Raw genomic sequence first — 57,437 nt, forward strand, 5'->3', positions numbered from 1 at the left:
CAGCTGATGCTGCGTGCCCTGCCCGGCACCTTCTGCGCAGGCGAGATGCTCGACTGGGAGGCCCCAACCGGCGGCTACCTGCTCACCGCCTGCTTCGCCAGCGGCCGCGCCGCCGGCCTGGGCGCGCTGGAGTGGCTCAACCGGCGGTAGAGCGGGCTCGGGAGCCCACCATACTCCCCGAAAGCGTTGCTACCTGCGGCGAGTACAGCCTACGGATTAGCGCGGAGCCACCGGGCGCTTGCCCGGCTTCTTGCTGGCAGGCTTGCCGGCGCCGGATTTCTCTGCCTTGCGCCGGGCCTCGGCGGCGGCCTTGGCCTGTTCGCGCTTGTCCCAGGTCTTGCTGCCGTCGCTGCCACGCGGTGGCAGACCGGTGTGCTGGGTGAGGATGCGCCCGCCGCCCTGCGGCTTGCCGCCACCGTTGCCGGCGACTTTCTTGCTGCCGGCCGGGGTCGAGTTCTTGCGGCGGGCGCTTTGGTACTCGTCGGTCTGCGGCTGATAGGTCGGGATCAAGTGGTGCTTGCCGTTGCCGATCAGATCGCTGCGGCCCATGCGCTCCAGCGCCTCGCGCAGCATCGGCCAGCCCTTCGGGTCGTGGTAGCGCAGGAAGGCCTTGTGCAAGCGGCGCTGCTGCTCGCTCTTGACGATGGTCACGCCGTCGCTCTTGTAGGTGACCTTGCGCAGCGGGTTCTTGCCCGAGTGGTACATGGCCGTGGCCGACGCCATCGGCGACGGATAGAAGGCCTGCACCTGATCGGCGCGGAAGTCGTTGCGCTTGAGCCACAGGGCGAGGTTCATCATGTCCTCGTCGGTGGTGCCCGGGTGCGCGGCGATGAAGTACGGGATCAGGTACTGCTCTTTGCCTGCTTCCTTCGAGTACTTCTCGAACATGCGCTTGAACTTGTCGTAGCTACCGATGCCCGGCTTCATCATCTGATTCAGCGGGCCTTCCTCGGTGTGCTCCGGGGCGATCTTCAGGTAGCCACCGACGTGGTGGGTGACCAGCTCCTTGACGTACTCCGGCGACTCCACGGCGAGGTCGTAGCGCAGGCCGGAGGCGATCAGAATCTTCTTCACGCCCGGCAGGGCACGGGCCTTGCGGTACAGCTCGATCAAGGACGAGTGGTCGGTGTTCAGGTTCGGGCAGATGCCGGGGAACACGCACGACGGCTTGCGGCACGCGGACTCGATCTCCGGGCTCTTGCAGGCGATGCGGTACATGTTGGCGGTCGGCCCGCCGAGGTCGGAGACCACGCCGGTGAAGCCCGGCACCTTGTCGCGCATCTCCTCGATCTCGCGGATGATCGATTCGTGCGAACGGTTCTGGATGATGCGGCCCTCGTGCTCGGTGATCGAGCAGAAGGTGCAGCCGCCGAAGCAGCCACGCATGATGTTGACCGAGAAGCGGATCATCTCGTAGGCCGGGATCTTCGCCTTGCCATAGGCCGGGTGCGGCACGCGCGCGTAGGGCATGCCGAACACGTAGTCCATTTCCTCGGTGGTCATCGGGATGGGCGGCGGGTTGAACCACACATCCACCTCGCCATGCTTCTGCACCAGGGCGCGGGCGTTGCCCGGGTTGGTCTCCAGGTGCAGCACGCGGTTGGCGTGGGCGTAGAGCACTGGGTCGTTGCGCACCTTCTCGAAGGACGGCAGGCGGATCACGGTCTTGGCGCGGGTCATCTTCGGGCTGGGCAGCAGCTCGACGACCTTGGCTTCGTTGGGATCTTCCTGAGGTCCCTTCTCCTGCTCGATGGCGCAGGCGGCGGTGTCCTGGGTGTTGACGTAGGGGTTGATGATCTTGTCGATCTTGCCCGGACGGTCGATGCGGGTGGAATCCACCTCGTACCAGCCTTCCGGCGTATCACGGCGGATAAAGGCGGTGCCGCGCACGTCGGTGATGTTCTCGACCGCCTCGCCGAAGGCCAGGCGCTGGGCGATCTCGACCACGGCGCGCTCGGCATTGCCGTACAGCAGGATGTCGGCGGTGGCGTCCATCAGGATCGAGCGGCGCACCTTGTCCTGCCAGTAGTCGTAGTGCGCGATGCGGCGCAGCGATGCTTCGATGCCGCCGAGGACCACGGGGGTCTGGCTGTAGGCTTCCTTGCAGCGCTGGCTGTAGACCAGGCTGGCGCGGTCCGGGCGGGCGCCGGCCAGGCCGCCGGGGGTGTAGGCGTCGTCCGAGCGGATTTTCTTGTCCGCGGTGTAGCGGTTGATCATCGAGTCCATGTTGCCCGCCGCCACGCCGAAGAACAGGTTCGGCTGGCCGAGCTTCATGAAGTCGTCCTTCGAGCGCCAGTCCGGCTGGGCAATGATGCCCACGCGGAAGCCCTGGGACTCGAGCAGGCGGCCGATGATGGCCATGCCGAAGGACGGGTGATCGACGTAGGCGTCACCGGTGACGATGATGATGTCGCAGCTGTCCCAGCCGAGCTGATCCATCTCTTTCCGGCTCATCGGCAGGAAGGGTGCGGGACCAAAGCACTCGGCCCAGTACTTGGGATAGTCGAACAGCGGCTTGGCGAGTTGCATGTTTTTTGATCAACCGGGCTTTCACGGGGGCGCGGAATATAGCACAAAAAACATACAGAATCCGACTCCGACGCTCAGTTGCTCATGCGCAGCCATGCTGTCAATTTGTGATCACGGTCACTTCCATGGCTATACTCGGGCCTGGTTGCAAAACGCCAGCCCGAACCCGGAACAAGGAGTCCCCAGGTGCGACGCTCGATCCCGCATGCGCTGCTGTTGATGTTGTGCCTGAGCCTGCTCGGCGGGCGCCTGCACGCCGCCGTCCAGCTGCAGGCGAATAGCAGCGGGCAACAGCTGAACGGGCAGATCATGCTGCTGGAAGATGTCGGCGGCCGGCTGGGCATCAGCGACATGGCCGACCCGGCCGTGCAGCAGCGCTTCGTGCCGGCCAAGGGCCTGGCCAGCGTCGGACAGAACCCAAATCCCTGGTGGATAAAGCTGGAGCTGCAGCGCAGCGCCGACGCCCCCAAACGCTGGTGGCTGGAGATCGGCGCGGTGACCCAGCTCGACCTGCAGCTGTATACACCCGACGGCAAGGGCGGCTGGAACCAGCGCCAGGTCGGCGAGCGGGTCAGCTTCGCCGAGGGCCGCGACCATGACTACCGACGCCCAGTGCTGCAGTTGCCGGAGTTGGGCGAAACGCCACAGACCTTCTACCTGCGCAGCTTCGACCCCGCCGGCAACTCCTTTCCGCTGCGGGTCTGGCAGCTGGACGGCCTGGACCACCTGGCCAGCCAGGAGAACCTGGGCCTTGGCCTGATCTACGGCATCATCGCCGCCCTGCTGCTGTACAACCTGTTCATCTTCTTCACTCTGCGCGACACCGCCTACTTCTGGTACGTACTGACCACCGCCGGCGCCCTGCTGCTGATCGTCAGCATGAGCGGCCACGGCTTCCAGTATCTGTGGCCGGACGCGCCGGTGCCATTCTGGCTGGACCGCATCACCCTGCCCTCGCTGTGGGGGTTCTGCGCCTGCCGTTTCACCCAGACCCTGCTGCAGACCCGCATCCATGTGCGCTGGGCCCACCACCTGCTGAGCCTGGCCTGCGTCTGCTACGTGATCGCCATCGGCATGGAGGCCTTCGGCCTGCGCGGCGCCTCGGCCTGGCTGATCGCCCTGCTGTCGCTGACCAGCATTCCCGCGGCGCTCGGCTCGGCGATGATCCGCTGGCGCCAGGGCTACTTCCCCGCCCTGCTCTACCTGTTCGGTTACGGTCTGATCCTCGGCAGCATCAGCCTGGCACTGATGCGCTCCACCGGCCTGGTGCAACCGGCCACCTGGAACGCCTATGTGTTCCCCCTGGCGGTAGCGGCCGAGTCGATCCTGTTCTCCTTCGCCCTGGCCTACCGCATTCAGACGCTCAAGCAGGAGAAGGCCGAGGCCCTGCTGCAGGCCGACCGCGAGAAGACCGCACGCCTGGCGCAGATGCAGGCCAGCGCCGACGAACTGCAGGAAGCGGTGCGCCTGCGCACCATAGAGCTGGCTCAGGCCAACCAGCAACTGTGCGAGCGCGAGCAGCGCCTGCAGCATGCCGCCTTCCACGATCCGCTGACCGAACTGCCGAACCGCCGCTACCTGATCGAACGCGCCGAAGTGGCGCTGGCCGACGCCCAGCGGCGCGGCGAATCGGTGGCGCTGATGCTGGTCGACCTCGATCACTTCAAACCGATCAACGACCGCTACGGCCACGATGCCGGCGACCTGATGCTGCGCACCATCGGCCATCGTCTGCGCGAGCATGTACGCACCAACGACATGGTGGCGCGCCTGGGCGGCGACGAGTTCGCCGTGCTGGTGTGTGGCCCGGATGCCCAGCAGCACGCCCAGGAGATCGCCGCGCGCCTGCTCGGCGAACTGTCGCGGCCGGTGCTGTACGGCGCCAACCGCCTGGCGGTGACCATCAGCATCGGCGCCGCGCTCTATCCGCAGCATGCGCTGCAGTTCAGCGGCCTGTACAAGTCGGCCGACGAGGCCATGTACCGGGCCAAGCAGCGCGGCCGCTCGGGCTTCGTGCTGCAGGGCTGCGACGGCGAGCTGAGTCCGCAGACCTGCCTGATGCTGGACGTGCTCAAGGTGCCCAGCGGGTTGAGCTGAGTTCGATCAGGCCTTGTAGCGCCGCGGCACGCGCGCGGTGACCTTGGTCAGCAACTCGTAGCCGATGGTGCCGGCAGCCTGGGCCACCTCGTCCACCGCCAGGTTGGCGCCCCACAGCTCCACCGTGTCGCCAACAGCGGCCTCGGGCAGATCGCTCAGATCGACCGTGAGCATATCCATCGATACCCTGCCGGCCAGCGGCACGCGCTGCCCACGGATCAGCACCGGCGTGCCGCTTGGTGCATGACGCGGATAACCGTCCGCATAGCCGCAACTCACCGTGCCGATGCGTGACGCGCGCTCGGCGACCCAGCCGGCGCCGTAGCCGACGCTCTCACCCACCGCCACCTCGCGCACGGCGATCAGCTGGGCGCTCAGGCTCATGGCCGGTTGCAGGCCCAGCTCGGCGGCGGACAGGTCGGCGAACGGCGTAGCGCCGTAGAGCATGATGCCGGGACGGATCCAGTCCATGTGCGCGGCCGGAATCATCAGCAGCGCAGCGGAGTTGGCCAGGCTGCGCTGATCGAAATCCAGGTCGAGCAGATCGAGGAAGCACTCCAGCTGCACCTCGGTCAGGCTGTGGCCGCGCTCGTCGGCGCAAGCGAAGTGGCTGAGCAGGTTCAGCTCGGCTACCTGCGGCGCCGCGCGCAGGCGCGGGAACAGCTGGCGCACAGTCTCGGGCGCAAGGCCCAGACGGTGCATGCCGGAGTCGAGCTTGAGCCAGATATTCAGCGGCCGCGACAGGCTGGCGGCGAGCAGCGCCTCGATCTGCTCGGCGCCCTGCAGCACCAGATCCAGCCCCAGATGGGCGGCCATCGGCAGCTCATCGGCGCTGAAGCAGCCCTCCAGCAGCAGGATGCGCGCCGTGCCTTGCATGGCGCGCACCTCGGCGGCCTCCTCCAGGCTGGCCACGGCAAAGCCGTCGGCCTCGTCGTGCAGGGCGCTGATCACCTCGCGCACGCCATGCCCATAGGCATTCGCCTTGACCACCGCGAACGCCTGCCGACCCGGCGCACAGCGCTTGGCCAGGGCGTAGTTATGGCGAATGGCGGCCAGATCGATGGTGGCGACGAGGGGACGCATGAGCAACTTCCGGAAAGAAAACGGGCGCCCATCTTAACCGCTGGGCGCCCGTTTTCATTGAGCAGGATCAGCCTTGCGAAGGGTCAATCTTCTTCGAAGTTGTACAGGCCCGGCGCGAGGTTGTCGAAGCGCGTGTACTTGCCGATGAACGCCAGGCGGCAGGTACCGATGGGGCCGTTACGCTGCTTGCCGATGATGATTTCGGCGACGCCCTTGTACTCGGTCTCCGGGTGATACACCTCGTCACGGTAGACGAACATGATGATGTCGGCGTCCTGCTCGATCGCTCCGGATTCACGCAGGTCGGAGTTGACCGGGCGCTTGTTGGGGCGCTGCTCCAGGGAGCGGTTGAGCTGCGACAGGGCGATCACCGGGCAGTTGAATTCCTTGGCCAGGGCCTTGAGCGAGCGCGAGATCTCGGAGATCTCGTTGGTCCGGTTGTCGCCACTGGAACCCGGGATGCGCATCAGCTGCAGGTAGTCGACCATGATCATGCCGATATCTCCGTGCTCGCGGGCCAGGCGGCGGGCGCGGGCGCGCATCTCGGTCGGCGAGATGCCAGCGGTATCGTCGATGAACAGCTTGCGCTCGTTGAGCAGGTTGACCGCCGAGGTCAGGCGCGGCCAGTCATCGTCGTCCAGCTTGCCGGAACGCACCTTGGTCTGGTCGATGCGGCCGAGCGAGGAGAGCATACGCATCACGATCGAGTCGCTGGGCATCTCCAGGGAGAACACCAGGATCACCTTGTCGGAACGCAGCACCGCGTTCTCCACCAGGTTCATGGCGAAGGTGGTCTTACCCATGGACGGACGGCCGGCGACGATCACCAGGTCGGCCGGCTGCAGGCCGCTGGTCATGCCGTCCAGGTCGGTAAAGCCGGTGGAGATGCCGGTCAGGCCCTCGTTGGTGTTGAACAGCTCGTCGATGCGGTCGATGGTCTTGACCAGGATCTCGTTGATCCCCACCGGGCCGCCAGCCTTGGGTCGCGCCTCGGCGATCTGGAAGATCTGTCGCTCGGCCTCGTCGAGCACTTCCACCGCGCTCTTGCCCTGGGGCGCGTAGGCCATGTCGGCGATGTCGTTGCTGATACCGATCAGCTGACGCAGGGTGGCGCGCTCGCGGATGATCTGCGCATAGGCCTTGATGTTGGCTACCGACGGCGTGTTCTTGGCTAGCTCGCCCAGGTAGGCCAGGCCGCCGACCTGGCTCAGGTGGCCTTCCTTGTCCAGCTGCTCGGACAGGGTCACCACGTCGAACGGCGAGTTGCGCTCGGCCAGGGTGACAACGGCGCGGAAGATCAGGCGGTGATCATGCCGATAGAAGTCGCCATCCGACACCGCGTCGGAGACCCGCTCCCAGGCGTTGTTATCGAGCATCAGGCCGCCCAGCACGGCCTGTTCGGCCTCGATGGAGTGCGGCGGCACCTTGAGGGCCGCGGTTTCCAGGTCGTACTGCTGGGGGACGCTGATGTCGTTCATGGCACCTGTGATTCCATACGCTCAGAGGCCTTGGCAAAACCGCACGGCTTGGCCAAGGGCTCTAGAAAAAACAACGGGCACGCACCGCGAAGCGATGAGTGCCCGATTGTCGGCAGGCCCGCACCTTCGTGCAAGCCCACTGGGTCGCTTGCCTTAGGCAGCTACCACGATCACCTTGACGGTGGCTTCCACGTCGGTGTGCAGGTGCACAGCTACGTCGAATTCGCCGACCTGGCGGATGGTGCCGTTCGGCAGACGAACTTCGGCCTTGGACACTGCAACGCCGGAGGCGGTCAGGGCTTCGGCGATGTCGTGGGTACCGATGGAACCGAACAGCTTGCCTTCGTCACCGGCCACGGCAGTGATGGTGACTTCCAGCTCGGCCAGCTGAGCAGCGCGAGATTCGGCGGAAGCCTTCTTCTCGGCAGCGGCTTTTTCCAGCTCGGCGCGACGAGCTTCGAACGCAGCAACGTTCTCGGCGGTAGCGGCGGTAGCCTTGCCCTGCGGCAGCAGGTAGTTACGGCCGTAACCGGCCTTGACGTTGACCTTGTCGCCCAGGTTGCCCAGGTTGGCGATTTTTTCCAGCAGGATAACTTCCATTTGGGTCTTACCTCTTAACTTTTAACCTTCACCGTTCGCGGGGCCGGCGCCGTTATTGCGCGTTTGGCGACCGCGAAAATCCATCAGACTGTCGACGATGGCCAAGGCCACCAGTAACGGATAAACCAGCTGCATAAACAGCAGCAGCGATACATACAGCCCCACCAGCCAGAACCTGGCCAGGCGCCCTGCGGCAGCCAGACCATGCAGCAGGGCCACCCCGGCAAACGCCAGTGGCACGCTGCACATCGGCGTCAGCATGGCCAGCTCGAGACCCAGATTGGGCGCCAGGAGCATGACCGCCAACAGGCCGAAGGCCAGTGGTGGCGGCAGGCGCAGAGCACGAAACTCAAGCCCGAAACCGCCGGGGTTGTACAAGATCGACTGCCAGTACCGCCCGAGCATCAGGCAGAGCAGGCTGACGATCTGCAGTAACGCAGCCATCAATCCGGTAAGCACCGGGGTGATCAGCGACTCCAGGCGGGTCCGCTCTTCTACCGACATCTGCTGGTAGACCCCATCGAGCATCTGCGGCATGAGCTTGTACAGCTCACCCGCCATTGCCGCGATGGGTTCGCGGAACACCGCACCCAGAATCACGCCATACACCAGACCGAGGGCGATGCTTGCCAGCACCACTCGAACCCAGGCGTGACCGGCGCGCAACAACAACGCCAGCCCCAGCGAACCGAGCAGCACCAGCAGGGTGCGCGGCTCACCGAAATGCCACCAGCCCAGGGCCGGCAGCAATGCCCAGGCGAGGATGCCAATGGCATCTCTCGGCCCCCGCCGCAGCAGCACCAGGCAGCTGGTGGCGGCACTCAACCAGAACAACAGCGGCACTGCCGCCGATCCGACCACCACCAGGGTGGCCTGCATACGGCCGCGCATGATGAACTCAGCCAAGGCGCGCATGCGGTTTATCCCTTACAACTTTGTCGACGATCTGCTCTCAACGGCCGTGGCTGTCGGTGTAGGGCAGCAGGGCCAGGTAGCGGGCGCGCTTGATAGCGACGGCCAGCTGACGCTGGTACTTGGCCTTGGTACCGGTGATACGGCTAGGAACGATCTTGCCGGTTTCGGAAACGTAGGCTTTCAGGGTGTTGAGATCTTTGAAGTCGATCTCTTTCACGCCTTCAGCGGTGAAACGGCAGAATTTACGACGACGGAAGAAACGTGCCATGAATGTGGCTCCTCAATAGATCCGTGGATTACTCGTCAGCGTTGTCGCTGCTGTCACCGTCATCGCCTTCGGCGGTTTCGGTTTCAACGCGATCACGGCGCTCGCGGCGCTCGCTGCGGTTTTCTTCGGCCTTGAGCATCTCGGACTGACCGGTAACGGCTTCGTCGCGGCGGATGATCAGGTTACGGATCACAGCGTCGTTGTAGCGGAAGTTGTCTTCCAGCTCGGCCAGGGCCTTGCCGCTGCACTCAACGTTCAGCATCACGTAGTGAGCCTTGTGAACGTTGTTGATGGCGTAGGCCAGTTGACGACGGCCCCAATCTTCCAGACGGTGGATTTTGCCGCCGTCTTCTTCGATCAGCTTGGTGTAACGCTCGACCATGCCGCCGACTTGCTCGCTCTGGTCCGGGTGAACCAGAAAGATGATTTCGTAATGACGCATGAATGCTCCTTACGGGTTGTAGCCTGCCAACAGAAGGTGGTCAGGCAAGGAGTGAATGACTCGTTTTTTCTTGCCGAAGCGAAGGCGCATGCGCGCCTACCGTCGCGGCAAGGGGCGACATTCTAGAGAAGCCCCCTGCCGCACGCAAGGCGAATTGGTGATTATTTGAACAGCCGTTAAGCCTTGGGCTTGGCCGCCTGGCGCTGGCGCACCGCCTCGAACAGGCAGACGCCGGTGGCGACCGAGACATTCAGGCTGCTGACGCTGCCGCCCATGGGCAGCTTCACCAGGTAGTCGCAGTGCTCGCGGGTCAAACGGCGCATGCCCTTGCCCTCGGCCCCCATGACCAGCACCGTCGGCCCAGTCATATCCAACTGATACAGCTCCTGGTCGACCTCGCCGGCGGTGCCGACGACCCACAGGCCCTTCTTCTGCAGCTTTTCCAGCGTACGCGCCAGGTTGGTCACCGCCACCAGCGGGATCACCTCGGCGGCGCCGCAGGCCACCTTGCGCACGGTGGAATTGAGGGTGGCCGACTTGTCCTTGGGCACGATCACCGCCTGGGCGCCGGCGGCGTCGGCAGTACGCAGACAGGCGCCGAGGTTGTGCGGATCGGTCACGCCGTCCAGCACCAGCAGCAGGGCCGGCCCCTCAGTGCGCTCGAGCAGCTCGTCGAGCATGTTCTCGCCCCACACCTGGCTGGGACTGACCTCGGCGACCACGCCCTGGTGCACGCCTTCGGCCCACTCATCCAGCTCCTGGCGATCCTTGCTGCCGACCGCCACGCGATGCTGAGCGGCCAGCTCCAGCAGGCTGCGCACCCGCGGATCCTGCCGGCTCTCGGCCAGCCACAGTTGCTTGACCCGCTTGGGGTGATGGCGCAGCAACGCCTCGACGGCATGTACGCCGTAGACTTTTTCCAGCTGACTCATCGCTTCGCCTTACGCCGACTCGAGCCCGGCTTACCGCCCGCCGGAGCATCTGCCTTGGGCGCGCCCTTGCGATGACCGCCGGACTTGCCAGCCGGCTTGCCCGCAGGCGCCTTGCCGCCGCCCTTCTTGGCGCCATCGAGCAGCGCCTTCTTCACGTCGCGACTCTTCTGCACATCGGTGTTGCCGAAGCCGGCAGACTTGGGCGCAGGTTTCTTGCGCCCATCGGCACCGGCACGACCGCGACCGGCAGGAGCCTTGTCGGCCTTGCCTTCGCTCAGTTCGAACTCGATCTTGCGCTCGTCCAGATCGACGCGCATGACCTTCACTTCCACGCTGTCGCCCAGGCGGAAGCTGCGACCACTGCGCTCGCCCGACAGGCGATGGTGCACAGGATCGAAGTGGTAGTAGTCGCCCGGCAGCGCGGTGACATGCACCAGCCCCTCGACATAGATGTCTTTCAACTCGACGAAGATGCCGAAACCGGTCGCCGCGGTGATCACACCCTCGAAGGTCTCGCCGACGCGATCCTGCATGAACTCGCACTTGAGCCAGTTGACCACGTCACGGGTCGCCTCATCGGCACGGCGCTCGGTCATCGAGCACTGCTCACCGAGTTTCTCCAGCGCCGCCTCGTCGTACGGATAGATGCGCGCCTTGGGCATGCTAGCCGCACCGGCGCGCTGCACGTGCTTGGTCTCGCGCTTGGAGCGGATCACGCTGCGAATGGCGCGATGCACCAGCAGGTCCGGATAGCGACGGATCGGCGAGGTGAAGTGGGTGTAGGCCTCGTAGTTCAGGCCGAAGTGGCCGTTGTTGTCGGCGCTGTACACCGCCTGGCTCAGGGAGCGCAGCATCACGGTCTGGATCAGGTGGAAGTCCGGGCGCCCCTGGATGCTGGCCAGCAGCTTCTGGTAGTCCTTCGGCACCGGGCCCTGCTTGCCCTTGTGTAGAACCAGCCCTAGCTCACCGAGGAAGGCCTTGAGCTTCTCCACACGCTCGGCCGGCGGACCGTCGTGCACGCGGTACAGCGAGGGAATATCGTGGTCGAGCATGAAGCGCGCGGTAGCCACGTTGGCCGCCAGCATGCACTCCTCGATCAGCTTGTGTGCGGCGTTGCGCTGGGTCGGGCGGATCTCGGCGATCTTGCGCCCGCTGCCGAAGACGATACGCGTTTCCTGGGTCTCGAAGTCGATGGCGCCGCGCTCGTGGCGAGCGGCCAGCAGCACCTTGTACAGGGAGTAAAGCTCCTTGAGGTGCGGCAGGACTTCCTTGTACTCGTCGCGCAGGGCCTTGCCCTCGCTGCTCTTGGGCTGCTCCAGCATGTAGCTGACCTTGTTGTAGGTCAGGCGCGCATGGGAGTGGATCACCGCCTCGTAGAACTGATAGTCGACCAGCTCGCCGGACTTGGACATGCTCATCTCGCAGACCATGGCCAGGCGATCGACATGCGGGTTCAGCGAGCACAGACCGTTGGACAGCTCTTCCGGCAGCATCGGCACCACGCGCTCGGGGAAATACACCGAGTTGCCGCGCTTCTGCGCCTCTTCATCCAGGGCCGCGCCAACCTTGACGTAGTGCGAAACGTCGGCAATGGCCACATAGAGCTTCCAGCCGCCGGAGAACAGCTTCCAGCGGCCGCTGTTCTTCTCGCAGTAGACCGCGTCGTCGAAGTCACGGGCATCCTCGCCGTCGATGGTGACGAACGGCAGATGACGCAGGTCGACGCGATTTTCCTTGTCCTTCTCTTCCACCTGAGGCTTGAGCTTGCGCGCCTCCTTGGTCACCGCCTCCGGCCACACATGCGGGATGTCGTAGCTGCGCAGCGCCACGTCGATCTCCATGCCCGGCGCCATGTAGTTGCCGATCACTTCGACGATGTCGCCCTGGGGCTGGAAGCGCGAGGTGGGCCAGTGGGTGATCTTGATCTCGACGAACTGACCGATCTTGGCGCCGCCGGTGCGACCCGGGGTGACCAGCACTTCCTGCTGGATCTTCGGGTTGTCGGCCTCGACGAAGCCGATGCCGGCCTCTTCGAAATAGCGGCCGACGATGCTCTCGTGGGCACGGGCGATCACCTCGACGATGGCGCCTTCGCGGCGACCACGCCGATCGAGACCGGAAACCCGCGCCAGTGCGCGATCGCCATCGAACACCAGGCGCATCTGCGCCGGGCTCAGGAACAGGTCGTCGCTGCCGTCATCCGGGACCAGGAAACCGAAGCCGTCGCGGTGACCGCTGATGCGGCCGCAGATCAGATCGAGCTTGTCCACCGGCGCGTAGGTACCGCGACGGGTATAGATGAGTTGACCGTCGCGCTCCATGGCGCGCAGGCGACGACGCAGGGCTTCTTCCTGCTCTTCGGTGGTCAGACCCAGCTCGGCCAGCAGCTCTTCACGGGCTGCGGGCGAGCCGCGCTCGGCCAGGTGCTGCAGAATCAGCTCGCGGCTGGGGATGGGGTTTTCGTATTTTTCCGCCTCGCGGGCGGCCTCAGGATCGAGGGATTGCCAATCGGCCATTAAGTGAAATCACCTTTACGCATATATAGATGTGTGTGCCATATGCCTATTGAAGCGCGAAACGGCATCGGGGGTCAGCACAATAATTTTTTCGCCGTCAGGGGTTTACAAGCAAAAGGGTGCTCCGTATAGTTCGCGCCCACAACGTTGCTGAGACGTTGTAACACGGAAGCGATTGAGTAATCATAGTTTCCCGTGCCCAGGTGGCGGAATTGGTAGACGCACTAGGTTCAGGTCCTAGCGGTGGCAACACCGTGGAAGTTCGAGTCTTCTCCTGGGCACCACTCTTCAGAAACCGAGCCGATGGCTCGGTTTCGCTTTTAACGGAGCAGCTTCCGCGCCGCGAAAACGGCGAATGCTGGAAAAAGTCGGCGAGCGATCGTCGCAATGTGCCCAGGTGGCGGAATTGGTAGACGCACTAGGTTCAGGTCCTAGCGGTGGCAACACCGTGGAAGTTCGAGTCTTCTCCTGGGCACCACTCTTCAAAACAAAACCGAGCCAATGGCTCGGTTTTGTCTTTTCTGGCTCCTGCAAATCCCGGCAGCAGGAGCGGCCCGGACCGGGCCACTCTCACGCCCAGCCCGTTACACCTTGAACTGCGCGAAGCTCGCCCGCAGCTGAGCCACCAGGCCGTCCACCACGCGCCCACTGGCCGCCGTCTCGCTGACAGCTTGGGCCGCACGCTGGGCCTCGCTGTGGATCACCTCGACCCGGCCACGCACCGCCGACGCGCCATCGGCCTGATGGGCGGCGGAACGGGTCGCGATGTCGATGGCGCCGTGCACCTCATCCACCGAAGCCTGCACCGATTGCTGCAGACGTGCACTGTCGCGCAGCGCCTTGAGACCTTCGGCCGCCTGGCCGCCGGCCTGACCGATCACCGCCACCGCCTCGCGGGCGCCCTGCTGCAGGGCCGTGATATGCGCCTGGATATCACCGGTGGACTGCTGGGTCTTGCTGGCCAGGGCGCGCACTTCGTCGGCCACCACGGCAAAACCACGACCGCTCTCCCCCGCCCGCGCCGCCTCGATGGCCGCGTTCAGGGCAAGCAGGTTGGTCTGCTCGGCGATGGACTGGATCACCGTCAGCACCACCTCGATCTGCTCGCTCTGCTTGGCCAGCTTCTCAATCACCGCCGAACCGTTGTCCACCCGAGCCACCAGCGCCTCGATCAAAGCGCCGACCTTTGACGCGATGGCCGCATTCTCGTGGGCCGCCTGACGGATGGCCACCACGCGCTGCTGAGCATCATGCATGGCCCGGCTCTCGGCCTGGGCTGCCGCCGCCATCTCTTCCAGCGCCTGCAGGCTGCCGGCCACCTCGTCACGCTGGCGCCCGGCCGCGGCCTCTGCGGCTGCACTGCGCTGGGCCAGGCTGCGGATCTCCTCGCCGGTGCGCTGCGCCACCTCGCCGGCCTCGCGCACGATGGGCTGCAACTTGGCAATGAAGCGATTGACCGCATCGGCCATCTCGCCGACCTCGTCGTTGCTGTCCAGCTGCACCCGACGGGTCAGGTCGCCCTCGCCGGCGGCCAGATCCTTGAGCGCCGCGATCAGGAGCTGCAGACGGCTGAGCACACGCCAGCCAAGCACCAGCGCGACCACCGCCAGGGTCAGCAGACCGACCACCAGCAGACCACTGGCGATGCGCCAACGCAGGCTCTCGGCGGCCTGCTGCACGGTCTCGCTGCCATTGCGCGCCATGTCGGCGGTGGCCTGTTCGGCCAGCTGCAGGCGCTGCTGCAGGGCCTGGGTACTCTCCTGAGCGGCGCCGGAGAGGCTCTTGTCGACCAGCTCGCCAGCGCTGCCGACCAGGGTGGCGAAGCGCGCATCGAGAGCAGTCAGCTCCTGCTCCACGCCATCCAGCGACATGCCCAGCTGGACCTTGCCGATGGAGGCCCCCATCGGATTGATATCCACCTCGACCATGTGAACCTTGGGATCGCGGGACGCCGCGTCGACCAGCTTGGCCAGGGCACCGTCACCCTGCCCGGCCGCCACCAGCTCGCGCACCCGCGAGCTGCTGCGGTTGAAGTTGCGGGTCAGACGCTGACCCTGGGCGTCATAGAACACCGCGAAGAGCACGGCGGGATCGCGCTGGACGATGCGGGTCAGGGCGGTCAGGGCCGGGGCGTCGTTGTCCCAGATCGCCTTGGGCGCCACGCCGGCGAGCATCTGGGCGATGGAATTGCCGGACTGCTTGAGGTTCTCCTCCAGCACCTTGCGCAGCTGCGCCTGTTCGGCCTTGAGCTGGGTGGAGAGACCGCCGGAGAGGCGCTCGCGGGTATTGGTGGAGAGCGCAGCCAGGCCAGCGCGCATCTCTTCCTCTGCGCTTCCCAGCTCGCCGACCAGCCGCTGGCTCTCGCCACCCAGGCGCTGGGTCAGGTCATTGACCAACTCGTCCACGGTGGCGCGGGTCAGCCAGACGGCCAGCCCCACCTGGGCCAGCATGGCCAGGCCGAGAGCGATGAATACAGGTCGCAGCAGGCGGCTGCGCAACAGCGAGAACAGAACGGACACAACGAAACTCCTTCCGGCCAGGCGACCTATGCCTGTGCATCGGCCGCATTCAGCAAAGCTGTAGACAAAGCAAGGTATAGGCCAAATGCCAGCATAAAAAAACCCCGCTCAGCGCGGGGTTTTGCTCTTGCGAGTAACTCAGTATTCCGGGTTGCCCTTGAGCTGAGCTTCCGCGGCCTTGGCCAGGTCCGGCGGCAGGAAGTCCTGGTCCGGGTTGTAGTCCGGCTTGAGGAAGCTCGACAGGGAGTCCAGGTCGGCCGGCGCCAGGGTGCCGGCGGCCTGCTTCAGGCGCAGGTTGTTGAGGATGTAGTCGTAGCGCGCGTTGTTGTAGTTGCGCACCGAGCTGTACAGCTGGCGCTGGGCATCGAGCACGTCGACGATGTTGCGGGTACCGACCTGGTAGCCGATCTCGGTGGCTTCCAGGGCGCTCTGGTTGGAGATGATCGACTGCTTGCGCGCCTGCACGGTTTCCACGTCGGTGTTCACCGCGCGGTGCAGGTTGCGGGTGTTTTCCACCACCTGGCGACGCAGGCTCTCGCGCTCCTGCTCGCTCTGACTAAGGCGATGGTACGCCTCGCGCACCTGGGAACTGGTCAGGCCACCGCTGTAGATCGGGATGTTCAGCTGCAGACCAATGCTGGTCTGCTCGGCATCGCCGTCATAGGGCGAGGCCAGGTCGTTGTTGGTGAAGCCGAGGGAGTCGTTGTCGCCCTTCTGGTAGCGGGCCACGGCGTCCAGGGTCGGCGCGTGGCCGGCCTTGTTCTGGCGCAGAGTCTCTTCGGCGGCATTCACCGCATAGTTGCTGGCCTGCAGATTGAGGTTCTGCTGGGCGGCGGTATCGACCCAGGCCTTGGCATCGTTCGGCGTCGGCTCCAGCACCGGCAGGGTGTGCAGGATGCCCTCGATGGAGGCGTACTCGCGGTTGGTCAGGGTGACCAGTGCCTGGAACGCATCATCCACCGAACGCTCGGCGAGAATGCGGTTGGCACGCGCGGTGTCGTAACCGGCTTGGGCTTCCAGCACGTCGGTCTTGTCCGACAGGCCCACGTCGAAACGCTCGTTGGCCTGGTCCAGCTGACGCTTGAACGCCGCTTCCTCGGCCTTGGTCGAGGCCAGGGTGTCTTGGGCGCGCAGCACGGCGAAGTAGGTCTCGGCGCTCTGCAGGATCAGGTTCTGCTCGGTGGCGGAAAGCTGCAGAGCGTACTGCTGGTCGGTGGCCTTGGCCGCCTGGAACTGGAACCAGCGATCGGCACGGAACAGCGGCTGACTCAGGTTGGCCTGATAGGACAGGCCGCTGCGCGAGCTATCGACATTGCCCGAGCGGGTGTCCACGTCGGTATCGGTGTTCATCGCATCGGCACCGGCCGACAGGTTCGGCAGCAGGCCGGCGCGGGCCTGGGGCACCACTTCGCTGATCGCTGCGTAGTTGGCGCGGGCGGCGGCCAGGTCGGCGTTGTTCTTCACCGCCTCGTTATAGACAGTGACCAGATCGGTCTTGCTTGCCTGCGGGGCGTCTTCCGCCCATGCCATTCCGGTGGTGGCAGCAGCTACCGCGAGCGCCAGAGAGAGTCTGCGTAGCATGATCAGTCCTAGATGCGGGGGAATCGAGCAAGGCTAAGGCTGTCGCAGGCGGCGGTCAAGGCGGGCGCAGCGCAACGGTAGGCCACTTTGCGACAAGCTTTGTTTCTTGGCCGCAACAATGCCCAGGACTATAGCCGTCAGTTTGCCGATTCCCGACGAAACGCCACCCCGCCGCCGCATGCGGGTTGGTGTTCCAACCCGGGCTTGATTAGACTGCCGGCAGTTCTTGTCGGGGTGCCCAGAGTCGTGGGCTGAGATCGGATAGTTCCGGATCCCGTTGAACCTGATCAGGTTAAGGCCTGCGTAGGGAACAAGATGTCCTCGCCGCTCGGCGAGTCTTCTCGCACCAGCCATGGTGCGCCTTGCGTCATCAGGTTCGCTCCGACATCCAGCCAGGAGCCGAGCCGATGAGCAGCAAACCACAAGTACACCTGAGCGAGAGCGCCCGCGTCGACCAACAGTCCGTGCAGCCCTTCCCGCGCTCGCAGAAGGTCTATGTGCAGGGCTCACGCCCGGACATCCGCGTGCCGATGCGCGAGATCAGCCTGGATGTCACGCCCACCGCCTTCGGTGGCGAGATCAACGCCCCGGTCACCGTCTACGACACTTCCGGCCCCTATACCGACCCGAGCGTGACCATCGACGTGCGTCAGGGCCTGGCCGATGTGCGCAGCGCCTGGATCGAGGACCGCGGCGATACCGAGAAACTGCCGGGCCTGTCCTCCGAGTTCGGCCAGCGCCGCCTGAACGACGCCGAGCTGACCGCCATGCGCTTCGCCCATGTGCGCAACCCGCGCCGTGCAAAGGCGGGGAAGAACGTCAGCCAGATGCACTACGCCCGCCAGGGCATCATCACCCCGGAGATGGAATACGTCGCCATCCGCGAAAACATGAAGCTGGCGGAGGCGCGCGAAGCAGGGCTGCTGAAAGAGCAGCACGCCGGGCAGAGCTTCGGTGCGTCCATCCCGAAAGAGATCACCCCCGAGTTCGTGCGCAGCGAGATCGCCCGTGGCCGCGCCATCATCCCCGCCAACATCAACCACGTGGAGCTGGAGCCGATGATCATCGGCCGCAACTTCCTGGTGAAGATCAACGGCAATATCGGCAACTCGGCCCTGGGCTCTTCCATTGAAGAAGAAGTGGCCAAGCTGACCTGGGGCATCCGCTGGGGCTCGGACACGGTCATGGACCTGTCCACCGGCAAGCACATCCACGAGACCCGCGAGTGGATCATCCGCAACAGCCCGGTGCCGATCGGCACCGTGCCGGTCTACCAGGCCCTGGAGAAGGTCAACGGCATCGCCGAGGACCTGACCTGGGAACTGTTCCGCGACACCCTGATCGAGCAGGCCGAACAGGGCGTGGACTACTTCACCATCCACGCCGGCGTGCTGCTGCGCTATGTGCCGCTGACCGCCAAGCGGGTCACCGGCATCGTCAGCCGCGGTGGCTCGATCATGGCCAAGTGGTGCCTGGCGCATCACAAGGAGAACTTCCTCTATACCCACTTCGAGGAAATCTGCGAAATCATGAAGGCCTACGACGTCAGCTTCTCGCTCGGCGACGGCCTGCGCCCGGGCTCCATCGCCGACGCCAACGACGCCGCGCAGTTCGGTGAGCTGGAGACCCTCGGCGAGCTGACCAAGATCGCCTGGAAGCACGATGTGCAGACAATGATCGAAGGCCCCGGCCACGTGCCGATGCAGCTGATCAAGGAGAACATGGACAAGCAGCTGGAGTGCTGCGACGAGGCGCCCTTCTATACCCTCGGCCCGCTGACCACCGACATCGCCCCCGGTTACGACCACATCACTTCGGGCATCGGCGCGGCGATGATCGGCTGGTTCGGCTGCGCCATGCTCTGCTACGTCACGCCCAAGGAGCACCTGGGCCTGCCGAACAAGGATGATGTGAAGACCGGGATCATCACCTACAAGATCGCCGCGCATGCTGCCGATCTAGCGAAAGGTCATCCGGGCGCGCAGATCCGCGACAACGCCCTGAGCAAGGCGCGCTTCGAGTTCCGCTGGGAAGACCAGTTCAACCTCGGCCTAGACCCGGACACCGCGCGCAGCTTCCACGACGAGACATTGCCCAAGGATTCGGCCAAGGTCGCCCACTTCTGCTCCATGTGCGGGCCGAAGTTCTGCTCGATGAAGATCACCCAGGAAGTGCGCGACTACGCCAAGGAAAATGGCCTGACCGACGAGCAGAAGGCCATCGAGGCCGGCTTCGCCGAACAGTCCGAGCGCTTCAAGGACGAAGGCGCGGTGATCTACAAGCAGGTCTGAGCCCCGCCCTCGCCAGGCCCCGCGCAGTTCGCGGGGCCTGTTTATTTCCCTGCAGAGAACAATAACGAAGTGAACACGCCCAACTATTCCCCCAACCTCGCCGTGCCGCTGACCGAGCGCGCCTTCGGTGCCCGCGACCTGCTCGTGCTGTGGTTCTCTCTCGGCATGGGCCTGATGGTGCTGCAGGCCGGCGCCCTGCTCGCCCCCGGCCTGGGCCTGGCCGGATCGCTGCTGGCGCTGGTCCTCGGCGTCGGCCTCGGCGCCTTGCTGCTCGGCGCGGTCGGGGTGATCGGCAGTGATACCGGCATGGCCTCGATGGCCGCCCTGCGCCTGAGCCTCGGCAGCCACGGTGCGGCGCTGCCGGCGTTGCTCAACCTGCTGCAGCTGGTCGGCTGGGGCGCCTTCGAGATCATCGTCATGCGCGATGCCGCCAGCCTGCTGGCCGGCAAGTTCCTCGGCGCCGATAGCGCCTGGACCAACGCCACCCTATGGACCCTGTGCTTCGGCGCCCTGGCCACCCTGCTGGCAGTCGCCGGGCCGCTGGCCTTTGTCCGTCGCGTGCTGCGCCAGTGGGGCATCTGGCTGTTGCTCGGCGCCTGCGCCTGGCTGACCTGGAACCTGTTCGCCAAAGCCGACCTGGCCGCGCTGTGGGCGCGCCCGGGCGACGGCTCGATGAGCTTCGCCCTGGGCTTCGACCTGGCCATCGCCATGCCGCTGTCCTGGCTGCCGCTGATTGCCGACTACTCTCGCTTCGGCAAGCGCGCCGGTGGTGTGTTCGCCGGAGCCGCGCTGGGCTTCTTCGTCGGCTGCCTGTGGCTGATGAGCCTGGGCGTTGCCTACACCCTGGCGTTCACCACACCAGGCGAGGCCAACAGCCTGCTGCTGGCCCTGGCCGGCGCCGGAATGGGCATCCCGCTGCTACTGATCCTGCTCGACGAGTCGGAGAAGGCCTTCGCCGACATCCACTCGGCCGCGGTTTCCAGCGGCACCCTGCTGCCGTTCAAGGTCGAGCACCTGGCGCTGGCCATCGGCGTGCTGTGCACCCTGATCGCCTGGTTCGCGCCGCTGGCGCAGTACGAGCACTTCCTGCTGTTGATTGGCTCGGTGTTCGCCCCACTGTTCGGCGCGGTGCTGACGGACCACTTCGTCCTGCGCCGCCGCCAGCTGCCGAGCAGCGTGCCGTTGCTGCGCTGGGACAGCCTGCTGGCCTGGGTCTGCGGCGTGACCACCTTCCATGTGCTGGGGAACTTCTACCCCGCTGTCGGCGCCACCCTGCCAGCGCTGGGCCTGGCCGCCGCCCTGCAGTTGCTGCTGGGCAAGCTGGCCGGGCGTGGCTGATCAGCCGCGACCGGAGAAGTAGAACGGCCTGAGGAATACCGTTGAGGCGCAGATAAGGAATGTGCAACAACGTAGCCCGGACTTCAGTCCGGGAGGACGCCAGACATGTCCCGGACTGAAGTCCGGGCTACCGACTCGCAGGGAGAAAGCCTCAGCCGCGACCGGGGAAGTAGAAGGGTTTGACGATGCCGTTGAGGCGCGAATAGGGAATACGCAGTTCGGGATGACCGCTGGCGTAGGGCGCAATGCGGCCGATCTCATACTTGAGCATCACCGAGCCACGCAGCAGGGCAACGTTGGCGGTGCGGGCGAAGGGCCACTCGGCCTGGTACTCCAGGTCCTCGCCCAGGCCATTGGCCTTGAGCCAGGCCTGGTGGGCCAGTTCGGCCTGCTGCCAGAAGGCGGTCTGCTCTTCCGGCAGCAGCAACTCCTCCAGGCTCAGCACCCGCTTCAGTTCGCGGTCGTAGTTGAGGTAGGCACGCCCGGGAATACCGTGGGCGCCACCGGTGAAGCGGTAGCTGGACAGTTCGATCACCACCAGACGGTCGTGCTGCTCCAGCACCTTGGCCTGCAGGTAGCTCATCCAGCCCGGCTTGGCCGTGGCCAGAAACTCGCGCTCGTAAGCCTGCAGCGAGGCTGGCGGCGGATCGCCCGGCAGCTCGATGGTCAGCTTGAGTAGCTCCTGCTCGATGCGCGCATTCAGCTCGGGTAGATCGTCCAGACGCTGCAGGTCGATATTGATCAGCGGGCACTCCTTGCCTGCGCAGCCCGCCGGGCGATGTTCCCAGGCGTCACGCGTGACGGGCAGCGACGACGACTTTGGCTTGGCGGCGAGCAGTATTGCCTGGCACCCGCTCAGCAACAGCGAGAGAGACAGCAGGCCGGCAACGGCGATGGGACGCATGGGTTTTCCTCGGGACGGCGACGGGCGTTTCGACTGTGCACCACGCCGGGTGTTCCCGGCGCGCGCGGCCATTGTCGCCGCACGCGCCGTGCCATCCAAGCCCATCCGTAACTGGTTCTCAGAGGCTGAAGTCGCGACGCACCTGCAGATAGAGCCGATCCCGATTGTCGAACTGACCGTACTGGGTGGTCTGCCCGCCACTGAAGGCGATGTAGCCCGTCTCCAGGTACCACTGGTTCCACGGCCGGTAGCCGAGGTTGGCCTTGACCATGTGGCTGCTCTGCACCTCGCGGTTGTACAGCCAGAGGATGCCGGCGTTGAGGCGCTGCTTGGACCAGTCCTTGAGCACCGCCGCCGAGGCCTCCCAGCCGGTCTCGCGCTGCAGGCTGTCCGGCGCGCCGTGGCGATGGCTGACCGTGGCCTGCAAGTTGACCGTCCATTCGTTGCGCGTCAGGTCGAGGCCGAGCAGCGCCGCCGACTTGGGCACGTTCTCCGCGCCTTCCGGGGTCTGCAGCGGTTCGTTGAACAGGTGTACCAGGTCGCCACGCACCACCCAGTCGCCGGCCGGGCGGGCGAACGAGGCGCCGACCAGGCTGCGCCGGCGCTGTTGCTCGACCAGTTGGCCCTCCTCCACCACATACAGCGGATCGGGACTGAGGCCGTCGAACAGGTAGAAGTCCAGGTCGGTGCCGTCGACCAGCATCTTGCCGCGCCAGCCGATATCCGGGCGTTCGTGCTCGTCGTCCTCGGACAGCCCCTCCGGCCGCCCGGCAATGGCGAAGTCGGCGCCGGCCGGAGCGTAGCGGGTGTCCTGGGCCTTGGGTGCGATGACGAACTGCTGCTCCAGGCTGTCGCCATAGATCTCCACCACCGCCATCGGCCGGGTCTGCCGGCCGAGCGAGTAGTCGTCGATGTAGGGCAGCAGGAACTCGCGCAGGTCCAGCGGGTTGAGCACGTCGACCAGGCGGAAGTAGTCGCCGCGGCCCCAGGCGATCTGCTGCTGACCGAGGCGCCACTGCCAGTTGTCGCCGGCCCAGGTCAGGTACAGCTCGCGCAGGTCCTGGTCGGACTCCATGCGGTCCTCCAGCTTGCCGCCGGCATCGTCGTACTGGCTGCGGTAGCGGCCGAGCAGCACGCTGTCGAGGGTCCAGTTGCCCTCGCTGACGCGGCTCTCCAGCAATGCCTCGATACGATGGCCGGAACTGCTGGCCCCGGTGGTGTCGTGGTGATAGCTGTCCTTCACGTGGCCGCGGCTGCTCAGGGTCGCCGCGGCCAACGGCAGACTGGTCAGGCCCAGAAGGCCGATAAGCATTGCGCGCATCAGCGAATCCCGTTGCGCAGGGCGCGCTCGCTGAAGTTCTGGTCGCCCAGGTCCAGGTTGTAGTCGGCGGCAGTGCGCAGCAGACGGGTCTGGCCACCCTCGACCAGGTTGCTCATCAGCGATTCGTTAACCGTCCAGAAACCCTCCACCTCGGCTACATCCACCACCTCGAAGGTCTTGATCTGACGACCACCGCGAAAGAACTCGTCGCGCAGGATCAGCTTGCGCTCGCGGTCGACATACACCAGGCGCTGGCTGTAACCGGTGCGCGGGTTCTCCAGGCCGTCGGCAGTGCGCGCCTCGATCACGTAGACCGGACGGCCCTTGTACTCCTCCTCGCGCAGCAGCTTGTACTGGTAGTCGTCGACGCGCATGCGCTCGATGTCGGCGAAGGAGAAGTCGGTGCCGAGGAACGGGCCCTCCTTGGAGTTGGTGGCGATGCGCCGGGTCTTGCGCAGGGCCGGCAGGTACAGCCACTGGTCGTCCTCGCGGGCGGCGGCCTCGGCGTAGCTGTGCATGAGGATGCCGGTGCCGGCGGTGTCGCTGGGCGCGGTGAAGTACAGGGTGGCCTTGCGCTCCTCGCCGTACTCCTTCTCCAGCATCAGCAGCTTGCGCTCGCGGACGAAGCCGTCGGCCATGGTCTGCACCAGGGTCACTTCCGAGCGGCGGTCCTGACCCTCATCGCGGTCGCGCACGGTGCGCATGATGGCGGCGGGGTCGAGGGCCTCGGCCAGGGCCGGCAGGCTCAGCAGCAGGCCGAGGGCAATCAGGGAAATACGCATGGGGAAACTCCTTAACGACAGTCGACTGTCAGGTAACTGTTCGGGGTGGATGACCACTGGGCCTTGGCCTCCAGCTGGTAACCCGGCAGGGATGGGGTGGCGGCGCGCTCGCGGCCCAGGGCGACCAGCTTGAGGCGCTGGAAGTCGGGCCGCGCCAGGTCCTGCAGATCGCGGCTGCGCAGGCTTTCGGCGATCAGGTAGAGCTGGGCCACTTCGTCGTCGCTGGCCGGCAGGCTGGCGTCGCCGTTGAGCACCCGCTTGAGGTAGATCAGGATGTCGGCGGCCGAATAGGCTTGCTCGCTGCGCTGGCGCAGGCTGCCCACCTCCTGCTGCAGGGCCTGCAAGGTGGCGGTGCGCGGCGGCATCTTGGCCTCGGCCTGCAGCGTCCACTCGGCGAGCTGGAAACCCTGCAGCGCCCCCTGGGCGCCGCCGGTTACCCGGCAGCTGGGAGAGAAGTCGGCGGCCAGGCGCTTGGCATAGCTCAGCAGCAGCTCGGCCTTGTCGGCCTCGGCGTAGGGATGGGCCAGGCGCAGCCAGAAGTGCGTGCCATCGTGCTGCGCCGTGACCAGACGCGGACCAAGCAGCGGGTGCTGCTCGACCAGCCCGGCCAGGGTCTTGAGGCCCGCGGGCGTCAGCTCGCGCGTCTCGATCAGCCGACGGAAGCGCACGTCGTCGCCCTGGGCAGCGATGGCGTTGGTGCTGGCCAAGCTGTCCAGGGACTGGATCGGCGTGCGCCCCTGGGCATCCTTCACTTCCCACAGGTTCTGCGTGGCACCGACCAGGCGTTGCAGGTGCTCGGCCTGGTACAGCTCGCCGCCCGGGTAGAGCGTCAGTGCCAGCCAGTCCTGGGCGCCGGCAGGCAGGGCCACGCACAGCAGCCAGAGCAGGTGCTTACGCATTGGCGGGCTCCGCCTGCGGATGCGCCGAGGCCTGCGGCTCCTGGCGGGTACGCACGAACACCGGCAGCACCAGCAGGGCGAACAGCGCGGCGAACAGCATGGTCAGCGAGATGAAGAAGCCCAGGTTGACCAGCGACTGGTACCCCGACAGGCACAGCACCAGGAAGCCCAGACCCAGCGCCAGGGTGTTGATCAGGATCGGCTTGCCGGTATGCCGCAGGGCGTACTGGGTGGCCTCCTGCGGTGTGCCGGGGCTGTGGCGCATGGCGGCGATCACGTGGATCGCATAGTCGATGCCGATGCCGAAGGAGATGGCCGCGATGATCGAGGTGCCGATGTCCAGGTCGGTGCCGCTCAGCGCCATCAGCCCGCTGATGCCCACCAGGGTGAACAGCAACGGCAGCAGGGCGACGAAGCCCAGGCGAATCGAATGGAACATGGCCATGACCATCAGCACGATCAGCGCCGGCGAGGACAGGATGCTGTTGATCTGCCCCCACACCACCGCGTCGGTGGTGGCCACCAGCACTTCGCCGTAACCGGACACGCGCACGGTCATGCCGGCCGGCAGCACCTCGCGGGCGTAGTCCAGGGCGCCCTGCATCAGCGCGCCGACTTCCGAGGAGCGGTCGGTGTGCAGGATGGCCAGGACCCGGCCGTTCTGGAAGCGACGGTCGACCACGTCGAACAGGTCGCGGCCGTTGGCGTTCTCGTACAGCAGGTAGTACTGCGCCAGCAGGCTGCCGCTGATGTCGCTCGGCAGGCGGTACTGCTCGGCGGCGAACTCATCCTGGGTCACCTGATGCAGGCGCTTGACGAAGTCGGCCGGCGAGTAGGTGAAGCCGACCAGCTGCTGCTGGCGCAGATGCTCCTGCAGCTTGGCCACGGCCTCGATCACGGCCGGGTCCTTGAAGGCATCGACCTTGCCGCTCTCGATCATGATGCTGATCGGCGTGGTGCCGCCGAACTTGGCGTTGATTGCCGCGTCGTCCTGGCGGATGCGGCTGTCTTCCTCGAAGTAGCCGATCACCTGGTTATCCACGGTGAGGTTCTCCACCACGTACCAGCTGCACAGCACGATGGCCACCAGCATGCCCAGGGCCAGCTTCTTGCCGTAGCGGGCGAAGTGACCGAGGGCGGCGATCATGCGGTCCAGGCGGTCGCTGACCAACAAGCCGTGGCGCGGCGGCTCGGCCTTCCACAGGATGACGATGGCCGGCAGGAAGACGATGGTGATCAGCCAAGCGAAGAAGATGCCGAAGCCGGTGAAGATGCCGAACTCGCGGATGAAGGTGACGTCGGTCCAGATCAGCGAGAAGAAGCCGACCAGGGTGGTCATGCAGGTCACGAACATCGGCCAGAACAGCTGCTTCATCACCTTGAACGCGGTGTCGATGCGCGCCTGGCGATCTGGGTTGGGCGGCAGGTTGCGGTAGTAGTCGGCGAGGAAGTGGATGGCGTCGCACACCGCGATGGAGATGATGAACACCGGCATGATCGAGGTGATGATGTTCTGCTTCACCCCGCAGGCAGCCATCAGGCCCAGGGTCCAGATCAGGCTGAAGATGGCGATCAGCAGCGGCGCGACAACGCCCTGCAGGCGGCCGAAGCTGATGAACAGGATCGCCAGGATCACCAGCAGCACCGCCGGCAGCAGGGTCTGGTTGTCCTTCTCCATGTTCGACGCGGTCTGCGCGGCGATCATCGGCGGGCCGCTAAGGTAGATGCGATCGTCGCCCTGCACCTGGTCGGTGATCGCGACGATCGCCTGGTAGACCTGCAGCATGGCCGGCGAATCGTCCTGGGCGATGTTGAACTCGACCTGGATGGTGGTGGCGCTGCCGTCACGCGAGACCAGGCTGTCGAGGAACAGCGGGTTGCCCATGGCCTCGGCGCGCAGGACGTCGAGCGCGGCCTTGTCCTGCGGCACGCGCGGCATCAGCGCATGCACATCGAGCGCCTCGTCGACGGTCAGCAGGTTCTCCACGGTGACCAGGCTGCGCACCTTGCGGATCGGCACCAGGCGGGTGTGCAGGCTGTCCAGCCAGGCTTCCTGGGTATGACTGAGCTCACCGGCCTCGGCCAGGCGCTGCTTGAGCGCGACCAGACGCGGCTGGTCGGCCGGGGTCAGGCCGCCTTCGAGGATGGCGTCGACATCTGCTTGCAGGCGCGGATCCTCGGCCAGGGCGCGCAGCTTGTCGCTGTCGCCCGGCTGCACCATCTCGATGGCCTGGAAGGCGCGAGTCAGCTCGGCCACCAGGGCCAGGCTCTTGGTGTTGAAGATATTGCCCTGAGGATTCTCCAGGGCGACGAAGGCCTGCTCGCCGGTGTTGGAGAACAGGCGCTTGTTGTCGGCATCGGCCACCCGACTGGGGTGGCTCTTGTCGATCATGTAGGGGGTGCTGTTGATCTCCAGGCGCCCCACCGCGACCACCGCCGCGGCGCTGATCAGCAGCAGGATGGCGAGCATCAGCCAGGGCCGATGCAGCATCCAGGAGAGCAACTCGACGGCGCGAGTCTTCATGCCGCGGCTCCTTCGCCGGTGTAGGCGTCCAGGCGCAGGTCGTCCTTGGCTTTGCTGCGGTTCTGCGCCTCGGCCACCAGGTTGGCCCAGATCACGGTCTTGTGGATCTCGCTGGTGCCGCCTGCGAAGAACAGGCCGATGGAGTCGCGCAGCAGGCGCTCGAAGTGGAAGTCGCGGCGGTAGCCGTAGTTGCCGTGGATGCGCATGGCGTTGAGGCAGGCCTCGTGCATCGCCTCGCTGGCCAGCATCTTGATGATCGAGGCCAGGGTCGAGCAGTCGCGGCCGTGCTCCAGCTCGGTCAGACCGCGGCCGACCACGCTGCGCAGCAGCTCCAGCTGGGTGTAGGCCTGGACGATGTGGCCCTGCACGTACTGGTTGTCGCTGATCGGCCGGCCGAAGGCTTCGCGCTTGAGGCTGTACTGCATGCACTCGTCGATCACCGGCTGCATGCAGCCGACGATGGAGACGCCGGTGAAGATGCGCTCGACCAGGAAGCCGAAGTACAGCACGCGCAGGCCCTGGCCCTCGGTGCCGACCAGGCTGTCGGCGTCCAGCGCCACCTCGTCGAAGCTCAGGCTGCCGATCGGCGTGCCACGGTTGCCCATCAGCTCGAAGGGGGCGGACTGCACCAGGCCGGGCTTGGCGGTCTCGGTGATGAAGCAGGAGATGGCGTTGGTGCCGGCCTCGTCCAGACGGGCGAAGGTCATGCAGATGTCCGCCACCGGGGCGTTGGTGATGTTCCACTTCATGCCGTTGAGGCGATAGCCAGCGCCGTCGCGACGTGCGGCCAGCTTCAGCGAGCGCACGTCGGAGCCGCAGCCCTGCTCGGTGATGGCGAAGCAGCCGATCTTCTCACCGCTGATCAGCGGCGGCAGCCAGCGCTGCAGCTGTTCCTCGCTGCCGTAGCTGATCAGTGCGGCCTGCACCAGGGCTACCTGGGCGACGAAGGACACCAGCACGCCCATGTCCTGGCAGCCTTCGGAGAAGCCTTCCAGCGCGGCGGAGAATTCCCAGATGCCGAGGCCCTGGCCGCCGTACTGCTTGGGCATGTGTACGCCGAACAGGCCGCTGCTGCCCAGGGCGCGCCACAGTTCGCGATCGAAGCCCAGCTCCTGATCACGCTGGGCCGAGGTGGGGCGCACCAGTTGGCGGCCGACGGCCAGGTAGTGGGCGCGGATGTCTTGCTGCTGTTGGTTCCAGATACCGTTCATGTTCATGCTCCTATGTGCAGGTTGTTCTGCTGCTTGGCTTCGCGCAGCTGGGAAAGGAATTCGTCGCCTTCGAGTTCGATCAGGCCTTCGATCTGGGCCACCCGCTCGCGGTCGATGGCATCCAGGCGCAGCCAGAACGGATGCACCTCGCGGCCCTGGTAGCGGTTGGCGTAGAGGTGTTCGGCCGGGATGCTGGCGGCGCGCGCCGGCATGACCTGCGGGCGGAAGCCGAAGAAGCCGAGGTTGCGCAGGGTGACCTGACGCTCGCCGTCGCCGACCATCGCCGCCACGCCGCTGTCGGCCTTGCACAGCAGGCGGCCGTATGCGCTGAGCAGCAGCATGCCGGCCTTCGCCTCCAGCACCGGGTCGCCAACTTGGGCCTTGGTCACCCGGCCGATTTCGCGCACCTGCTCCACCGGAAGATCCTGCAATTCGGCGATCTGCGCATAGAGGTCACGACCGAAAGCGGTCTCCACGCCGAAGGCCGGGCGCTGCTCGTCGTCGAAGCGCTTGCCGCGGGCTATCGGCGCCTTGAGGGTGGAATAGGCCAGCAGTTGCTGGTCGCTGTCGCGCACCAGGACGATATGCACGTCCTCCTGGGCCAGGTGCTCCAGCGGCTCGGCGTGCAGCTGGCGCAGCGCCGCCACCTGCGGGTTGATGAAGCCGACCTTGGCGTAGTGGACGAAGGCGAAGCGCAACAGCTGGCGGGTCAGGTTGTTGTCCAGCTGGTAGTTGGGAATCGCGTAGGTGGCGATGCCGGCGCGGCGATCGATGCAGAACTGCTGGTAGCTGCGCAGGCCGCCCAGCTTGGGCGCCTGGTAGTGCTTGACCGAGCGCTCGAGGAAGAACGCGTCGGGCCGCTCCGCCGGCAGCTGGCGCCACTGCGCCAGAGCCTGGCGCCCCTGCTCCAGCTGTTGCTGGTGTTCGCGTTCGGCCTGGGCATCGCGACGGCGGATCAGCTCCCAGACGTCGACATAGATGGCGTCGCGCACCGGGCGGCCGTTGAGCAGATCGATGATCAGCGCGGTGGCCAGGGTGCCGAACAGGTGGGCGGCGATGCCCAGCTGCGAGGTGTAGTCCTTGCCGGCCAGATGGCGGTCCAGTTCGGCGTACATCTCCAGCGGCACGCATTCCACCGGGATCAGGTAGGAGCAGGCCTGCATCGGGTCGAGAGTGGCCACCTGCTCGGCGCTCAGCTGGTTGTCCAGCACCGCCAGATCCGGGTTGCGGTAGTCGAACACCGGGATGTACTGGGCGGCAGCCATGTCGTAGCCACACACTACCGGCTTGTACTGGCGCTGGCAGACACGGTGCAGCAGGTACTTCATTTCCAGCCCGGAGCGCCCGGTGACGTCGATGGCATCCACCACCACGTCGGCCTGGGCGACCATGGCCTCGACGTTGTCCGGCGTCACGCCGTGGCCGTGCAGCTCCAGCTTGATGTAGGGGTTGATCTGCCGCACGCGCTCGGCGAACACCTCGACCTTGGTCCGGCCGATGTCGCTGGCCACCATGTTCTGGCGGTTGGCGTTGTTCAGCTCGTAGCTGCCGTTGTCGGCCAGGATCAGGTGCTCGGCACCGCTGCGCACCAGCAGCTCGATCACGCTGCCGCCGGTGGAGCCGCAGCCGGCCACGAGGATGACCGCCTCACGCAGACCACACTGGTCGTCGGTACTGATGAACCCGGCGTTGCGCAGGGTGAGTTCGCGGTAAAACTGGTCGTGATCCAGAGGGGGCTGGGGGTGGCTCATCGTTGCATCCTGCTGAGTTGGGAGAGGCGGGCATCCTATTCAGCGCTTTAATGGCACAACAAGGACCAAAACCCCCTCGCTGTCATTAACGACAAATACACATAACTTCTTGTTTTTATTGATATTTATAGATGTGATCACAGATATTCGAGACGCAGAAACGACAACCGCCCCGGAATGGGGCGGTCTGTCATGGAACCGTCATCGAAAAAAGCGGTCGCGAGCCTCTAGCTCACCAGTTTGTGCAGGTTCTCCGGCACCTTGGTCAGCTCCCAGAGGAAGCTGTCGAGCTTGAAGGTGGAAGTGCGGATCTTTTCCTCGATCTCCTGAAGCTCGCGGCAGACTTCCTGGTAGCGCTGTTCGCGGCGCACGGCGGCCAGGGCCTCGCTGATCCGCTCCGGCTGCGCGCCGATGTACTCGCGCACGCGCTTGCCGTCCTTCTGCGGGCGCACCAGATAGAGGTAGCGTTGCTGGTGCCAGTAGGGCGTGGCGGCGATGCGCGGCGAATCCTGCAGGGCCTCGAACTCGGCCAGCAGGTTCATGCGCAGGGACTTGAGGCTGTCCAGTTGCTCGGAGATACGCCAGACCTTCTGCCCCAGGCTCTCCTGATCGCCGAGCTTGTCGGCGTGGCTCTCGCGGTGGGAGATGTCGGTGATGGTCAGCAGGCTGCCACGGTCGCTGCCGTCGATGCTGGGAATCGGCGCGGCGCTCATCTGTACCCAGCGCACCTGGCCGTCGCTCGCCTGGATGCGCATCGGGTAACGCTCTGCCGAAGGGCCCTGGCGCCGCTGCATCAACACCACTTCCACCAGGTCGGCGGAAATCACCTGGGCCAGCGGCCTGCCCAGCGCTTCGGCCGGCGAGTAGCCGAGGAACTGCTGCATGAAGGGGTTCATGTAGGTAATGCGGCCGAACGGGTCGAGCACCACCAGGCCCTCCTGGGCCTGCTCCACCAGGTTCTGGTAGCAGCGGGTGTCGCCGGTGCTGTAACAGCTGGCCACTTGCAGCTGCGGCTGCTCGCCGAATTCGGCATCGGTGTAAGCCACCGGGATATCCGTGTCCGGGTCGTATTGCCGGAGCAGATCGATCAGCTCTGCAGCGCGCATTCCCCCACCTCCCTGTTGAAGTCGATACCAACGGCCCCGAGTATACTCATCGGTAGCCAATGAAAAAGACTGCTATTTACGATAAATGCCGAACGGCACGGCATCTCGGGCGTCACATTGTCTTGATTGAATGAGCCGGCGGCGACAGTGCCGGCCGCAGCGGCAACCCTTGCCAAAGCGCCGTTGCCGCGCGCACATTCACCATTAGCTCGCCAATGACGGCTGGATTTTCTGCGGGGAAGGACCCTGCCACGAGGGGGAATTGCATGTCACATGCCGATGTCGAGGTACTCCAGCGCGAGACCTGCTTCAAGGGCTTCTATCGCCTGGACCGCCTGCATCTGCGTCACCGCCAGTTCGCCGGCGGCATGGGCCCGCAGCTGAGCCGCGAGCTGTTCGTGCGCCACGACGCCGTCTGCGTGCTGCCCTACGACCCGCAGCGCGACAGCGTGGTGCTGATCGAGCAGTTCCGCGTCGGCGCCATGGACAAGAGCGCCAACCCCTGGCTGCTGGAGCTGGTGGCTGGCTTGATCGACAAGGACGAGCAGCCCGAGGAAGTGGCCCACCGCGAGGCCGAGGAAGAGGCCGACCTGCAACTGACCGCACTCTGGCCGATCACCCAGTACTACCCCTCCCCCGGCGGCTCCGACGAGCGCGTGCATCTTTATGTCGGCCGTTGCAACAGCGAGGGCGTGGGTGGCGTGCATGGCCTGGCCGAGGAAGGCGAGGACATCCGCGTGCACGTCTGGCCGCTGGAAGATGCGCTGCAGGCGGTAAAGGACGGTCGCATCGACAACGCCGCCAGCATCATCGCCTTGCAATGGCTGGCGCTGAACCGTGCGGAAGTGCGGGGGCTGTGGTCATGAACATGCTGCGCGAGCGTTACCGGGTCGACCTGGTCGAGCTGCAGGCCGCTTGCGAAGCCAACTACGCGCGCCTGCTGCGCCTGCTGCCGGACATGCGCGAGGCTCAGGGCGAGCGTCGCGTGGCCCTGAGCCAGGGCGACCTGCTGCTCGGCGTGCTGCTGATCCGCGTCACCGAGAACTGCCCCTACACCACCACCCTGGAAGTGCGCCAGGAGCACAGCCTGCCCTGGCTGCCGGTGCCGCGCCTGGAAGTGCGCGCCTACCACGACGCACGCATGGCCGAGGTGATCGGCGCGGAAAACGCCCGGCGTTTCCGAGGCATCTACCCCTACCCGAATGCCGCCATGCACCAGCCGGACGAGAAAACCCAGCTCAACCTGTTCCTCGGCGAATGGCTGAGCCACTGCATCGCCTGCGGTCACGAACTGGTCACAGTGCTGTGATCACAACCGCGCAAATGTGACGAGTTCACGTTTGCCGGGTTTACCGAATCGCGTTTCACCCACCATAATCCTGGGAACCCGCCCAGGAGTAGGCCCTTGTCGCGCCCGTCGTCTCTTGCCTCCGATCGCCCGGTACTGCTGGTGCAGTTGTCGGACAGTCATCTTTTTGCCGAGGAAGACGGCAAGCTGCTGGGCATGAACACCCGCGACAGCCTGGAAAAGGTGGTCGAGCGGGTGCAGGCGGAACAGAGCGACATCGACCTGATCCTGGCCACCGGCGATCTCTCCCAGGACGGCAGCGTGGCCTCCTACCAGAGCTTCCGCCAGCTCACCGCCAACCTCGATGCCGACACCCGCTGGTTCCCCGGCAACCATGACGAGCTGCCGGCCATGCGCGAAGTGTGCGATGGCAGCGACCTGCTGGAGCCGGTGATCGACCTGGGCAAGTGGCGCATCACCCTGCTCGACTCCTCGATTCCCGGCGCTGTGCCCGGCTACCTGGCCGACGACCAGCTTGAGCTGCTCGAGCAGGCCCTGAGCGAAGCCCCCGAGCGTCATCACCTGGTGTGCTTCCACCATCATCCGGTGTCCATTGGCTGCAGCTGGATGGAACCCATCGGCGTACGCAACCCCGACGCCCTGTTCGCCGTGCTGGGGCGTCACCCGCAGGTCAAGGCGGTGCTCTGGGGCCATGTGCACCAGGAGTTCGACCAGCAGCGCGGCGGCATCCGCCTGCTCGCCTCGCCCTCCACCTGCGTGCAGTTCGCCCCCGGCAGCGAGGAATTCCAGGTCGACACCACGGCGCCCGGCTACCGCTGGCTACGCCTGCATGCCGACGGACGGCTGGAGACCGGCGTGTCGCGCGTCACCGGCATCGACTTCGAAGTGGACTACAGCATCAAGGGCTACTAAGTCCGCAAGGCCGCTTGTCAATGCTTGCGGCTAGCGCCGCCTAGCTTGTAGCCTCCCGCTCCATGAATCCCAGCATCCTTTATATCCACGGCCTCAACAGCTCGCCGGCCTCGACCAAGGCCAGCCAACTGCTCAAGGTGGCCGAACACTGCGGCATCGCCCAGCATCTGCGCGTGCCGGCTTTGCACCATCACCCGCGCCAGGCCATGCAGCAGCTGCAGGCGGCCATCGCCGAACTGGGCAGCCCGCTGCTGGTCGGCAGCTCGCTGGGCGGTTACTACTCCACCTTCCTGGCCGAGCAGCACGGACTCCCCGCCCTGCTGATCAACCCGGCGGTACGCCCGCACCGGCTGTTCGGCGGCAAGGAGGTCGAGCAGACCAACTACTACACCAACGAGACCTGGCTGCTGACCCACGACCATGTCGCCGCCCTGAGCGAGCTGGAAACAGCCGAGCCGCGCGACCCCGCGCGCTACCGGGTGTGGCTGCAGACGGCCGACGAGACCCTGGACTACCGCCACGCCGAAGCCTTCTATGAGGGCTGCACGCTGGATATCCAGCAAGGTGGCGACCACAGCTACCAGGGCTTCGCCCAACGCATTCCGGAAATTCTCACCTTGGCCGGCTTCGATCCGGCCTTGTGGGCCGATTTCGACTTTTCCACCCTTTGAAGAAGACCCGAACCGCTTATGGCCCAGCAGAACGCCTATAACGCCGATGCCATCGAAGTACTGTCCGGTCTGGACCCGGTGCGCAAGCGCCCGGGCATGTACACCGACACCGCGCGGCCCAACCATCTGGCCCAGGAAGTCATCGACAACAGCGTCGACGAGGCGCTGGCCGGCCACGCCAAATCGATCCAGGTGATCCTCCACGAGGACAACTCGCTGGAAGTGGTCGACGACGGCCGCGGCATGCCGGTGGACATCCACCCGGAAGAAGGCATCCCCGGCGTCGAGCTGATCCTCACCAAGCTGCACGCCGGCGGCAAGTTCTCCAACAAGAACTACCAGTTCTCCGGCGGCCTGCACGGCGTCGGCATCTCGGTGGTGAACGCCCTGTCCAACCAGGTCGAGGTCAAGGTCCGGCGCGAGGGCAGCGAGTACCGTATGACCTTCGCCGACGGCTTCAAGGCCACCGACCTGGAAGTGATCGGCACCGTCGGCAAGCGCAACACCGGCACCAGCGTGCGCTTCTGGCCCGATCCGAAATACTTCGACTCGCCCAAGTTCTCCATCAGCCGTCTGAAGCACGTGCTGAAGGCCAAGGCCGTTCTCTGCCCCGGCCTGGAAGTCACCTTCACCGACAAGAACAACGGCGAGACCACTCGCTGGTACTTCGAGGACGGCCTGCGCTCCTACCTCGTCGACGCCGTCAGCGAATTCGTGCGCCTGCCCGACGAGCCGTTCTGCGGCAGCCTGGCCGGCAACAAGGAGGCGGTGGACTGGGCCCTGCTGTGGCTGCCCGAAGGCGGCGAGTCGCTGCAGGAGAGCTACGTCAACCTGATCCCCACCGCCCAGGGTGGTACCCACGTCAACGGCCTGCGCCAGGGCCTGCTGGACGCCATGCGCGAATTCTGCGAGTTCCGCAACCTGCTGCCGCGTGGCGTCAAGCTGGCGCCGGAAGACGTCTGGGAACGTATCGCCTTCGTCCTCTCGATGAAGATGCAGGACGCCCAGTTCTCCGGCCAGACCAAGGAACGCCTGTCCTCCCGCGAGGCGTCGGCGTTCGTCTCCGGCGTGGTCAAGGACGCCTTCAGTCTGTGGCTCAACGCCCACCCGGAAACCGGCCTGCTGCTGGCCGAACAGGCCATCGGCAACGCCGGCCGCCGCCTCAAGGCCGGCAAGAAGGTCGAGCGCAAGAAGATCACCCAGGGCCCGGCGCTGCCCGGCAAGCTGGCCGACTGCGCCGGCCAGGACCCGATGCGTTCCGAGCTGTTCCTGGTCGAGGGTGACTCCGCCGGCGGCTCCGCCAAGCAGGCCCGCGACAAGGAGTTCCAGGCCATCATGCCGCTGCGCGGCAAGATCCTGAACACCTGGGAAGTGGACGGCGGCGAAGTCCTCGCCTCGCAGGAAGTGCACGATATCGCCGTGGCCATCGGCATCGATCCGGGCTCGGCCGACCTGTCTCAGCTGCGCTACGGCAAGATCTGCATCCTCGCCGACGCCGACTCCGACGGCCTGCACATCGCCACGTTGCTCTGCGCCCTGTTCGTGCGCCACTTCCGCCCGCTGGTGGAAGCCGGCCATGTCTACGTGGCCATGCCGCCGCTGTACCGCATCGACCTGGGCAAGGAGATCTTCTACGCCCTCGACGACGCCGAGCGCGACGGCATCCTCGACCGCCTGGTGGCCGAGAAGCGCCGCGGCAAGCCGCAGGTCACCCGCTTCAAGGGCCTCGGCGAGATGAACCCGCCGCAGCTGCGCGAGACCACGATGGACCCCAACACCCGCCGCCTGGTGCAGCTGGGCCTGGACGACTTCGAGGCAACCCGTGAAGTGATGGACATGCTGCTGGCCAAGAAACGCGCCGGCGATCGCAAGAGCTGGCTGGAGAGCAAGGGCAACCTGGCCGAGGTCATCGCGTGAGGCTGAGCCTCGCTCTCGCCGGCCTGCTGCTCGCCTGCACGGCCACCGCGGCCGACAAACCCAAACAACCGGTCGAGCTGGAGCTGCTGGCCGAGCATGCAGTGGACGGCATGGCCGGTGGCAATCTGTCTGGCCTGACCCGCTGCGGCGTGGACTGGCTGGCGGTGTCCGACCGCGAGGACGATCGCCTGTATCGCCTGCAACCGGGCGCCGCCTGGCAGGCCGAGGCCGAAAGCTTCACCGCGCCGCCGGTGCCGACCAGCACCCTGCCCTGGGGCCTGCGCATGCGCACCTGGGCGGCCAACCTGGTGCGCGAGGGCGAGTTGGACTTCGAAAGCATCAGCTGCGACGACAAGGGCAACCGTTATCTGCTCAGCGAGGCGCATGTCGCCCTGCTGCAGGTCGGCCCCAGCGGCATCGCCGAATGGCTGCCACTGCCGGACGGCCTGGTGCGCCAGGCCCGCGCCAGTGGCATGCTGCTGCGCCACAATGCCCTGCTCGAAGGCCTGGTCATCGACCCGGCCGGCGAGCGCCTGTGGCTGGCCGCCGAGCGCGAGCGCCGGGGCTTGCTGGTGCTGCACAAGGACAAGGGCCGCTGGCGCTGCACCGGCGGCTGCATCCTGATGTCCGAAGCCGGCCAGCTGCGCTCGCCGCTCACGCCGCGGAGCGATGCACGCCACCCGCGCAGCTTCGGCGACCTGGCCTATCTGGATGACAAGCTGTTCAGCCTGGAGCGCCTGGAACAACGCATCTGCCGCCGCGACCCGGCCACCGGCGCGGAGCAGAAGTGCTGGTCGTTCGCCGCTGCCGCCCTGGCCGAGGGTCGCGTCTACCCCGAACCCTATGGCAACGCCGAGGCCCTGTGGCTGGACCAGGACGGCGCCTGGCTGGGCCTGGACAACAACGACCTGGCCCGCGCCGATGGCGAGAGCCGCCCGTTGCTGTGGCACTTCAAAGCGCCGGCCGGCGGCTGGAACGCACCGTGAGCGACAGACCCACCGGCCAGCGCGCCGCCCGCGTGATGCTGATCCTGGCCTGGGTCGCGGCCCTGGCCTTGGCCACGCACTGGTTCGGCAATTGGGAAGAGCAGCGCGACCACCCCAATCGCCAGCCGCAATCGGTACACGGCGATGGCTACATCGAGGTACGCCTGGCCAGCAGCCGCGGCGGTCACTACGTGCTGGACGGGCAGATCGACGGCCGGACCGTGACCTTCCTGCTCGACACCGGCGCCACGGCCGTGGCCGTACCGCAGAAACTGGCCAGCGAACTGGGCCTGCAGCCGGGCGCGCCGGTGCAGATCCGCACCGCTAATGGCACCGTCACCGGCGCCCGCACCCGTCTCGGTCTGCTGCAGCTGGGCGATATCCAACTGCGCAACGTGGCGGCGCTGATCACCCCGGGCATGGATGGCGACGAGGTGCTGCTCGGCATGAGCGCCCTCAAGCAACTCGAATTCACTCAGAAGGGCGGCACCCTGGTGCTGCGCCAATCGACTTCACTGAAATGACCATGAGGCACGCATGAGCGACACCCTCGATTTGAGCCTGGAAGGCGTGGAACGACGTTCCCTCGCCGACTTCACCGAGCAGGCTTATCTCAACTACTCCATGTACGTGATCATGGACCGCGCCCTGCCGCATATCGGCGACGGCCTCAAGCCCGTGCAGCGCCGCATCATCTACGCCATGAGCGAGCTGGGCCTGGACGCCGACTCCAAGCACAAGAAGTCGGCGCGTACCGTCGGCGACGTGCTCGGCAAGTTTCACCCGCACGGCGACAGCGCCTGCTACGAAGCCATGGTGCTGATGGCACAGCCGTTCAGCTACCGCTACACCCTGGTCGACGGCCAGGGCAATTGGGGTGCGCCGGACGATCCCAAGTCCTTCGCCGCCATGCGTTACACCGAGGCGCGCCTGTCGCGCTACTCCGAGGTGCTGCTGGCCGAGCTGGGCCAGGGCACCGTCGACTGGGTGCCGAACTTCGACGGCACCCTGGACGAGCCGGCCACCCTGCCGGCGCGCCTGCCCAATCTGTTGCTCAACGGCACCACCGGGATCGCCGTGGGCATGGCCACCGACGTGCCGCCGCACAACCTGCGCGAAGTCGCCAGCGCCTGCGTGCGCCTGCTGGACGAGCCGAGTGCCACGGTCGAGCAGCTGTGCGAACACATCCAGGGCCCGGACTTCCCCACCGAGGCGGAAGTCATCACGCCCAAGGCCGACCTGCTGAAGATCTACGAGACCGGCCGTGGCTCGGTGCGCATGCGCGCCGTGTACCGCGTCGAGGACGGCGATATCGTGGTCACCGCCCTGCCGCACCAGGTCTCCGGGGCCAAGGTGCTGGAGCAGATCGCCGCGCAGATGCAGGCCAAGAAGCTGCCGATGGTCGCCGACCTGCGCGACGAGTCGGACCATGAGAACCCCTGCCGCATCGTCATCATCCCGCGCTCCAACCGCGTGGATGCCGACGAGCTGATGACCCACCTGTTCGCCACCACCGACCTGGAGTCCAGCTATCGGGTCAACACCAACGTCATCGGTCTGGACGGCAAGCCGCAGGTGAAAGACCTGCGCACCCTGCTCACCGAGTGGCTGGTATACCGCGTCGGCACCGTGCGCCGCCGCCTGCAGTTCCGCCTGGACAAGGTCGAGAGGCGCCTGCACCTGTTGGAAGGTTTGCTCACCGCCTTCCTCAACCTGGATGAAGTGATCCATATCATCCGTACGGAAGACCAGCCGAAGCCGGTGCTGATGGAGCGCTTCGGCCTCACCGACATCCAGGCCGACTACATCCTCGACACCCGCCTGCGCCAGCTGGCCCGCCTGGAGGAAATGAAGATCCGTGGCGAGCAGGACGAGCTGGCCAAGGAGCGCGCCAAGCTGCTGGCCCTGCTCGGCAGCGAAGCCAAGCTGAAGAAGCTGGTGCGCCAGGAAATCCTCGACGACGCCGAGAAGTACGGCGATGACCGCCGCTCCCCGATCGTCGCCCGCGCCGAGGCCCGCGCCCTGTCGGAAACCGAGCTGATGCCGACCGAACCGGTTACTGTGGTGCTCTCGGAAAAAGGCTGGGTACGTTGCGCCAAGGGTCACGACATCGACGCCACCGGCCTGTCCTACAAGGCCGGCGACGGCTTCAAGGCCGCCGCGCCGGGCCGCTCGAACCAGTACGCGGTGTTTATCGACTCCACTGGGCGCAGCTACTCACTGGCCGCCCACTCGCTGCCATCCGCACGCGGCCAGGGCGAACCGCTGACCGGTCGTCTGCAGCCGCCGCCGGGCGCCACCTTCGATTGCGTGCTGCTGCCGGAAGACAGCGCCCTGTACGTGATCGCCTCGGACGCCGGCTACGGCTTCGTGGTCAAGGGCGAAGACCTGCAGGCCAAGAACAAGGCCGGCAAGACCCTGCTCAGTCTGCCCAACGGCTCGCTGGTGGTGCCGCCCAAGCCGGTGGCCAGCGTCGAGGACGACTGGCTGGCCGCGGTGACCACCGAAGGTCGCCTGCTGTTGTTCCCAGTACGCGACCTGCCGCAACTGGGCAAAGGCAAGGGCAACAAGATCATCGGCATCCCCGGCGAGCGCGTGGCCAGCCGCGAGGAATACCTCACCGACCTGGCCGTGCTGCCCACCGGCGCCACCCTGGTGCTGCAGGCCGGCAAGCGCACCCTGTCGCTCAAGCCGGACGACCTGGAGCACTACAAAGGTGAGCGCGGACGGCGCGGCAACAAGCTGCCACGCGGCTTCCAGCGGGTCGATTCGCTGCTGGTGGAGACACCGGCCTGAGCCGCCGCTGCGCTCAAGCGCAGCGCGCAAGGCATGCCGTAGAGCGCCGCGGGCTGGAGTCTGCGGCCGCTTTGACGGATCATACGCGGCCTTGACGTACGATCACGGCCGCCCGCGCGGCCCTCAGGTGAACCGATGAAACTGCTGCGCCTTTCTTCCGTACTGCTGCTGACCGGCCTCCTCGGCCTGGCTGGCTGCACGGCGCACAAGCCGATACCGCTGTACCAGCTGGACAACGGCAACTCCGCCATCCCCACCCAACCCCAGGGCCTGGCCGTGCTGCTCGGCCCCGTCTCGGTGGCCGACTACCTGCAACGCGAGACCCTGCTGCAACGCCAGACCGACGGCAGCCTGCTGGCCGCCGACGACGCGCGCTGGGCTGGCAGCCTGGCCGCCGACATCGACCAGTTGCTGCTGCGCCAGCTGGCCTGGCGCCTGGATAGCCAGCGCACCGTGCTGGCCCCCACCACCGCCGCCGACTTCAAGCCGGACGTGCAGGTGCTGCTGAACATCATCCGCCTCGACTCCGGGCCATCCCATCCGGCCGTTCTGGAAGCCCAGTGGCGCCTGCTGGACAAGGGCGGCCAGCTGCGCGACAGCCAGCTGCTGCGCCTGGAAGAGGCCCACAGCGGCACCACCGCCGACCAGGTCCAGGCCCAGAGCCGTCTGCTGCGCCAGCTGGCCCAGCGCCTGGCGGAAGCCATTGAGCCGCTGCGCAACCAGCCGATCGCCGAGGCGCCCAAGCCGGCCGTCACCCCGAAGCCAGCCAAGCCCAAGGCCGAGCAGCAACCGCGCATCCCGCTGGTGGCGCCGACCCGCAGCAACGGCGAAGTCCTGCGCTTCTGACCCACGCCCCCACAGAGCCGAGAGCCCGTCCCATGGCCCGCAAGAAAGCCGCCGTCGATTTCGAAAAATCCCTCGCCGACCTGCAGACCCTGGTCGAGCGCCTGGAGAGCGGCGAGCTTTCCCTGGAAGATTCGCTGACCGCCTTCGAGCAGGGCATCGGCCTGACCCGCGACTGCCAGGCCGCCCTGGCTCAGGCCGAGCAGAAGGTCCAGCAACTGCTGGAGCGTGACGGCGAGCTGGAGGAAGTGCCCTTCGACGCGGACGAGCAGGCATGATCGCCGCGTACCAGCAGCGCTGCCAGGCGCGGGTCGATGCCGCGCTGGAAGAATTGTTCGATGCCCCGCGCAGCGAGTTGGCCCGCCTGTACCAGGCCATGCGCTACAGCGTGGTCAACGGTGGCAAGCGCGTGCGCCCGCTGCTGGTGTACGCCGCCTGCGAGGCGCTGGAAGGTGACCTCGATCGTGCCGATGGCGCCGCCTGTGCGGTGGAGCTGATCCACGCCTACTCGCTGGTGCACGACGATCTGCCGGCGATGGACGACGACGACCTGCGCCGTGGCCAGCCGACCACCCATATCGCCTACGACGAGGCCTGCGCCATTCTCGCCGGCGACGGCCTGCAGAGCCTGGCCTTCGAGGCCCTGGCCGATGCCCGCCGTAACCCGCAGGACCCGGACCTGCGCCTGTCCATGGTCCTCGGCCTGGCCCGCGCCGCCGGCCCGGCCGGCATGGTCGGCGGCCAGGCCATCGACTTGGAATCGGTCGGTCGCCAGCTCGACCAACAGGCTCTGGAAACCATGCACCGGCACAAGACCGGCGCGCTGATCGAGGCCAGCGTGCAGCTCGGCGCCCTGGCCAGCGGCAAGGCCGACCTGGCCGGTCTGCGCTCCCTGCAGCAGTACGCCCGGGCCGTAGGCCTGGCATTCCAGGTGCAGGACGACATCCTCGACGTGGAAAGCGACACCGCCACCCTGGGCAAGACCCAGGGCAAGGACGAAGCCAACCACAAGCCGACCTACCCCGCCCTGCTCGGCCTGGAGCAGGCCAAGGCCTATGCCCTGGAGCTACGTGACCAGGCGCTGCACGCCCTGCGCTCGTTCGGCGACAGCGCCGAGCCGCTGCGCGAGCTGGCCCGCTATATAGTCGAACGCCGTAGCTAACCGTAGGTGACTGCGCTGGGTCGCTGCATGAGCGGCCCAGGATCAAACGCTGCAGCCACCGCCGTAGGGCGGGTGTAACCCGCGACTTGTGTCACGCGGGTTTCACCCGCCCTACGACTTTCTGTCAGGCAGCGGCCGCCTCGGGCAACTGCTCCGGCTCCGGTTTGCGCACCGCCACCAACAGCCCCGCGCGCACCAGCAGCCACGGCATCAGCCAGGCCACGAACAGGCCCATCGCCAGACCGCGCAGGCCCTGCCAGGCCAACGGCTCCCACGGCCAGGCGTCGCCCAGCAGCTTCAGACCCTTCTGCAGCAGGATGAAGGCCAGCGCACCGAGAACGGCCGCCGCCACGCGCCGCCAGACGGCGACCTCGGCGGAAAACGCCAGATTGCGATAACCGAACAGCACGCCGACCAGCATGCCCGCCATTAGAGGCACATAGCTCGGCGCCTCGCCCGGCCAGCTCAGCCAGGCGGCCAGGAACACCAGCAGGATCAGGCCCAGGTGCCAGCCGGCATGGCTTTCGTGCCAGCCGCTCCAGCGCCGCGCGAACTCGAACACGACGAGGCTGGCGATGCCCAGCAGCGAGCCGCCGAGCACGTCCTCCACATCATGGGCGCCGAGGTACAGACGGCTGAAGATGATTCCCGCCGCCACCACCGCGGCCACCAGCCAGGCCCAGGTCCGGCGCAGCTCCCAGGCCAGCCAGAACCAGATCACCACGGCGATCTGCGCATGGCCGCTGGGCAGGCCGAAACTCTCGCCCACCTCGTGGTCCATGCGCAGGGCGATGTCCGGCCGCGGGTCCTGCCAGAAGTCCTTGAGCCAGGCGTTGAGCAGCGCGGTGAGCGCCACCAGCACCAGCAGGCGCAGGAACACCCCGCGGCTCCAGGCCCAGTAGCCCAGCGGCAGGAAGAACAGGATGAATTTCTCGTAGCCGAGCAAAGTGAAGAAACGCATCAGCGGGGTCAGCGCGTCGCTGCGCAGCGGCAGCACCCAGTCCAGGCTGTGGAGCAACTCGTTCATGGCGGTCCTTGCGGAATCAAGCGAAACGGCAGAAATACCGGCCGGCGGCGCAGCCGACAAGGGCCGATTCGGACAAAAAGCTCGGCGGATCATCAGCCACCCTGAGTGGCGGGTATTCGTCGCGGCACAGTTGGCTGCGGCCGGTGGCGGCGACTGCCTAAGATGAGCCCATCACCAGACCCAGACAGAGCCGCCGGCCATGCCCTTCTCCTCCCTGCTGATCGCCAACCGCGGCGAGATTGCCATCCGCATCGCCCAGGCCTGCGCCGACCTGAACATCCGCTCGGTGGCCGTGTTCGCCGAGGACGACGGCGCCAGCCTGCACACGCGCAAGGCCGACCTGGCCGTGGCGCTGCAGGGCCGCGGCGTGCCGGCCTACCTGGACATGGACCAGCTGATCGCCATCGCCCGCGAACAGGGCTGCACGGCCATCCATCCCGGCTACGGCTTTCTCGCAGAGAACGCCGAGTTCGCCCGCCGCTGTGAGGCCGCGGGGCTGACCTTTATCGGCCCGGCGCCGGAGGTGCTGGAGCTGTTCGGCGACAAGGCCGCCGCTCGCCAACTGGCCGAACGCTGCGGCGCACCGCTGGTGGCCGGCATCAACCGCGCGGTGAGCCTGGACGAGGCACGTGCCTTCCTGGCCGAACATGGCGCCGCCATGCTCAAGGCCCTGGCTGGCGGCGGTGGGCGCGGCATGCGCGCGATCCATGACGCGGCGGAGCTGGATGAGGCTTACGCACGCTGCCAGTCCGAGGCGCAGGGCGCCTTCGGCAACGGCGCGCTGTATATCGAGCAGCTGGTGCAGAGTGCCCGGCATATCGAGGTGCAGGTGCTGGGCGACGGCGCGCAGGTCAGCCACCTGTGGGAGCGCGACTGCAGCCTGCAGCGCCGCCACCAGAAGCTGGTGGAGATCGCCCCCAGCCCCGACCTGAATGCCGGCCTGCGCGAGGCGATCATCGCCTGCGCCCTGCGCCTGGCGGCCGAGGTGAAGTATCGCGGCATCGGCACCTTCGAATTCCTGGTCGAGGGTGAGCGCTTCTTCTTCATGGAAGCCAACCCGCGGGTGCAGGTGGAGCACACGGTCACCGAGCAGATCACCGGCGTCGACCTGCTGCACACCCAGCTGCGCCTGGCGGCCGGCACCAGCCTCGCCGAGCTGGGCCTGCTGCAACCACCGGCGCCGCAAGGCTGCGCCGTGCAGCTGCGGATCAACCTGGAAACCCTGCACGCCGACGGCAGCGCGCGCCCGGCCGCCGGCACGCTGAGCGCCTACCAGCCACCGTCCGGCCCGGGCCTGCGCGTGGATGGCTACGGCTACGCCGGCTACCCGGTCAGCCCGGCCTACGATTCGCTGCTGGCCAAGCTGATCGCCAGCGCGCCCGACTACCCGGGCGCCCTGCGCCGCGCCTATCGCGCCCTCTGCGAATTCCGCCTGGAGGGCGTGGCGAGCAACCTGCATCTGCTGCAGAACCTGCTGCAGCGTGAGGAGGTCCTGAGCAACCGGGTCAGCACGCGCTTCGTCGAAGAGCAACTGGGCGAACTGCTCGGCGCCCACGGCACCGCTCACCCACACCGCTATTTCGCTGAGACCGGCAGCAGCGCCACCCACACCAACGTCATCGAGGCACCGGCCGGCACCCTGGCGCTGAGCACGCCGAGCACCGGCGTGCTGGTCAGCCTGGACGTAGCCGAGGGCGACAGCGTGGCCGCAGGCCAGCAGGTCGCCGTGCTGGAGGCGATGAAGATGGAGTTCGTCGTCCGCGCCGAACGCGGCGGCATCGTCCGCGCCCTGGCCGCAGCCCCCGGCGATGCGCTGGGCGAGGGCCAGGCCCTGCTGTTCATCGAGCCCGCCGAGGTCGATGGCGGGCACGCGCAGGACGAACAGGCGATCGATCTCGAACATATCCGCGCCGACCTGGCCGAGGTGCTGGAGCGCCACGCGCGCCTGACCGACGCGCGCCGCCCCGAGGCCGTGGCCAAGCGCCGCAAGACCGGCCAGCGCACCACCCGCGAGAACCTGCACGACCTGCTCGATGAAGGCAGCTTCAACGAGTACGGCGCCATGGCCCTGGCCGCCCAGCGTCGCCGGCGCTCCCATGAGGAATTGCTGGAACTGAGCCCGGCCGACGGCCTGGTGGCCGGCATCGGCACGGTCAACGCCGGCGCCTTCGGCAGCGAGGTCGCGCGCTGCATGGCCATCGCCTACGACTACACGGTGTTCGCCGGCACCCAGGGCGTGATGAACCACAAGAAGACCGACCGCATGCTCGGCCTGGCCGAACAGTGGCGCCTGCCGCTGGTACTGTTCGCCGAGGGCGGCGGCGGGCGCCCGGGCGACACCGATTTCGTCGGCGTGGCCGGGCTCGACTGCCACACCTTCGTCGCCATGGCCCGGTTGTCCGGCCTGGTCCCTACGGTAGGCATAGTCTCCGGCCGCTGCTTCGCCGGCAACGCCGCCCTGCTCGGCTGCTGCGACGTGATCATCGCCGCGAAGGACGCCACCGTCGGCATGGCCGGCCCGGCGATGATCGAAGGCGGCGGCCTGGGCAGCTTCAAACCCGAGCAAGTCGGCCCCACCAGCGTGCAAGGCCCGAACGGGGTGATCGACGTGCTGGTGGAGAACGAAGCCGAGGCCGTGCGCGCGGCCAAGCAGTACCTGTCGTACTTCCAGGGCTCGCTGGCCGACTGGCAGTGCACCGACCCGCGCGAGCTGCGCCATGTCATCCCGGAGAATCGCCTGCGCGTCTACGACATCCGCCGGGTGATCGAGCTGCTGGCCGACAGCGGCAGCGTGCTGGAACTGCGCCGCCAGTTCGCCCCGGGACTGATCACCGCCTTCATCCGCATCGAGGGCAAGCCGTTCGGCCTGCTCGCCAACAACCCCGCGCACCTGGGCGGCGCCATCGATGCGCTGGCGGGAGATAAAGCCGCGCGCTTCATGCAGCTGTGCGACGCCTTCGATATGCCCATGGTGTCGCTGTGCGACACCCCCGGCTTCATGGTCGGCCCGGAGGCGGAGAAGCAGGCCACCGTGCGCCATGTGTCGCGCATGTTCGTCGCCGCCGCCAGCCTGTCCGTGCCGTTCTTCACCCTGGTGCTGCGCAAGGGCTACGGCCTCGGTGCCCAGGCCATGGCGGCCGGCAGCTTCCATTCGCCACTGTTCACTGCCGCCTGGCCCAGCGGCGAATTCGGCGCCATGGGTCTGGAGGGTGCGGTGCGCCTGGGCTTCGCCAAGGAGCTGGCCGCCCAGGAGGACGACGCGGCGCGCCAGGCGCTGTTCGACAAGCTGGTGGGCAAGGCCTACGCCAACGGCAAGGCGCTGAACATGGCCAGCTACCTGGAGATAGACGCCGTCATCGACCCCGCCGAGAGCCGCGCCTGGCTGCTGCGCGGGCTCAACGCGGCGCCGAAAGCGCCCGCGCGCGCAGGCAAGAAGCGTCCCTTCGTCGATACCTGGTAAGGAGCACGGGCATGCACATCGAGCACCAGCTGCTGGCGGTCAACGGCATTGACCTCAGCCTCTACAGCGCCGGTCCGGCGCACGGCAAGCCGGTGTGGCTGCTGCACGGTTTCCCCGAGTGCTGGTACGCCTGGCACCCGCAGATCGAGGCGCTGGCCGCCGCCGACTACCGGGTGTTCGCCCCGGAGATGCGCGGCTACGGGCGGAGCAGCGCGCCGACAGATCCCGCCGCCTACGACCTGCTGACCCTGTGCGGCGATATCCAGGGCGCCATGGACGTCCTCGGCCAGGATCGCGTCGCCATGGTCGGCCATGACTGGGGCGCACCGGTGGCCTGGCACCTGGCGTTGCTGGAACCCGAGCGGGTGCAGGCGCTCGGCGCACTCTCCGTGCCATTCGGCGGCCACCCCAAGCGCCCGGCCATCGAGATGATGCGCGAGGCCTACGCCGGGCGCTTCCACTACATCCTCTACTTCCAGCAGCCGGGGCTGGCCGAGGCCGAGCTGGATGCCGACATCGGCCGCAGCCTGCGCCTGCTGCTCGGCGGCCTGGAGGGCGCGCTGCTGGCCGACAAGCCGGCCGATGCGCGCCTGTTCGATGGCCTGGGCGACCTGCCGCTGCCGGCCTGGTGTTCGCCCGAGCTGTTCGCCGTGTACGAGCAGACCTTCGCCGGGCGCGGCTTCCACGGTGCGCTGAACTGGTACCGCAACTTCGAACGCAACTGGCAGCGCAGCGAGCCGCTGGCCGAGCTGCAGGTAGAGCAGCCGACCCTGTTCCTGCTCGGCGACCGCGACCCGGTCGGGCGCTTCGAGGCGCCGACACTCACGCGCATGGCCGCCAAGGTGCCACGCCTGGAACAGCACCTGTTGCCCGGTTGCGGCCACTGGCTGCAGAGCGAGGACGGCGCGCGGGTGAACGCCCTGCTGCTGGACTTTCTGGCGCGGCATTACGCCGCGGACTGATCCGCTTACAGGTCGTTTGGGCTGTTTCCGGCGCTTCAGGTAAACTGCCGCATCTTTTGTATGCCTATAACGATCTGCCTGATGCCGACCACCTTCCACGAAATCCCCCGCGAGCGTCCCGCCACGCCCCTGCTCGACAGCGCCGACACCCCGGACGGCCTGCGCCGCCTGGCGGAAAGCGAGCTGGAAAGCCTGGCCGACGAGCTGCGCCAATACCTGCTGTACAGCGTTGGCCAGACCGGCGGGCATTTCGGTGCCGGCCTCGGCGTGATCGAGCTGACCATCGCCCTGCACTACATCTTCGACACCCCGGACGACCGTCTGGTGTGGGACGTGGGCCACCAGGCCTACCCGCACAAGATCCTCACCGGCCGCCGCGAGCGCATGGGCAGCCTGCGCCAAAAGGACGGCCTGGCCGCCTTCCCGCGCCGCAGCGAGAGCGAGTACGACACCTTCGGCGTCGGCCACTCCAGCACCAGCATCAGCGCCGCGCTGGGCATGGCCATCGCCGCCCGCCTGCAGGGCAGCAAGCGCAAGGCGGTGGCGGTGATCGGCGACGGCGCACTGACCGCCGGCATGGCCTTCGAGGCGCTCAACCATGCCTCCGATGTGAAGGCCGACATGCTGGTCGTGCTCAACGACAACGACATGTCGATCTCCAAGAACGTCGGCGGCCTGTCCAACTACCTGGCCAAGATCATCTCCAGCCGCACCTATTCGAGCATGCGCGAAGGCAGCAAGAAGATCCTTTCGCGCCTGCCCGGCGCCTGGGAGATCGCGCGCAAGGTCGAGGAGCACGCCAAGGGCATGCTGGTGCCCGGCACCCTGTTCGAGGAACTGGGCTGGAACTACGTCGGCCCCATCGACGGCCACGACCTGCCGACCCTGGTCGCCACCCTGCGCAATATGCGCGACCTGGAGGGCCCGCAGTTCCTCCATGTGGTGACCAAGAAGGGCAAGGGCTTCGCCCCGGCCGAGGTCGACCCGATCGGCTACCACGCCATCACCAAGCTGGAGCCGATCAAGGCGCCAGTCGAGCCGAAGCAACCTTCTGGCCCGAAATACTCCGCCGTGTTCGGCCAGTGGCTGTGCGATATGGCCGAGCAGGACGAGCGCCTGGTCGGCATCACCCCGGCAATGAAGGAAGGCTCCGACCTGGTGGCCTTCAGCGAGCGCTTCCCGGAGCGCTACTTCGACGTCGCCATCGCCGAGCAGCACGCGGTGACCCTGGCCGCCGGCATGGCCTGCGACGGCGCCAAGCCGGTGGTGGCGATCTACTCCACCTTCCTTCAGCGCGCTTACGACCAGTTGATCCACGACGTGGCCGTGCAGCACCTCGACGTGCTGTTCGCCATTGATCGCGCCGGCCTGGTCGGCGAAGACGGCCCGACCCACGCCGGCAGCTTCGATATCTCCTACCTGCGCTGCATCCCCGGCATGCTGGTGGCCACCCCCAGCGACGAGAACGAGCTGCGCCTGCTGCTGACCACCGGCTACCACTTCCAGGGCCCGGCGGCCGTGCGCTACCCGCGCGGCAGCGGCCCCAACACGCCGATCGATCCGCGCCTGGAGCCGGTCGAGATCGGCAAGGCCGTGGTCCGGCGCCAGGGCAAGCGCACCGCCCTGCTGGCCTTCGGCGTGCAACTGGCCGAGGCGCTGCGTGTCGGCGAGTCGCTCGATGCCACCGTGGTCGACATGCGCTTCGTCAAACCGCTGGACGAGGCCCTGCTGCGCGAGCTGGCGGCCAGCCACGAGCTGCTGGTGACCATCGAGGAGAACGCCGTGATGGGCGGTGCCGGCAGCGCGGTCAGCGAATTCCTCGCCGCCGAAAACATCGTCAAGCCACTGCTGCACCTGGGCCTGCCCGACTATTACGTGGAGCACGCCAAGCCGGCACAGATGCTCGCCGAATGCGGGCTGGACAGCGCCGGCATCGAGATGGCGGTGCGTGCACGACTGGCACAGCTGGCTGGATGAGCCATGCTCATCCAGCCCTGAATCCAACTTGTTTGTAATTCATCCATCTGCGCACTAAGGTGCGCGGCGTTTTTGCATTCCGCCAAGGTGCGCTGCGTCCACAGGAGCAGCGTTAAACGGGAAGCCGGTGAGCTCATGGAGCAATCCCGGCGCTGCCCCCGCAACGGTAATCGACCGCAGCCCACCGGCTGCACGCCCGCTCATCAGCCACTGGGTTTCCCGGGAAGGCGAGCCGGCGCGTCGAGAGCCCGGAGACCGGCCTGGACGGATTCGACTGGTGTTGCGGAGGGCAGCACCGTCAGGCGCCCGCCCGCGCCTGTCCTGCCCTCCTCGAAGTCTTGCGATCTTTGAGGAATCTCCATGAAGCTGTCCCGTTCCCTGCCTCTCTCGGCCCTGGCCGTTGCCCTGCTGCCCGGTGCCAGCACCCTGGCTGCCGATCAGGAGGCCGCGCTGAAGCTGTCCGAAACCCTGATCAGCGCCAACCGCGACGTGCAGCAGCGCAGCGCCAGCAGCGCCGCCAGCACGGTGTTCACCCGTAGCGACATCGAGCGCCTGCAGCCCTCGTCAGTGACCGAACTGCTCAGGCGCGTGCCCGGCGTGCAGGTGACCGACAACGGCATCGGCAGCCTGACCAGCCTGTATATCCGCGGCACCAAGTCGGCCCAGAGCCTGGTGCTGGTGGACGGCATGCGCATCGGTTCGGCCAGTTCTGGCGACAGCAACCTGCAGCACATCAACATCGACCAGATCGAGCGCATCGAAGTCCTGCGCGGCCCACGCTCTGCGGTGTATGGCGCCGACGCCATCGGCGGCGTGGTACAGATATTCACCCGCCGCAGCGCCGGCGCAGGCCTAAAGCCCTTCGTGCGCGTCGGCTACGGCAGCCACAGTACCTGGCAGCGCAGCGCCGGCATCTCCGGCGGCGACGAGCAGACTCGCTTCAGCCTGGCCGGCAGCCTCAACGAGACCAACGGCTTCGATCGCAGCGGTCCGTCCTACGAGTCCGACCAGGATCACGATGCCTACCGCAACAAGGCCTTCAGCCTGAGCCTCAGCCACAGCTTCAGCGACCGCGTCGAGGCCGGCATCAACGTGCTCGACCAGCGCGGTCGCACCGAATTCGACAATCCCTTCGGCCGCTTCGACATGACCACCTTCGAGTCGGTCGGCCAGGATCCGTACAGCGACTTCACCGTCAGCAGCGTCTCCAGCTACCTCGATGCGCAGATCAACGATGTCTGGAGCAGCCGCCTGGAAGTCGGCCACAGCGAGAACCGGGAAGAGAGCCTGGACAAGCTCAGCGACGAGCGCGGCGTCTTCAACACCTATCGCGACTCGGTGAACTGGCTCAACACCCTGGCTCTGGGCGACGGCCACAGCCTGCTGCTGGGCGCCGACTGGTACGAGGACCAGCTCAACAGCAACACCGCCTTCGACGAGCAGCAGCGCTGGAACCAGGCGGCCTTCGTCCAGCACCGCTATGACGGCGGGCACTTCTCCACCGAACTGGGCTTGCGCCACGACAAGAACGAGCAATTCGGCAGCGAAAACACCTGGAGCGGCGCCCTGACCCTGCCGCTGAACGCCGCCAACGACCTGATCCTGTCCTATAGCGAAGGCTTCCGCGCGCCGACCTTCAACGACCTGTACTACCCGGACTACAGCAACCCGAACCTCAAGCCCGAACACTCGAAGAGCTACGAGCTGCAATGGCGCAGCGAGCTGAGCCAGAGCACCCGCCTGGAGGCCTCGCTGTACCGCACCGACATCCAGGACGCCATCGCCAACGACCAGGACTTCATCCCACAGAACATCGCCACCGCGCGCATCCACGGCTTCGAGGCGACGCTGCAGCAGGAGCTGTTCGGCTGGCAGGGCCAGCTCGGCATCGCCTTCGTCGACCCGCGTGACCGCGACACCGGCCACACCCTCAACCGCCGCGCCCGCCGCACCCTGAGCCTGGATCTGGACCGCGCCTTCGGCGACTTCGCCGTGGGCGCCAGCTGGCAGGCCGCGAGCAGCAGCTACGATGATCCGAACAACCAGTACCAGCTGGCCGGCTACGGCCTGCTGGGCCTGCGCGGCAGCTGGCAGGCAACCGGCGAGCTGAAGCTGGAGGCGAAGATCGACAACCTGCTGGACAAGGACTACCAGCGTGCCCTGTACGAGCACGAAGGCGAGCGCTACGGCTACCGCCAGGAAGGCCGCACGGCAATGCTCGGCTTCGTCTGGACCCCTGAGCTGTAGCGTCGATCAACGCAATACAGAAGGCCCCTTTCGGGGCCTTTTGTCTTTCTGCGCCACGGTGCGGCTCAACGAGCCTTGGCCAGCACCGCGCAGAGTTTTCCGATAGCCGCCAGCATCTGAAAGCTGGGGCGCTCCAGGCCCTTGTCCGGTACCGTCCACAGCTGCTGGCGCTGCACCGCCGGCAACTGCGGCCAGGCCCGCCAGTGCTGCAGCTCGACGGCGCTGCCGGCGAGTATCACCTCCGGCGCGCGCCCCAGCACCGCTTCGACATTGACCTGTGGCGCCGGCAGCTGCAGGTCGGCGAACACGTTGCGCGCACCGCATACGCCCAGCGCGTCACCAATGATCTGCCGCCCGCCGATGGTGTACAGCGGCTCATGCCAGACCTGGTAGAACACCGGCAGTGGCGGTTCGCGCCGGTAGCGCTGGCGCAGGCTCGCCAGGCCATCGCGGAAGCGCTGACGCAGCTGGCGACCACTCTCGGCATGGCCGACCCGCTCGCCGACCTCAGTGAACTGTTCGGCCAACTGCTCGAGGTCATGGGGCTCGCCGACATAAAGCGGGATGCCGAAGGACTTCAGCTGTTCGCGCTGGGCCGCAGGAACGCTGTCCGGCCATAGCAGCAACAGATCGGGGCGCAGGGCCAGCAGGGTTTCCAGCTCCACCTGGCCATAACGCCCCACCGAGGGCAGCTGCTTCAGCTCAGGCGGCCGAGCGCCACCATCGAGCACGCCGACCAGGCGCTCCGCGGCACCCAGCTCCAACATGATTTCCGACATCGAGGGGGCCAGGCTGATCACTCGCTCCGCCGCACCCAGCGGCAGGCTCAGGATCAGCAGACAGGCGGCGAAAAGGCGCTTAGCCAAGCTGGCGCGGGATGCGATACAGACAGAGCAGCACGACGCTGCTCAGGGCGAGCAGGATCAGGGCGACGGCATTCAGCCCGCTGAACAGGGCAATGGCGGCGACCCAGGCCGGCAGGCAGGCGCCGAGGAAGGCCTTGCGCCGCTGGCGGGCCAGCTCCAGCCAGGCCTCGCGCTCATGTTCGCCATCCAAGGCGGCCTCGGTGGCGATCAGCGCGCGCTTGTAGGCGGAGAACAGCGGCAGGCTGATGAACATGGACGCCATGCCAGCGATGAACAGTGGCATCTCCAGCACCGTGCCCAGCGCCTGGCTGCCGCCGAACAGCAGATTGAGGAAGAACAGCGGTGCCAGGGCGAAGCCGAGCCAGCGCCACCATTCGAGGGCGAGCCGGCGCCGCACCTCGGTGCGCGTCACTCGGTCTCTTCCTGGTGTTGCAGCCCCAGCATGTGGCCGAGCTTGCCGGCCTTGGTCGCCAGGTACTTGCTGTTGTGCGGATTGCGCCCGATCTCCAGCGGACGGCGCTCGGCCACGCGCACGCCGAAGCCTTCCAGCGCCTTGACCTTGCGCGGATTGTTGGTCATCAGGTTGATCTCGCGAACGCCCAGGTGATCGAGCATCGGCTGGCAGATCGAGTAGTCGCGCTGGTCGGCGGCGAAGCCCAGGCGCTCGTTGGCTTCCACCGTGTCGGCCCCGCCATCCTGCAGCTCGTAGGCGCGGATCTTGTTCAGCAGGCCGATGCCCCGCCCTTCCTGGCGCAGGTACAACAGCACGCCGCGGCCTTCGCTGGCGATGGCACGCAGGGCGGCCTCGAGTTGGGCGCCGCAGTCGCAGCGCTGGCTGAACAAGGCATCGCCGGTCAGGCACTCGGAATGCAGGCGACCCAGCACGGGCTGGCCATCGGCGATATCGCCCAGGGTCAGGGCCACATGCTCCTTGCCGCTCTCCTCATCGAGGAAACCGTGCATGGTGAACACCGCGAAAGGTGTGGGCAGCTTGGAGGCGGCGACGAAGACGACGGACACCGGGTGCTCCTGTTGGACGTTCGGCAGAAAAGGCCGGCATTGTACCAGCCGTGACGGCCCCCGGCGCAGCCTGAATTATCGGCGATAAGGATCGAAAGGGCCGATGAATCGGCCAAGCCGCACCTAGAGTTTGGACTCCAGCTGCAGTACGCCGTTTTCCTCGCGCCAGCGCACCCGGCTGAGGAAGCTCATGCCCAGCAGCACTTCGGTGGGCGAGTCGCCCTCCAGCACTGCACCTTCCACACCGAGCACTTCTAGGCCGCCGATCTTCACGCTGTCGAGCTTGATCCGCCAGGCGCGGATATTGCCGCCGGCGGTGCTGGCAACCATGGGCTTGCCCTGCACCCGGTAGTCGATGCCCAGGCGGCGGGCCTGGCCTTCATTCATCGCCACCGAGGTGGCGCCGGTGTCGACCAGGAACTGCACCGGGTGGCCATCGATGGAACCGGCGATCCAGTAGTGGTTGCCGACCCCGCGGCTGATGCTGAGCTGGGCCTTCTGCGGCCCGGAGCTGGCGCCGGCCTGGTTGTATTCGCGACTGATGCCGTAGCTGCGTTGCACGCCATCGACTTCCAGTACCGCGCCCTTGCTATCGGCGCTGATTACCTTGACCCCGCCAGGGCCGGTCTGGCCATTGCGCACCAGCTTGCGCTGGCCATCCACCAGCAGCACCGCGGCGCCGGGGAACAGGCCGACCACCTGCACCTGCGTCTCGGCATGCAGCAAGGGAGTCAGGACCAGCAGCAGGCTGGCGGCGAACAGCTCAAGGCGACGCATCGGGGATCTCCATGTCCTCGTCGAAGGGATAAGGCTGCTGCCAGCGACGGAACACCGCTCGCAACCCGCCGTCACGCACCAGCTCGGCCATGCGCCGATCGAAGAGTTCGGCCAGGGCGCGACCGCGGGCAGTATCGGCAAAGCCGGCATACAGCGGCAAGCGGGTCAGCGCAGTAGTGCGAAAGCGCGCAGGGTCCGGGCCCTCGCGGAGCACATCCTCGACCTCGGTGGAGGCATCCAGGAAGAAGTCGGCATGGCCCAGTTCAAGCATGCGCAGGATACCGACACGACGCTGGATCTCCTCGTAGCGCTTAACCCCGGGCAGGTAGCGCTGATATTCGTAGCCACGCATCCACGACAGGCGGTACTGACCGATGTTCTGCAGCGTCGGTACCGGCTGTTCGCCCAGGGACAGGGCGACGATCTGGTCGGCATCGTAGGGCCAGCGCGGATAGACGATCTTCTCGCTGACCTCGTCGCGATAGGAGCCCAGCCAGGCATCCGCCTCGCCGCGCTGGACCAGGCCGATGGAGCGGGTGTACGGCACGATGCGGAAGTGCATCTTCACCCCGGCCGGCTCGAACACCTGGCGCATGATGTCCCAGGCCAGGCCGCTGCCGTCCTCGTTGGTATGGCCGACCCAGTGCTCGCTGACCAGCTGGACCTCGGCCGGCAGTGCCTGGCCGGCCTGGGCGCTCGGCCAGCCCAGGCACACCAGCAACGCCAGCCAGCAGACACGCATGTACAGCCTCCGAATCAGGCCAGACTCCAGCCCCAGACCAGCAATTGCATCGCCAGCCAGGCGAACACGCCAGCCAGCACATCGTCCAGCATGATGCCGATGCCCCCGTGCACATGGCGGTCGATCCAGCGGATCGGCCAGGGCTTGAGGATGTCGAAAACGCGGAACACTACAAAGCCTAGCAGCAACCACTGCCAACCCTCAGGCACCAGCCAGAGGGTGATCCACATGCCGACCATCTCGTCCCAGACGATGCCTTCGTGGTCGTGCACCCCCATGTCCTCGGCCACCCGGCCGCACAGCCAGAAGCCGAACAGCATGGTCACGCCGAGCATCAGCCAGTAGCCCCAGTCCGGCAGCATCTGCCACAGCGGGATGAAGGGGATGGCCACCAGCGAGCCCCAGGTCCCCGGCGCCTTGGGCATCAGCCCGGAGCCGAAACCGAAGGCGAGAAAATGCCAGGGATTGCGCCACACCCGCGGCGCCACTTTCACCAGTTCAGTCACCGCTACTCCCGAAATGCTGATAACCCGCCCGTGGCGGTTCGATGGGACGGCCCTGGCCGTCTATTAGCTGCACGCCCTGCCCCGCCAGTGCCTGGCCGATCACCACGGCCTCGGGCCATTGGGCCTGCAGTGCAGGCAGGAGTTCAGGCGGCAGGGTAAAGGCCAGGCGGTAGTCATCGCCACCGCTCAGTGCACAGTCCAGCGCCCCGCTGCCGGCCAGGGCACGCAGGGCCGGCGCCAGCGGCAGGCTGTCCTGTGCGATCTGCAGCGCCAGGCCGGAGGCCACGGCGATATGGCCACAGTCGGCCAGCAGACCGTCGGAGATATCCAGAGCTGCCGTGGCCTTGCCGCGCAACCACTGGCCGAGAGCCAGCTGCGGCTGCGGCGCCCAGTAGCGCGCCAGCAGATAGTCGGCCGTCTCGCCCTGCACCGCCTGCTGGCCCAACACCAGCGGCAGCGCGCCGGCGCCGTCGCCCAGGCTGCCGCCGACGCAGAGCAGATCGCCAGCGCGCGCACCGCTGCGGGTCAGCGCCTGGCCGGTCGGCACCTGGCCGAACACGGTGAGGGTCAGGCACAGCGGGCCGCGCGTGGTATCGCCTCCGACCAGGGCCAGGCCGCTGGCCTCGGCCATGCGCGACAGGCCTCGGGAGAAACTCTCCAGCCAGGCCGGATCGGCCTGCGGCAGGGTCATGGCGAGGGTGAAACCGAGCGGCGCGGCGCCCATGGCCGCCAGATCACTGGCCGCCACGGCCAGCGCACGCTGGCCGAGCAAAAAGGCATCGCAGGGGTCGGGGAAATGCACGCCAGCCACCAGAGTGTCGGTGGACACGGCCATTTGCTGGCCGGGACCCGGCTGCAGCAGGGCACAGTCGTCGCCGATGCCCAGTGCCACGCCTTCGGCCGCCTGCGCACAGGGCGCGGCGGCGAAGTAGCGGCGGATCAGCTCGAACTCGCCCACAGCAAGCTGCCGGATCAGCGCTTGTTGGCTTTGACTTCGGCCGCGCGCAGCACCGGCGCCAGCTTGTCCAGCACACCGTTGACGAACTTGTGGCCGTCGGTGGCGCCGAACACCTTGGCCAACTCGATGCCTTCGTTGATCACTACCTTGTACGGCACGTCGACACGGCTGGTCAGCTCCCAGGCAGACAGGCGCAGGATGGCCAGTTCGACTGGGTCCAGCTCTTCCAGGGGGATGTCCAGGAAGACGGAAAAGGACTGGTCCAGCTCGGTCTTCTGCCGCGCCACGCCGAGGAGGATCTCGTGGAAGTAGGCGCCGTCGACGCCGCTGAAATCGTTATCGACGCGGAACTGCGCTTCGATCTCGTTCAGCGACTGACCGGCCATGTGCCACTGATACAGCGCTTGCATGGCCAGGCTGCGGGCCACGCGGCGCTGGGCGATCTTACCCTTGGCCTTGGGCTGCGGAGCGTCCTGGCTGTCGTCGTGGTTCAGGCTCACTTGGCCTCCAGCTGCGCCAGCAGACTTACCATTTCCAGGGCGGACAGGGCAGCTTCGGCGCCTTTGTTGCCGGCCTTGGTGCCGGAGCGCTCGATGGCCTGCTCGATGGAGTCGACGGTCAGCACGCCGAAGGCAACCGGCACGCCGTATTCCATGGAGACCTGGGCCAGGCCCTTGGTGCACTCGCCGGCAACATATTCGAAATGCGGGGTACCGCCACGGATCACCGCGCCGAGGGCGATGATGGCGGCGAACTCGCCGCGCTGGGCGACTTTCTGGGTGACCAGCGGAATCTCGAAGGCACCCGGCGAGCGGATGATGGTGATGTCGCTTTCCTTCACGCCGTGGCGGACCAGGGCGTCGACGGCGCCGCTGACCAGGCTCTCGACGACGAAGCTGTTGAAGCGGCCAACCACCAAAGCGAATTTGCCTTGCGGGGCGATGAAGGTACCTTCGATGGTCTTCAGGGTCATGGGCGAGTCTCAGTCTGTATAAAGAGCCGGGGCGCCGATGGGCGTCCCGTGGGTATCAATGTAGAACGAAAAGCCGGGCCGGGCGCAGGCTGCGCTCGGCCGGGGTCGTCATTCAGCGGGCAGGTATTCTACAACTTCCAGGTCAAAGCCGGATATGGCGTTGAACTTCATCGGCGAGCTCATCAGGCGCATCTTGCGCACGCCCAGATCGCGCAGGATCTGCGAGCCGGCACCGACGG

Annotated in this window: 48 protein-coding genes, 2 tRNA genes, 2 pseudogenes and 2 riboswitches (2 of these 54 only partly in view); of the genes and pseudogenes, 21 read left to right on the forward strand and 31 right to left on the reverse strand. The window is 66.7% G+C overall.

Going from position 1 to position 57,437, the window contains the following annotated elements:
• On the forward strand, positions 1-150 hold the 3' portion of the coding sequence (locus tag IB232_RS16230; protein ID WP_192399641.1) for a TIGR03862 family flavoprotein. Its footprint begins 1,089 nt before the window's first position; only the last 150 of its 1,239 coding nucleotides appear in the window; the start codon falls outside the window, past its left edge; its stop codon occupies positions 148-150.
• A gap of 66 nt (positions 151-216) precedes the next feature.
• Here the strand turns inward: IB232_RS16230 and IB232_RS16235 are convergent, their stop codons facing one another.
• Positions 217-2,529, reverse strand: coding sequence for a YgiQ family radical SAM protein (locus IB232_RS16235; RefSeq protein ID WP_192399642.1), 2,313 nt, complete (start codon positions 2,527-2,529; stop codon positions 217-219).
• A 219-nt stretch (positions 2,530-2,748) separates the two neighbouring features.
• Between IB232_RS16235 and IB232_RS16240 the strand changes: the two genes are divergently transcribed.
• Positions 2,749-4,626 (forward strand): diguanylate cyclase, encoded by a 1,878-nt coding sequence (locus tag IB232_RS16240; protein ID WP_192399717.1) that lies wholly within the window; start codon positions 2,749-2,751, stop codon positions 4,624-4,626.
• A gap of 6 nt (positions 4,627-4,632) precedes the next feature.
• On the opposite strand, the gene alr is transcribed toward IB232_RS16240, so the two are convergent.
• From alr to rnr, 8 genes are all read right to left on the reverse strand, one after another.
• A complete protein-coding gene (alr, locus tag IB232_RS16245) occupies positions 4,633-5,709 on the reverse strand; it encodes an alanine racemase (RefSeq protein ID WP_192399643.1) in 1,077 nt (358 codons plus the stop codon).
• An 83-nt stretch (positions 5,710-5,792) separates the two neighbouring features.
• Entirely contained in the window at positions 5,793-7,187 is a 1,395-nt protein-coding gene (dnaB, locus tag IB232_RS16250) for a replicative DNA helicase (protein ID WP_137970826.1), read from the reverse strand.
• A gap of 153 nt (positions 7,188-7,340) precedes the next feature.
• Positions 7,341-7,787, reverse strand: a complete 447-nt coding sequence (rplI, locus tag IB232_RS16255) for a 50S ribosomal protein L9 (RefSeq protein ID WP_192399644.1) — start codon at positions 7,785-7,787, stop codon at positions 7,341-7,343.
• Positions 7,788-7,808: 21 nt separating this feature from the next.
• On the reverse strand, positions 7,809-8,702 hold the full coding sequence (locus tag IB232_RS16260; protein ID WP_192399645.1) for a hypothetical protein: 894 nt from the start codon (positions 8,700-8,702) through the stop codon (positions 7,809-7,811).
• Positions 8,703-8,739: 37 nt separating this feature from the next.
• Positions 8,740-8,970: a 30S ribosomal protein S18 gene (gene rpsR, locus IB232_RS16265; RefSeq protein ID WP_043310391.1), complete on the reverse strand. Its 231-nt coding sequence runs from the start codon at positions 8,968-8,970 to the stop codon at positions 8,740-8,742.
• A gap of 28 nt (positions 8,971-8,998) precedes the next feature.
• Positions 8,999-9,412, reverse strand: coding sequence for a 30S ribosomal protein S6 (gene rpsF, locus IB232_RS16270; protein ID WP_192399646.1), 414 nt, complete (start codon positions 9,410-9,412; stop codon positions 8,999-9,001).
• 176 nt (positions 9,413-9,588) lie between these two features.
• A complete protein-coding gene (gene rlmB, locus IB232_RS16275) occupies positions 9,589-10,344 on the reverse strand; it encodes a 23S rRNA (guanosine(2251)-2'-O)-methyltransferase RlmB (RefSeq protein WP_192399647.1) in 756 nt (251 codons plus the stop codon).
• A complete protein-coding gene (gene rnr, locus IB232_RS16280) occupies positions 10,341-12,860 on the reverse strand; it encodes a ribonuclease R (RefSeq protein WP_192399648.1) in 2,520 nt (839 codons plus the stop codon). The genes rlmB and rnr overlap by 4 nt, the downstream gene beginning before the upstream one ends.
• Before the next feature lie 197 nt (positions 12,861-13,057).
• Between rnr and IB232_RS16285 the strand changes: the two genes are divergently transcribed.
• Positions 13,058-13,144 (forward strand) — tRNA-Leu (locus IB232_RS16285).
• 107 nt (positions 13,145-13,251) lie between these two features.
• A tRNA-Leu gene (locus IB232_RS16290) sits at positions 13,252-13,338 on the forward strand.
• A gap of 106 nt (positions 13,339-13,444) precedes the next feature.
• Here IB232_RS16290 and IB232_RS24010 read toward each other — a convergent pair.
• From IB232_RS24010 to IB232_RS16300, 3 genes and pseudogenes are all read right to left on the reverse strand, one after another.
• Positions 13,445-13,954 (reverse strand): annotated as a pseudogene (locus IB232_RS24010) (methyl-accepting chemotaxis protein); the annotation flags it as partial.
• Positions 13,955-14,302: 348 nt separating this feature from the next.
• Positions 14,303-15,310, reverse strand: a pseudogene (locus IB232_RS24015) (HAMP domain-containing protein); the annotation flags it as partial.
• Positions 15,311-15,517: 207 nt separating this feature from the next.
• A complete protein-coding gene (locus IB232_RS16300) occupies positions 15,518-16,960 on the reverse strand; it encodes a TolC family outer membrane protein (protein WP_192399650.1) in 1,443 nt (480 codons plus the stop codon).
• Positions 16,961-17,180: 220 nt separating this feature from the next.
• Positions 17,181-17,287, forward strand: a riboswitch (TPP riboswitch).
• 80 nt (positions 17,288-17,367) lie between these two features.
• Here IB232_RS16300 and thiC point away from each other — a divergent pair.
• Both thiC and cytX read left to right on the forward strand, forming a co-directional pair.
• Positions 17,368-19,251: a phosphomethylpyrimidine synthase ThiC gene (thiC, locus tag IB232_RS16305; protein WP_192399651.1), complete on the forward strand. Its 1,884-nt coding sequence runs from the start codon at positions 17,368-17,370 to the stop codon at positions 19,249-19,251.
• Positions 19,252-19,320: 69 nt separating this feature from the next.
• Positions 19,321-20,589 carry a putative hydroxymethylpyrimidine transporter CytX gene (gene cytX / locus IB232_RS16310; RefSeq protein WP_192399652.1) on the forward strand — a complete coding sequence of 423 codons (1,269 nt, stop codon included), beginning with the start codon at positions 19,321-19,323 and terminating at the stop codon, positions 20,587-20,589.
• A gap of 151 nt (positions 20,590-20,740) precedes the next feature.
• On the opposite strand, the gene IB232_RS16315 is transcribed toward cytX, so the two are convergent.
• The 8 genes from IB232_RS16315 to IB232_RS16350 all read right to left on the reverse strand — a co-directional run bounded on the left by IB232_RS16315 (position 20,741) and on the right by IB232_RS16350 (position 31,087).
• On the reverse strand, positions 20,741-21,493 hold the full coding sequence (locus IB232_RS16315; protein WP_192399653.1) for an RsiV family protein: 753 nt from the start codon (positions 21,491-21,493) through the stop codon (positions 20,741-20,743).
• Between the two features lie 118 nt (positions 21,494-21,611).
• On the reverse strand, positions 21,612-22,814 hold the full coding sequence (locus tag IB232_RS16320; protein ID WP_192399654.1) for a DUF1302 family protein: 1,203 nt from the start codon (positions 22,812-22,814) through the stop codon (positions 21,612-21,614).
• The gene (locus IB232_RS16325; protein ID WP_192399655.1) at positions 22,814-23,596 is read right to left on the reverse strand and encodes an outer membrane lipoprotein-sorting protein; all 783 of its coding nucleotides are present in this window, start codon (positions 23,594-23,596) and stop codon (positions 22,814-22,816) included. The genes IB232_RS16320 and IB232_RS16325 overlap by 1 nt, the downstream gene beginning before the upstream one ends.
• Positions 23,597-23,607: 11 nt before the next feature.
• Positions 23,608-24,495, reverse strand: coding sequence for a hypothetical protein (locus tag IB232_RS16330; RefSeq protein ID WP_192399656.1), 888 nt, complete (start codon positions 24,493-24,495; stop codon positions 23,608-23,610).
• Positions 24,488-27,019, reverse strand: coding sequence for an efflux RND transporter permease subunit (locus tag IB232_RS16335; RefSeq protein ID WP_192399657.1), 2,532 nt, complete (start codon positions 27,017-27,019; stop codon positions 24,488-24,490). Before IB232_RS16335 ends, IB232_RS16330 begins: the two co-directional genes overlap by 8 nt.
• Positions 27,016-28,230, reverse strand: a complete 1,215-nt coding sequence (locus IB232_RS16340; protein WP_192399658.1) for an acyl-CoA dehydrogenase family protein — start codon at positions 28,228-28,230, stop codon at positions 27,016-27,018. The genes IB232_RS16335 and IB232_RS16340 overlap by 4 nt, the downstream gene beginning before the upstream one ends.
• Positions 28,231-28,232: 2 nt before the next feature.
• Positions 28,233-29,981 carry a HesA/MoeB/ThiF family protein gene (locus IB232_RS16345; RefSeq protein ID WP_192399659.1) on the reverse strand — a complete coding sequence of 583 codons (1,749 nt, stop codon included), beginning with the start codon at positions 29,979-29,981 and terminating at the stop codon, positions 28,233-28,235.
• Positions 29,982-30,208: 227 nt separating this feature from the next.
• Positions 30,209-31,087 carry a PAS domain S-box protein gene (locus IB232_RS16350; RefSeq protein WP_192399660.1) on the reverse strand — a complete coding sequence of 293 codons (879 nt, stop codon included), beginning with the start codon at positions 31,085-31,087 and terminating at the stop codon, positions 30,209-30,211.
• Between the two features lie 266 nt (positions 31,088-31,353).
• Here IB232_RS16350 and IB232_RS16355 point away from each other — a divergent pair, with 266 nt between their 5' ends.
• From IB232_RS16355 to ispA, 11 genes are all read left to right on the forward strand, one after another.
• Positions 31,354-31,953 carry an NUDIX domain-containing protein gene (locus IB232_RS16355; protein ID WP_192399661.1) on the forward strand — a complete coding sequence of 200 codons (600 nt, stop codon included), beginning with the start codon at positions 31,354-31,356 and terminating at the stop codon, positions 31,951-31,953.
• Positions 31,944-32,396 (forward strand): DUF1249 domain-containing protein, encoded by a 453-nt coding sequence (locus IB232_RS16360; RefSeq protein ID WP_192399662.1) that lies wholly within the window; start codon positions 31,944-31,946, stop codon positions 32,394-32,396. The genes IB232_RS16355 and IB232_RS16360 overlap by 10 nt, the downstream gene beginning before the upstream one ends.
• A gap of 96 nt (positions 32,397-32,492) precedes the next feature.
• Positions 32,493-33,308 (forward strand): 3',5'-cyclic-AMP phosphodiesterase, encoded by an 816-nt coding sequence (gene cpdA / locus IB232_RS16365; RefSeq protein WP_192399663.1) that lies wholly within the window; start codon positions 32,493-32,495, stop codon positions 33,306-33,308.
• A 62-nt stretch (positions 33,309-33,370) separates the two neighbouring features.
• Complete coding sequence (locus tag IB232_RS16370) at positions 33,371-33,979, forward strand: YqiA/YcfP family alpha/beta fold hydrolase (RefSeq protein ID WP_192399664.1); 609 nt, start codon at positions 33,371-33,373, stop codon at positions 33,977-33,979.
• A gap of 18 nt (positions 33,980-33,997) precedes the next feature.
• Positions 33,998-35,896 carry a DNA topoisomerase IV subunit B gene (gene parE / locus IB232_RS16375; RefSeq protein WP_192399665.1) on the forward strand — a complete coding sequence of 633 codons (1,899 nt, stop codon included), beginning with the start codon at positions 33,998-34,000 and terminating at the stop codon, positions 35,894-35,896.
• Positions 35,893-36,882 carry an esterase-like activity of phytase family protein gene (locus tag IB232_RS16380; RefSeq protein WP_318652278.1) on the forward strand — a complete coding sequence of 330 codons (990 nt, stop codon included), beginning with the start codon at positions 35,893-35,895 and terminating at the stop codon, positions 36,880-36,882. The genes parE and IB232_RS16380 overlap by 4 nt, the downstream gene beginning before the upstream one ends.
• Positions 36,883-36,917: 35 nt before the next feature.
• Positions 36,918-37,406, forward strand: a complete 489-nt coding sequence (locus IB232_RS16385) for a TIGR02281 family clan AA aspartic protease (RefSeq protein WP_225592370.1) — start codon at positions 36,918-36,920, stop codon at positions 37,404-37,406.
• Between the two features lie 13 nt (positions 37,407-37,419).
• Positions 37,420-39,678 carry a DNA topoisomerase IV subunit A gene (parC, locus tag IB232_RS16390; protein ID WP_192399667.1) on the forward strand — a complete coding sequence of 753 codons (2,259 nt, stop codon included), beginning with the start codon at positions 37,420-37,422 and terminating at the stop codon, positions 39,676-39,678.
• Positions 39,679-39,813: 135 nt separating this feature from the next.
• A complete protein-coding gene (locus IB232_RS16395; protein WP_192399668.1) occupies positions 39,814-40,524 on the forward strand; it encodes a membrane integrity-associated transporter subunit PqiC in 711 nt (236 codons plus the stop codon).
• A 32-nt stretch (positions 40,525-40,556) separates the two neighbouring features.
• Positions 40,557-40,799 carry an exodeoxyribonuclease VII small subunit gene (locus IB232_RS16400; RefSeq protein ID WP_137970801.1) on the forward strand — a complete coding sequence of 81 codons (243 nt, stop codon included), beginning with the start codon at positions 40,557-40,559 and terminating at the stop codon, positions 40,797-40,799.
• Entirely contained in the window at positions 40,796-41,683 is an 888-nt protein-coding gene (ispA, locus tag IB232_RS16405) for a (2E,6E)-farnesyl diphosphate synthase (protein WP_192399669.1), read from the forward strand. Before IB232_RS16400 ends, ispA begins: the two co-directional genes overlap by 4 nt.
• A 124-nt stretch (positions 41,684-41,807) precedes the next feature.
• Here the strand turns inward: ispA and IB232_RS16410 are convergent, their stop codons facing one another.
• On the reverse strand, positions 41,808-42,710 hold the full coding sequence (locus IB232_RS16410) for a phosphatase PAP2 family protein (protein ID WP_192399670.1): 903 nt from the start codon (positions 42,708-42,710) through the stop codon (positions 41,808-41,810).
• 199 nt (positions 42,711-42,909) lie between these two features.
• Between IB232_RS16410 and IB232_RS16415 the strand changes: the two genes are divergently transcribed.
• From IB232_RS16415 to IB232_RS16430, 4 genes are all read left to right on the forward strand, one after another.
• Positions 42,910-46,170, forward strand: a complete 3,261-nt coding sequence (locus IB232_RS16415; RefSeq protein ID WP_192399671.1) for a carboxyl transferase domain-containing protein — start codon at positions 42,910-42,912, stop codon at positions 46,168-46,170.
• A gap of 11 nt (positions 46,171-46,181) precedes the next feature.
• On the forward strand, positions 46,182-47,132 hold the full coding sequence (locus tag IB232_RS16420; RefSeq protein WP_192399672.1) for an alpha/beta fold hydrolase: 951 nt from the start codon (positions 46,182-46,184) through the stop codon (positions 47,130-47,132).
• An 81-nt stretch (positions 47,133-47,213) separates the two neighbouring features.
• A complete protein-coding gene (gene dxs / locus IB232_RS16425) occupies positions 47,214-49,109 on the forward strand; it encodes a 1-deoxy-D-xylulose-5-phosphate synthase (protein ID WP_192399673.1) in 1,896 nt (631 codons plus the stop codon).
• 68 nt (positions 49,110-49,177) lie between these two features.
• Positions 49,178-49,388, forward strand: a riboswitch (cobalamin riboswitch).
• Between the two features lie 81 nt (positions 49,389-49,469).
• On the forward strand, positions 49,470-51,356 hold the full coding sequence (locus IB232_RS16430) for a TonB-dependent receptor domain-containing protein (protein ID WP_192399674.1): 1,887 nt from the start codon (positions 49,470-49,472) through the stop codon (positions 51,354-51,356).
• Positions 51,357-51,421: 65 nt separating this feature from the next.
• Here IB232_RS16430 and IB232_RS16435 read toward each other — a convergent pair whose 3' ends face one another.
• The 10 genes from IB232_RS16435 to ribBA form a co-directional block, all read right to left on the reverse strand.
• A complete protein-coding gene (locus IB232_RS16435) occupies positions 51,422-52,222 on the reverse strand; it encodes a cobalamin-binding protein (protein ID WP_192399675.1) in 801 nt (266 codons plus the stop codon).
• The gene (locus IB232_RS16440; protein WP_192399676.1) at positions 52,215-52,634 is read right to left on the reverse strand and encodes an MFS transporter; all 420 of its coding nucleotides are present in this window, start codon (positions 52,632-52,634) and stop codon (positions 52,215-52,217) included. Before IB232_RS16440 ends, IB232_RS16435 begins: the two co-directional genes overlap by 8 nt.
• Positions 52,631-53,242: a GTP cyclohydrolase II gene (gene ribA, locus IB232_RS16445; protein WP_137970792.1), complete on the reverse strand. Its 612-nt coding sequence runs from the start codon at positions 53,240-53,242 to the stop codon at positions 52,631-52,633. Before ribA ends, IB232_RS16440 begins: the two co-directional genes overlap by 4 nt.
• A gap of 123 nt (positions 53,243-53,365) precedes the next feature.
• Positions 53,366-54,019 carry a TIGR02281 family clan AA aspartic protease gene (locus IB232_RS16450; protein WP_192399677.1) on the reverse strand — a complete coding sequence of 218 codons (654 nt, stop codon included), beginning with the start codon at positions 54,017-54,019 and terminating at the stop codon, positions 53,366-53,368.
• A complete protein-coding gene (locus IB232_RS16455; RefSeq protein ID WP_192399678.1) occupies positions 54,006-54,761 on the reverse strand; it encodes a substrate-binding periplasmic protein in 756 nt (251 codons plus the stop codon). Before IB232_RS16455 ends, IB232_RS16450 begins: the two co-directional genes overlap by 14 nt.
• A gap of 14 nt (positions 54,762-54,775) precedes the next feature.
• Positions 54,776-55,267, reverse strand: coding sequence for a phosphatidylglycerophosphatase A (locus IB232_RS16460; RefSeq protein WP_318652279.1), 492 nt, complete (start codon positions 55,265-55,267; stop codon positions 54,776-54,778).
• A complete protein-coding gene (gene thiL, locus IB232_RS16465; protein ID WP_192399679.1) occupies positions 55,260-56,225 on the reverse strand; it encodes a thiamine-phosphate kinase in 966 nt (321 codons plus the stop codon). Before thiL ends, IB232_RS16460 begins: the two co-directional genes overlap by 8 nt.
• Positions 56,226-56,239: 14 nt before the next feature.
• Positions 56,240-56,719, reverse strand: a complete 480-nt coding sequence (gene nusB, locus IB232_RS16470) for a transcription antitermination factor NusB (RefSeq protein ID WP_225592374.1) — start codon at positions 56,717-56,719, stop codon at positions 56,240-56,242.
• 2 nt (positions 56,720-56,721) lie between these two features.
• Positions 56,722-57,198 carry a 6,7-dimethyl-8-ribityllumazine synthase gene (gene ribE, locus IB232_RS16475; RefSeq protein ID WP_192399681.1) on the reverse strand — a complete coding sequence of 159 codons (477 nt, stop codon included), beginning with the start codon at positions 57,196-57,198 and terminating at the stop codon, positions 56,722-56,724.
• Positions 57,199-57,306: 108 nt separating this feature from the next.
• Positions 57,307-57,437: the 3' portion of a bifunctional 3,4-dihydroxy-2-butanone-4-phosphate synthase/GTP cyclohydrolase II gene (gene ribBA / locus IB232_RS16480; protein WP_192399682.1), read on the reverse strand. It continues 949 nt past the right edge of the window; the window shows 131 of its 1,080 coding nt (coding positions 950-1,080); its start codon lies beyond the right edge, outside the window — the gene reads right to left on this strand; the stop codon is at positions 57,307-57,309.

Source organism: Pseudomonas sp. PDM15 (genome assembly GCF_014851565.1).
In the GTDB taxonomy this organism is placed as follows: Bacteria; Pseudomonadota; Gammaproteobacteria; order Pseudomonadales; family Pseudomonadaceae; genus Aquipseudomonas.

What these genes read in the sequence shown, in the direction of transcription:
- IB232_RS16325 (WP_192399655.1), bottom strand. Translation starts at nt 23,596, where the DNA reads ATGCGTATTTCCCTGATTGCCCTCGGCCTGCTGCTGAGCCTGCCGGCC.
- dnaB (WP_137970826.1), bottom strand. Translation starts at nt 7,187, where the DNA reads ATGAACGACATCAGCGTCCCCCAGCAGTACGACCTGGAAACCGCGGCC.
- IB232_RS16415 (WP_192399671.1), top strand. Translation starts at nt 42,910, where the DNA reads ATGCCCTTCTCCTCCCTGCTGATCGCCAACCGCGGCGAGATTGCCATC.
- IB232_RS16450 (WP_192399677.1), bottom strand. Translation starts at nt 54,019, where the DNA reads ATGCGTCGCCTTGAGCTGTTCGCCGCCAGCCTGCTGCTGGTCCTGACT.
- IB232_RS16300 (WP_192399650.1), bottom strand. Translation starts at nt 16,960, where the DNA reads ATGCTACGCAGACTCTCTCTGGCGCTCGCGGTAGCTGCTGCCACCACC.
- ribE (WP_192399681.1), bottom strand. Translation starts at nt 57,198, where the DNA reads ATGACCCTGAAGACCATCGAAGGTACCTTCATCGCCCCGCAAGGCAAA.
- IB232_RS16240 (WP_192399717.1), top strand. Translation starts at nt 2,749, where the DNA reads ATGTTGTGCCTGAGCCTGCTCGGCGGGCGCCTGCACGCCGCCGTCCAG.
- rpsR (WP_043310391.1), bottom strand. Translation starts at nt 8,970, where the DNA reads ATGGCACGTTTCTTCCGTCGTCGTAAATTCTGCCGTTTCACCGCTGAA.
- rpsF (WP_192399646.1), bottom strand. Translation starts at nt 9,412, where the DNA reads ATGCGTCATTACGAAATCATCTTTCTGGTTCACCCGGACCAGAGCGAG.
- rlmB (WP_192399647.1), bottom strand. Translation starts at nt 10,344, where the DNA reads ATGAGTCAGCTGGAAAAAGTCTACGGCGTACATGCCGTCGAGGCGTTG.
- parC (WP_192399667.1), top strand. Translation starts at nt 37,420, where the DNA reads ATGAGCGACACCCTCGATTTGAGCCTGGAAGGCGTGGAACGACGTTCC.
- IB232_RS16410 (WP_192399670.1), bottom strand. Translation starts at nt 42,710, where the DNA reads ATGAACGAGTTGCTCCACAGCCTGGACTGGGTGCTGCCGCTGCGCAGC.
- IB232_RS16420 (WP_192399672.1), top strand. Translation starts at nt 46,182, where the DNA reads ATGCACATCGAGCACCAGCTGCTGGCGGTCAACGGCATTGACCTCAGC.
- parE (WP_192399665.1), top strand. Translation starts at nt 33,998, where the DNA reads ATGGCCCAGCAGAACGCCTATAACGCCGATGCCATCGAAGTACTGTCC.
- IB232_RS16335 (WP_192399657.1), bottom strand. Translation starts at nt 27,019, where the DNA reads ATGAAGACTCGCGCCGTCGAGTTGCTCTCCTGGATGCTGCATCGGCCC.
- rnr (WP_192399648.1), bottom strand. Translation starts at nt 12,860, where the DNA reads ATGGCCGATTGGCAATCCCTCGATCCTGAGGCCGCCCGCGAGGCGGAA.
- IB232_RS16330 (WP_192399656.1), bottom strand. Translation starts at nt 24,495, where the DNA reads ATGCGTAAGCACCTGCTCTGGCTGCTGTGCGTGGCCCTGCCTGCCGGC.
- alr (WP_192399643.1), bottom strand. Translation starts at nt 5,709, where the DNA reads ATGCGTCCCCTCGTCGCCACCATCGATCTGGCCGCCATTCGCCATAAC.
- IB232_RS16235 (WP_192399642.1), bottom strand. Translation starts at nt 2,529, where the DNA reads ATGCAACTCGCCAAGCCGCTGTTCGACTATCCCAAGTACTGGGCCGAG.
- IB232_RS16345 (WP_192399659.1), bottom strand. Translation starts at nt 29,981, where the DNA reads ATGAGCCACCCCCAGCCCCCTCTGGATCACGACCAGTTTTACCGCGAA.
- thiC (WP_192399651.1), top strand. Translation starts at nt 17,368, where the DNA reads ATGAGCAGCAAACCACAAGTACACCTGAGCGAGAGCGCCCGCGTCGAC.
- IB232_RS16395 (WP_192399668.1), top strand. Translation starts at nt 39,814, where the DNA reads ATGAAACTGCTGCGCCTTTCTTCCGTACTGCTGCTGACCGGCCTCCTC.
- IB232_RS16340 (WP_192399658.1), bottom strand. Translation starts at nt 28,230, where the DNA reads ATGAACGGTATCTGGAACCAACAGCAGCAAGACATCCGCGCCCACTAC.
- IB232_RS16315 (WP_192399653.1), bottom strand. Translation starts at nt 21,493, where the DNA reads ATGCGTCCCATCGCCGTTGCCGGCCTGCTGTCTCTCTCGCTGTTGCTG.
- IB232_RS16370 (WP_192399664.1), top strand. Translation starts at nt 33,371, where the DNA reads ATGAATCCCAGCATCCTTTATATCCACGGCCTCAACAGCTCGCCGGCC.
- IB232_RS16385 (WP_225592370.1), top strand. Translation starts at nt 36,918, where the DNA reads ATGCTGATCCTGGCCTGGGTCGCGGCCCTGGCCTTGGCCACGCACTGG.
- IB232_RS16350 (WP_192399660.1), bottom strand. Translation starts at nt 31,087, where the DNA reads ATGCGCGCTGCAGAGCTGATCGATCTGCTCCGGCAATACGACCCGGAC.
- IB232_RS16320 (WP_192399654.1), bottom strand. Translation starts at nt 22,814, where the DNA reads ATGCGCGCAATGCTTATCGGCCTTCTGGGCCTGACCAGTCTGCCGTTG.
- IB232_RS16455 (WP_192399678.1), bottom strand. Translation starts at nt 54,761, where the DNA reads ATGCGTGTCTGCTGGCTGGCGTTGCTGGTGTGCCTGGGCTGGCCGAGC.
- ispA (WP_192399669.1), top strand. Translation starts at nt 40,796, where the DNA reads ATGATCGCCGCGTACCAGCAGCGCTGCCAGGCGCGGGTCGATGCCGCG.
- IB232_RS16430 (WP_192399674.1), top strand. Translation starts at nt 49,470, where the DNA reads ATGAAGCTGTCCCGTTCCCTGCCTCTCTCGGCCCTGGCCGTTGCCCTG.
- dxs (WP_192399673.1), top strand. Translation starts at nt 47,214, where the DNA reads ATGCCGACCACCTTCCACGAAATCCCCCGCGAGCGTCCCGCCACGCCC.
- IB232_RS16260 (WP_192399645.1), bottom strand. Translation starts at nt 8,702, where the DNA reads ATGCGCGCCTTGGCTGAGTTCATCATGCGCGGCCGTATGCAGGCCACC.
- rplI (WP_192399644.1), bottom strand. Translation starts at nt 7,787, where the DNA reads ATGGAAGTTATCCTGCTGGAAAAAATCGCCAACCTGGGCAACCTGGGC.
- IB232_RS16400 (WP_137970801.1), top strand. Translation starts at nt 40,557, where the DNA reads ATGGCCCGCAAGAAAGCCGCCGTCGATTTCGAAAAATCCCTCGCCGAC.
- IB232_RS16355 (WP_192399661.1), top strand. Translation starts at nt 31,354, where the DNA reads ATGTCACATGCCGATGTCGAGGTACTCCAGCGCGAGACCTGCTTCAAG.